The following is a 53,612-nucleotide window of genomic DNA, read 5'->3' on the forward strand; positions in this document are numbered from 1 at the left end:
AGCTCCTCGGCCAGCGTCAGGAAGATCTCGATGTCTCGCAGTTCCACCATGTGCCCCCCGGCCTCCATCGATAACTCCGGAGTTATCACACCATGTGAAGCCGGAGATTGTTCGCCCGTTCACCGCCCCGCATCCTGGGTCGGGCTGACAGCCGCGCCTGATCCGGTGGGGGCCGGTCAGGCAGGCGGTAGGGGGCTGGGGCGGTGCAGGGGAGCGCCCCAGCCGACGCGGGACACGAGGGAGACGGAAGAGATGCGGTTGCGGTGCATGGTGGCGGCCGGTGCGGCAGTGCTGGCGCTGGCGGCAGTCAGTGGCTGCGGCGGGAGCGACGAGGGGGGCGGCGTCCCTGCCGACGGTGACGGGCAGTCCGCGGGCAGCGGGGGCCGGCTCATGGACGGTGGAACGGACGGCCACCGCCCGCAGGCCGCCACCATGGCGGACATCGAGACGTTCGTCAGCCAGCGCACCACGTGCACCGATCTGCACATGGAGGACAGGGACTCCGAGAACGAGGACGACCCGGAGGCGGTGGGCGTCGGCAAGCTCTGGGGCATCAAGGAGCGGGGCGTCTGCTGGGGCGATGACCGCAACGGCGTCACGCTCATGTCCGTCGACGACATGAAGAGCTTCCAGACCCAGGCGAAGAAGCACGAGCCGGACGGGTGGTACCTCCTCGGGGAGGACTTCGTCGTCACGGGGGGCAGCACCACGCGGGCCGACCTCAAGGGTTCCGGGATCCTCGCATTCGTCTGCGACGCGGGGGACCCGATCCCCAGTGGCTACAAGAAGGAAAAGGCGCTCGTGGACGGGTGCACGCTGACCGATTTCATCTCCTAGGCCCCGTCGGCCCGGGCGAAGTGGTCGAACTCGCCGGCCACGACACCCTTGGCGAACGCCTCCCACTTCTCCACGGTGGTGGTCACCACCGTGCCGGGGTCCCCGGTCCCACGGAGGTACACGAGCTCCCCGGGGCCGAACGCGATCTCGATCCAGGGCCCGGGGCCCTGCGCGTCCTCGGGGGCGGCGCGGGTCCAGACGAGGCCGGTGGGTACGTCAGCCACGGCCGTGGGTCTCCTTGACGGTACGGAGGAGTTCTGCCCAGGCGGCGGGGGTGGCCCGGAGTATCGCGCCGCTGGGGTCACCGCTCTCGGTGAGGGCGACGGTGCCGTGGTCGGCGGCGATGTGTATGCAGGCTTCGCCCTGGGCGCAGTAGGACGATTTCTGCCAGTCGGACGCGGTCATCTTCTTTCCCTCACAGTTCCTGAGCGATGGCGTGGACGAGGTCTCGCGACTCCTCGGCCGGCAGAGCAGCGGCGTCGAGTCGTTCGAGGAGCATCCGGTACTGGGCCAGCTGAGCCTCGGAGTCGATGAACACCGGACCGTGGGACTGGTCGAGCTGGGCGGTGTCGAGGGCGGGGACGGGCCCCTCCACGTAATACACGGACTGGCCGGACCCCGGGTAGTACGTGGCCGAGAACGGGATCACCCTGATGGACACATGGGAGCGCTCGCTCAGCGCGAGCAGGTGCTGAAGCTGGGCACGGGCGATGCCCGGTCCGCCGAACCTCATGCGGAGGGCGGCTTCGTGAATGACGGCGCGGTACGGGGCCGGGTCATCCCGGTACAGGACGGCCTGTCTCTTCACGCGGTACGAGACCCGGTGCTCGATCTCGGGCGGTGAGATCTCGGGCACCGCCTGCCGGTAGATCTCACGCGCGTGATCGACGGTTTGCAGAAGCCCCGGGACATGCATGCTGTGCGCCGCACGCAGGCCTGTGCCGTGGTGCTCGATCTCGGCCAGATCGAGGAGCTTCGGAGGCAGGATCTCCCTGTACTCCTCCCACCAGCCGCGCTTTCGTTCGCCCGTCATCTCGACCAGGGCCTTGATCAGGGCCTGGTCCGTGCAGGAGTACGTGTGGGCCGCGACCCGTACGCGTTCGGCGCTCACTCCGAAGCGCGCGACCTCCATGTTGCTGAGCTGCCCCGCGCTCGTGCCGAGGAGATCGGCGGCCTGTGTGGTGGTCAGCCCGGCGCGCTCACGCAGCTTGCGCAGTTCCGCGCCGAGCCGCATACGGCGTGCGGTGGGTGCTGCCCTGCCAGCCATCGTGAACTCCCCTGGGGATGAGGTGCGTTGCGGAGCGTCACTCACACGAGTGGTTCCGTTCAAGGATTCCGGTCCAGCGGTGCAAGTAATCCTTGCGAGAACCTAGTCTCTGACCCAGGCCACCCGCCCGGAAGTACCCCGCTCGACGGAGCGGCCTCGTCACCGGGCCGTGCGACACGCACACACCCAACACCCCTCCGTGAACGGAGACTTCCATGGCTCTGGCCACCGTAACGCCGCCCTGGGCGTACACCCTCCAACTTCCGCAGGATCCCCGTGGTCCCGGGATCGCCCGGGCGACCCTGCGGACCGTGCTGACGGTGCACGGGTTGCGGAATCTCGTCGACACCGCCGAACTGCTGGCGAGCGAGCTGGTCACCAACGCCTACCGGCACTCCTCGGGTTCGTACTCGCTCCGGCTGCGCGGGGCCGGGCGGAACCGGGTGCGGGTCGGGGTGTGGGACTCCAGCCCGGAGATCCCGGATCCGTTCGGCGCAGGCGCGGGCCCCGCCAACGTACCCACGGGCCTCGCCGAGCGCGGGCGGGGGCTGTACCTCGTACGGGAGTACGCCGACAGCTGGGGCGCGTACCCGATCCGGGGCGGACTGCCCGGGCAGGGCGGCAAGGTGCTGTGGGTCGAATGCGTGGGGAAACCGGAGTGCCGATGGGGCGAGGTGCCGTAACGGGTGGGCGGGAAGGTGCCGCGCGGCGCAGGCACCTTCCCGCCCCTCGTCGGGCCGAGTCGGGTCAGCCGGTGTAGCGGGCCTCGAACGTCCGGAAGGAGCGCTCCTGGAGCAGCTCCAGCCGGGCCTTCGGGTTCTGGGACGTGAACCGGGCGCAGCGGGCCGAGTCCAGGGCGCGGCACTCCTCGACCGGGCGGAAGCCCTGGCGTACCGGGTCGGAGCGCCACAGGCTGCGGCCGGGCAGGAAGGAGTACTCCAGGGAGGCCCGGGCCAGGTCCTTGAGCTCCGGATAGCCGAGTCCGTACGTACGGGCCGCGCGGCGGTACTCCTGGCCGATGTCACCGCGTGAGACACCGGGGTCGTCGGTGGACAGGACGACCGGGACGCCGTACTTCCGGTAGACGGGGAACGGGTGCTCCTCGCCCTCGACCTGGAGGATCTGCGCGTTGCTGGTGAGCGGTACCTCGACGGCGATCTGGCGGCGTGCCATGTCGCGGGCGAGGCGCTGCCAGCCGTTCTCGTGCACGAGGTCGACGCCGTGGCCGATGCGCTCGGCCCGGCCGGTCCGTACGGCGTCGTCGATGTGGAAGGTGAGGTCCTCGGGCTTCACCAGGCCGGGGACGAGCTCGCCGGCGTGCAGGGTGATGTGGGCGGCCGGGTAGAGCCCGTGCAGGTAGTCCAGCATGCGCATGTGCAGGCGGTAGTCCCGCAGGGAGATCTCGCCGTCCTCCGGCTGGACCAGGTTCACGGCGACGAACCGCTGGTCACGTTCGGCGAGGCGCAGCCCCAGGGCGATCTGGGTGAAGACGCGCTCCGGGGCGCTGTTGCGGGACACCTGGGAGATCCAGCGCACCGTGATGCCGCAGGCCGGGCCGGGGTTGCCGGTGGCACAGCGCGCGGTGTCGCGGAACTCGGCGTCGGCGGTGTCGGCCTCCTGCTTCGCGGTCGCCACCAGCTGGTCCAGCCTGCCGCCGGCGAGCAGCTTGCGGTGCAGGGCGGCCAGGTCGGCGTCCCAGCCGACGTCGGCGGCCAGCTGCTTGGCGCCGTCCGAGGCGGGGCTGACCATGGTCTCCAGATACGACTGGTTCTGCGCGGCGGCGGTGCCCGCCACATCGGCCAGCATCTTGCCGCGGTGCGAGGTCGCGGCGCCGAACTTCCCGAACGTGGCGAAGAAGTGGTCGTGCCCGGACTCGTTCTGCGGGAAGTCCTGCATGGACCAGGCCCGGACGATCCGCTGCCGGAAGGCGGCATCCGTGAGGGCGTCGGCGGCGGGCCGGGTGCCGGTGACACACGGGGGTGCGACGGCGGTCGTCGTGGCGTCGATGCAGAGGCCGTCCTCGGCCGCGAGCTGGATGAGGTACTCGGTCCGTACCGCGCCGGACAGATGGTTGTGCAGGTCACCCCCCTTGGGCAGGTCCCGGTAGAAGCGGGCCGCCTCCTTCGGGTGGGCGTCCGGCCAGGCGGCGGTGCGGGCCTCGGCGGGGGTGGACGTCCGGGGCGGCGGTACGGAGGCGGGGGCGGCGGCGGCCCCGGCCTGGGTTCCGGCGGGCAGTGACGCGGCCAGGGCCGCCGCGGCGAGGCCGGCGGCGGTCAACAACCGGCGGGTACGCGATGAGTTGTGGTGTACGGAGATCACGCCTGCATGATCACGAAGAGCTGCGCGCATGACCCAGGGCCGCGAGGGCGGTGTCCCGTAAACCATCCGTCCGGGTGACGACCGGGCGCCCGGCGCGAGTGGTGTTCAAACGGCGCGGGCCGGTGTTCACACGCGGAGCTCCGGGGGGAATCCGGTCCAGCGCAGCTTTTCCGGGAGGTGGCCCATGTCGTTGACCATGAGCAGGGCGGCGGGCCGGCCGGGGGCGTACCGGATGACGGTCAGCGCCGCGTTGGCATGGTTGAGGCCCAGCCAGCGCCAGGCGGGGGCGTCGAGCGCGTCACGCACCAGCCAGGCGGCCAGGAACGCGTGGGTGACGACCAGTTCGTGGCGGGGCTCCTCCCCGTCCGCCGGGCCGGTGAACAGGGCCATCGCGGTCTCGGCCAGCTCCGGGCCCCGGGCGCGTTCCGCCTCCGGGAACTGCTCGACGAACGCGAGGAACCGGTCCGCCGACTCCTCGGGCAGCTCCTCCCGCCCGGGGGCGTACGGCACGTAGTCCCCGGCCGGCTCCGAGGCCCGCAGGGGGATGTCCGCGCCGAGCTGCTCATGGACCAGCCGGGCGGTCTGCGCGGCCCGGGGGAGCGGGCCGTGGTGGACGGCGGACAGCGGTATGCCCCGGAGCCGCTCACCGAGCAGGGCGGCCTGCCGCCTTCCCTGCTCGGTCAGTTCGGTCTCGTCCGGGGACGCCTGGGCGTGCCGGGCGATGTAGAGGAAGCGGGGTGCGGTGGCGGTCATGGGCGGCCCTTGTCCGGTGGGGTGGTGCGGGTGGGCCGGCCGGACCACCCGCGGATGCCCTGGTGGACGGTGTTCTCCGCGCGGCGGTTCCGGCGGTTCCGGCGGTTCCGGCGGCTCCTGCGGTTCCTGCGGTTCCTGCGGTTTCGGCGGGGGAGGTCAGGGGCGCGGGGCCTGCCGTGCGTCGGCGATGTTCTGGAGGAGGGCGGCGCTGTCGGCGTCCACCGGGTAGTAGGACTCCACCGAGATCTCGTCGAGCGTGATGTCCTGAGGCGTCCCGAAGGTGGTGATGGTGGAGAACAGCCTCAACTCCCCTTCGGGAAGACGGAAGACCATCGACACCGCGACCTCCTCCGACGGCACCCGGGAGCCCGGCCGGTCGGGCTCCTCGCCCGCGAAGAACTCGTCGTACAGGGCCCCCACCACCGTGTCACCGGTCCTGGCGACCTGGCGCGCCAGCCGCGTACGGAGAAAGGAACGGACCTCGGCCCGGTTGACGATGAGCGGGGCGAGGCCGCGCGGGTCGAGCCCCAGCCGCACCAGGTTCACCGGCGGGGCGAGCAGTTCGGGGTCGACGTGGGCGAGCAGGTGCTCGACCGGGGTGTTGGCCAGCACGAGGTTCCAGTGGCGGTCCACGACCAGCGCCGGATACGGCTCGTGGGCCCGCAGGACGCCGGCCACCGCCTCTCGCACGGCCGCCATGTCCGGTCCGTCGAGCGGACGTTCGCGGTAGCGGGGGGCGAATCCGGCGGCCACCAGGAGTCTGTTGCGATGGCGCAGCGGGACGTCGAGCTGGTCCGCGAGCCGGAGCACCATGTCGGCGCTGGGCCGGGACCGGCCCGTCTCGACGAGGCTGACGTAGCGGGGTGAGATCCCCGCGGCGAGTGCGAGGTCGAGCTGGCTCAGCCGTCGGCTGTGCCGCCACTCGCGCAAAAGGCCGCCCACGGTCTCCACGGTGCCGACCCTAGCCCCGCGTACGGACGGGGTCGATGAACTCCGAGTTCATCGACATCCCCTCGCCGTGCGACCACCCTTCTGGACATGAGCACTGACAACAAGAACAAGGTTCTGACCTGCTTGGAGCTGTCCGGCAAGGGCGACTTCGACGCCATGGCGCCGCTTCTGCGTGAGGACTACGTGGACCACGGTCTGCCGTTCCGTACGTCCACCCGGGCGGAGTGGATCGCGGTGGCGCGGGAGCTGCCCTTCCCCGAGATGCAGATCGACATCCGCCGGCTCGTGGCGGAGGGCGACTACGTGACGATGCTCTCGCGGCGCCGCCTGCCCACGGCCGGGCTGGACATCGCGGTGGCCGATGTCTTCCGCCTCCAGGACGGCCTGATCGCGGAGCGCTGGGAGGTCGTCGAACCCGTACCGGCCGCCGACGCGCCGGATCCGGTCGCGGGGCTGTGAGTGGGGCGTCGCGCGTTCGGGTGATGCCGGCGGGGGCCGGTCCCCTTGCGCGGCGGGGACAGGGGCGTTCGCCACCGGTTGGCCCGGCGTGTCGGGGACGCCCGGTTTGACACAGTGCCGCTCCATGATCGAGGAGCGGGGTGAGCGGTATGACCGTGGTGCGGGGGACGAGTGAACCGGCGGGTCCGCCGCCGGGCGGGGGCGACTGCGGCCGGCTGAGGCACAGCGACGGGCCCTGGGTGAAGGCCGCAGGGGGAGCGGACGCCCTGGTGACCCAGCTCGCCCCGGTCCGCTCCGAACTGGCCCTGGCGCACCAAGGGCTCATGGCGGGGGCGGGCCGGCTGACCGCCCTGGCGGAACTGGCTGCCGTACGGGAGTCGTGGGAGCGGCGGATCCAGGCGGCGCGGGGGGAGTGCGGCAGCCTGGCGGCCAAGCTGCGGGACGTTGCACGGACCCAGGGCGCCACGAACGAGGCCGTACGGTCGTCCTTCGCCGCGGTGACGGTCCCGTGCCAGGGGGACGAGCGGTGACGCCTACGCCGGCGCTGACCTGGGTGGAGTTACGTGACCTGAAGTGCGCCGAGCTGGAGGGCGCGGCCGACGGGTGGGGCAAGTCGAGCAACCGGGCCGACGCGGCCCGCGACCGCATCGAGCAGCAGCTGCTCACCGGGCTCCGCGACACGCAGGAGGGCGAGGCGGCGCAGGCGGCGGTCACGCGGCTGCGGCAGCTGGGGCGGAACTTCCAGTACGTCTACACGGAGTGCGGGCTCCTCCGTACGACGCTGAACTCCCTGGCCCATGAGATGAGGACCCAGCAGCGGGCGCTGAAGGAGGCGCTGGACGACGCGGCCGCGCTGAAGTTCACGGTGGGGGCGGACGGCTCGGTGACGTACCCGGCGGCGGGCGAGGCGCTCGTCGACGGCGCGCCGCTGCGGGGCGGCACGGCGACGTCGAACGGGCTGCCGGGGCTGGTGCCGCCCTCGGGCCTGGTCGCCCCGAACCCGAACGCGGCGAAGGCGCGGGACATCGCGGACCGGGTGGCGGGGGCGGTGCGGGCGGCTGCGGAGATCGACTGGCGGTACGCGGGGATTCTGCGCCGGCTGAAGGCGGAGGAGGGGCTGAAGGTCCCGGACGCCACGTGGCGGGACGCGGCGGGCGACGCGGCGGCGGTCCGGGACGCGGCGGGGGCGTACCTCAAGGACGCGATCCCGCACGACGCGTCTCCGGCGGAGCGGCGGGACTGGTGGGCGGGGCTGACCCAGGAACAGCGCGAGGAGTACCTCGCGGTGTACCCGGACCAGATCGGGAACCTGGACGGGATCCCGGCCCTGACCCGCGACGCGGCCAACCTGGACAACCTGCGGCTGCTGATCGGCGAGCTGGAGGGCCGGGACGACGAGAGATCGGCTACGCGGCTGGCGGGGCTGCGGGAGATCGACCGGCAGCTGGGGGCGGGTACGCAGCCGCCGATGTTCCTGCTCGGCATCGGGGACGAGGGGAACGGCCGGGCGATCGTTTCGTTCGGCAATCCGGATACGGCGAAGAATGTGGCGGCGTATGTGCCGGGGCTGAACACGTCGCTGGATGAGGACTTTGCGACAAACGATCTGAAGCGCGCCCGTGACACGGCGATCGGGGCTCGGTATCACGACCCATCCAGTGCGGCGATTGCGTGGCTCGGGTACGACGCTCCGCAGGCAATCGACGGCCTCGGAAGCGCCGCTGTAGCCCTTGACTGGCGGGCGATGGAAGGGGGCAAAAGCCTGAATGAGTTCACTGCGGGGCTGTCTGCGACGAATGAGAATAGCGACCCTCATCTGACCGCGATCGGTCACTCTTACGGGTCGCGAACCGTAGGAGCAGCAACACAACAGGGCGACGGCATTCCGGGAGTTGACGACATCGTTCTGGTAGGTAGCCCCGGGGTGGGGGTAGATCGCGCTGAGGACCTTGGAGTGGGCAGCGATCACGTATTCGTCGGGTCAGCGGAGAACGACGTGGTCACCACGGTGCCGTCGAAGCGGGAGGTGGTTGTTGGTGCCGCACTCAGGCCACTCGCTCCGTTTGGTGTAGACGCGGGTGATATTGCTGACCCCGGCAACGATGACCTCTGGTTCGGAAAGGACCCGGCGAGCGAGGCATTCGGGGCCAAGCGTTTCCGTGTCGATGACGGCCCGGGGCTCGTAGGACCCGTTGGCCCGTCAATTGCTGCGCATTCTCAATACTTCGACCCGAAGAGGGATGCGGCGTCAGCGTCGAATATTGGACTTATCGTGGCGGGGCGCTCGAGTAAAATCAGCAGTCAGGAGTACCGGTGATGCGCGGGGTCATTCAATCTAGTGCCGTTCTGGCAGGGGCTGTGGTTCTGGTCGGTTGTGCGGGGGGTGCGAGCTATCTGGGCGGGAGTGAAAAGCCTGAAATGAATATGCAGGAAGCGGCAGAGCGGTCCGATAGGATTTTGGACGACGTTTTTGACGCTGTTCGTCCGGAGGTCCGGTGGATTCATGGCCCCACTACCACCGGAAGCTGCGACGTAACCAGGAGGCGGGCGGTGATGACCATCGTGTCCGCCGAACGCAGAGGCAACTTTCTGGGCGTAGTTGACCGTTCTTGGCGAAACAGCGGATATCGGATGAAATCCATCAACAATGATCCGGATGTGCCCGCAATCTTTGCCCAGACCGAGGATGGGTTCGGCGTCAGCCTGATCGTGGGAGGTGAAGGGCAGGTGTTCTTCGAGGTCGACAGCCCCTGCGTCGAGAAGTCGGAGGTCGCCGAGTCCACCACCAAGGCCACCGCGCCCACCTACGAGGGCATGGAGAACATCCCCCGCCCCAACGTCCGCTCGCCCTTCTGGTCCGCCGGCGCCCCCTGACCCCCCGCAGCCGCCCCTGACGCCCCCTCATGCCCCCACCCACCCGTACACACCAGCGAATCGCCACGTGAACCGCGCCCGAATGGGGGATGGTTGAGGCGTGCGGAAATACTGGGTGTTCGTCTGCGGTGGGATCGGGCTGGGCCTGTGCTTCATCGCCCTGCTCGTCGTCGGTACGTACTCCGCCGCCGCCGGGATCGCCGGGGCGGCGAGTGGGGCCGTCGGGCTGGCCAAGGGGGCCGTGCCCGCGCGGTACCAGCCACTCGTGGAGAAATGGGGCAATCTCTGTCCCGCCATCAACCCCGCTCTCCTGGCGGCCCAGTTGTACCAGGAAAGTGGCTGGAATCCGCGCGCCCAGAGCCCCGCCGCCGCGCAGGGCATCGCGCAGTTCATCCCCGGCACCTGGGCCTCGCACGGCATCGACGGGGACAAGGACGGCGACCGGGACGTGTGGGATCCCGCCGACGCGATCCCCTCCGCCGCGTCCTACGACTGCGAGCTCGCCGGGTACGTCAAGAAGGTGCCGGGCGACGCGACCGACAACATGCTCGCCGCCTACAACGCGGGCGCCTACCGCGTGATCCAGTCGGGCGGGGTGCCCGCGATCAGCGAGACGCAGAACTACGTCAAGATCATCCGTTCGCTGGAGAAGAGCTTCGCCAAGCCGGTCGGCCGGGTGCAGCCCTCGCAGCAGGCCGCCGGGGCCATCTACTTCGCGCAGAAGAAGCTGGGTACCCCCTATCTCTGGGGCGGCAACGGCACGGCGGACCAAGGGGGCAGGTTCGACTGTTCCGGGCTGACCCAGGCCGCGTACCGGACGGTCGACATCGAGCTTCCCCGGGTGGCCAACGACCAGTACAACGCCGGCCCGCATCCCTCGCGGGACGAGCTCCTCCCCGGTGATCTGGTGTTCTTCTCGGACGATCTGAACAACTCGCGGGCCATCCACCATGTGGGTCTCTACGTCGGTGGCGGCTACATGATCAACGCTCCGTACACCGGTGCGGTCATCCGGTTCGACAAGATCGACACCCCCGACTACTTCGGTGCGACCAGGGTCACGAAGGACGGTGCCGCGGCGCTTCCGACCGCGCTCCCGGAAAGCTGACGACCAGTCGGCCGTGGCCGGAACTCTCCGTGAAGCCCGGGCCCTGAGCTGCGACGATGAGTCACTCTTCGATAACGTCATGGTGATCATTCGGTGGAGAGCGGAACGCGGAGAGCCGGCAGGCCGTTCCCTGGACTGGGACAGCATGCGCAGATGACCGAGCGTGACTGCCCAGACCAGTCGGACGTGACGGCATCATGGCGTGACGCGGCACTGAATCCGCACCGACCACGGGGGTCAGACCAAGGCGACGCACGCCGTTGTGCGTCGCAGCAGCAGACAAGACAAGGGGCCGCGGCAGATGGCTGGACTCGCACTCGATGGGTCGAACCCCGACGTCAGCCTGCTCTACGACATCAATGGGCTGGCGAAGGCCGCTCCGACCTGGTTCGACCGGGTCATGGAGTTCGTCGGTGAATTCGGGATCATGTTCGGCATGGTCCTGGCGGTCCTGTGGTGCTGGTGGAGCGTACGCCGACGCGGGACGACCGAGGACTCGGTGACGGCGGTTGCCGGGCTCGTGTGGGCACCGCTCGCCGCCGGGATCGCGTTGCTCATCAACATCCCGATCCGGGGCTTCGTGGAGCGGCCGCGTCCGTTCTTCGACCACAAGGGGCTCGAGGTCCTGGTGGCGGGCAAGACGGACTTCTCCTTCGTGAGCGACCACGCGACGATGGCGATGGCGATCGCCGTGGGGCTCTTCGTGGCCAACCGGAAGTTCGGGCTGGTGGCGATCGGACTGGCGCTGCTGGAGGGCTTCTGCCGCGTCTACATGGGCGTGCACTACCCGACCGACGTGATCGGCGGCTTCGCCCTCGGCACGGCCGTGGCGCTGCTGCTCGCCCCGCTCGCGATGATGCTGCTGACGCCTCTGGTGGGGGCCGTGGCCCGCGCCGGTGCGGTCGGCAGGCTCGTCCGCTCCCGCACCGTGGTCGCCTCGGCCGACGGACGGGGTGACGCCCGGGGGATCCCCGAGCCGAGCCCGGGTTCCGGCCGTGGCGGTTCGCCCGGTGAGAGGGATCTCGCCGCGTAGGCGGTGACCGGCGGTTCATGGGGGCGTCCCGGGAAGGGCGCCCCCTTTCGCATGCTCGGGCGTCCCAACCCCCGCGATCCCCGCGCCTGTTCAGCCGTTCCGTTCCCGTGTCTCCCGTGACGGGGCATCATGTCCGGAGACCCGGGGGCGGTGGTGCAGGTGGCCGGTCGGCGGCCGACGCGGCAGGAAGTCAACCGGCGGCACGAACGTACGGGGTTCGTGGGCCGCCGCGGTGAGCTGGCGGTGTTCCGCGAGACGTTCGCGCGCGATCCGGAGGAGCCCGACTTCCCGTTCCTCTTCCATGTGCGCGGCAACGGCGGCGTGGGCAAGTCGACCCTCGTGCGGCAGTGGGAGTCCACCGCCCGCGAGCAGGCCTCCGTCGTGACGGCGTACGTCGATGACGACGTGCACGACGTGTTCGAGGCGATGGAGGCGGTCAGCGCCCGGCTGAGCAAGCAGGGGCACCCGCTGAAGAGGTTCGACAAGCAGCTGGCGACCTACCGGCAGCGCCGGCACCAGGCGGAGAGCGCCGTCCCCGCACCGCAGCCCGACCCCCTGGCCGGCCAGGCCGTCGCGCCCGTACCGGCCGCGTCGCCGTCCAGCATGGTGGCGGCCCAGGTGGGACTGGTCGGCCTGGGCATGGTGCCCGGGGTCGGCGCGTTCGTCGGCGCGGTGGACCCGCAGCAGGTCGCGCTGGGTGCGGACCGGGTGCGGGCGGCCCTCAACATGCGGCTGCGCAGCCATGACGACGTCCAGTTGGTGATGAATCCGGTGGCCGCCCTCGCCCCGGTCTTCCTGGAGGATCTGGCCGAGGTCGCGGAGCGGTGCGAGCGGGTGGTGCTGTTCTTCGACGTGTACGAGCGGACCGGGCCGCTGCTCGACGCCTGGCTGCACGCCACGGTCTTCGGCGAGGAGTACGGGGGCCTCCCGGTCAATGTGCAGGTCGTGCTGTCCGGGCAGCTCCCCCTGGACACCAGGGTCTGGGGCGACCGGCTGGGGCAGGTCACCGAGGTGAGCTTGGAGGTGTTCACCGAGGAGGAGGCGCGCACGCTGCTCACCGCCCACGGGGTCACCGACGAGCCCAGCGTCGAGCTGGTCCTGCGGCTGTCGGGGCGGCTCCCGCTGCTGGTCGACATGCTGGCCCGGAGCGACCCGGGCAGGGGCAGGGGCATGGGCGACCCGTCCGAGACCGCGGTCGAGAGGTTCCTGAAGTGGGAGCCGGACACGGAGCGGCGGGCGGCCGCGCTGGCCTGTGCGCTCCCGCTGCAGATCGACGAGGACATCTACCGCGCGGTCGTCCCGGAGGCCGCCGCCCAGGGCTACGCGTGGCTGCGCGGCCTCGCCTTCGTCTCCCCCCAGGCGGGCCGCTGCCGCTACCACGACGTCGTACGCGCCGCGATGCTGCGCCTCCAGCGGACCCGGTCGCCCGCCCGGTGGCAGCAGGCGCACACCGGCCTGGCCGAGCTGTTCGGGCGGCTGCGGTCGGCGGCGGAGGCGGAGCTGGTCACGGACCCGGACGACCACTGGGCGGACGCGGCCTGGCGGGAGCACCGGCTGAACGAGACGTACCACCGGCTGTGCGCCCATCCCCGTACGGCCCTGCCCGACGCGCTCCGCGAGAGCGCCTGCGCCGTCGACCACGACGTGGCCACGCTGCGTCGCTGGGCGCAGATCATCGGCCGCGCCGGGCTCGACACCGACTCGGCGGCCCTGACCTCCTGGGGGCACCGTCTGGAGGCCGCCGCCGAACAGGAGAGGCCCGCATCGGCCGCGCTGACGCTGATCCTGGGCGCGCCCGAACCGGACGCCGACGGGCGGGCGCTGGTCCACACGATCCGTGCCGCGGAACGCCGGGGCGCGGGCGACGAGGAGGGGGCGCTGGCCGACTGCGAGGCCGCCGTGGCCCTCGCGCCCGGCACGGCCCGGCCCCATGCGGGGCTCGGCGAGACCTACCGGCTGCTGGGCCGGCACGAGGAGGCGGTCGCCGCCTGCACGCGTGCGGTGGAGATCGATCCGCTGTACGTCCTCGCCTACGGCAGCCGTGGTGACGCCTACCGGAACCTGGGGCGCCACGACGAGGCCCTCGCCGACTTCCTCCGTGCCGTGGAGATCGACCCCCGGTACGCCTGGGCGTACGGCAGCCGGGCGCAGGTGTACGAGGCGATGGGCAGGCAGGAGGACGCCCTCGCCGACTACGACCGCGCGACCGAGGTCGACCCTCACTACGAGTGGGCCATCGGCAGCCGGGCGCAGCTCTTCGAGCGGATGGGCCGGTACGAGGAGGCGCTCGCCGACTACGACCGCGCCGTGGAGCTCGATCCGCAGTACGCCTGGGCCTATGCCAGTCGCGCGAGGACGTACGGGACCATGGGCCGGCACGAGGAGGCGCTCGCCGACTACGCGCGGGCCATCGAGATCGTCCCCGGGTACGCCTGGGCGTACGGCAACCGGGCGCAGCTGCACGAGTCCATGGGCCGGTACGAGGAGGCGCTCGCCGACTACGGCCGGGCCGTCGAGGCCCACCCCGGGTACGTCTGGGCGGCCACCAGCCGTGGCGAGCTGTACGAGCGGCTGGGCCGGTACGGGGAGGCGCTCGCCGATCTCGACCGGGCCGTCGGGCTCGACCCGTCCTCCGAGTGGGCCCTGTGCGCCCGCGCCCGGGTGTATCTGCGCCTGGGCCGGCACCAGGAGGCCGTCGCCGACTGCGTACGGACCGTCGAGATCGACGCCGAGGACGGCTGGAACCAGATGCTGTACGCCGTCGCGCTCCGCGTGGCCGGCGACGGCCAGGGGGCGGAAGTGCGCTTCGGGCGGGCCCTGCGCAGCTTCACCGCGCTCGACGAGGGCGGCGGCGAGAAGGCCGTGGACGCGCGCCAGGGCCTGCTCGTCCTGGCCTGCGCCCGGCTCGACACCGATGCCGCGGCCACGCGGTGCGAGGCGCTCCGCGGGATCGGGGAGGAGCTGATCGAGGAGACGGTCGAGGACCTGCTGTTCCTCTCCGAGGCCTTCCCGGAGGCCGGGCCGGGCGTCGAGGCGGCCGTACGGCGGCTGCGGGACTTTCAGAACCCGCGCTAGCCGTCCTGCTCCGGCTCCCCGAGGTGCTCCCGTGCGTCCGCACGGGCCCGGTCGCGGGCGCGCCGGGCGGGTCCTGACCAGCCGCAGGCGCAGCGGGCGAGACAGAACGAACCCCGCTCGACGGTCGTGGTGCTGTGCGCCGGAGCGGGGCTGTCGACGGGGGAGTCCGAGGGGTCCTGATGCACGCGTCCACGGTACTGGGGACGCCGTACGGCGGGTGGCGTGTGGGCCGATCGGCTTCCGGAAGGGTGCCGGTGGCGTGACGAGGTGCTCCGGCCGTCGTTAGGCGAGGCGGGCGGGAACTCGGTCAGGTGTACGTCGTTGGGGGTTGGCAGGCGATGGTGGTGCAGCAGCACAGGTGCGGAGGCGGGGCACTGGCTGTGTTGGCCCTGACTGTCGCAGGCGTGATGACGGTGGGCAGCGGCTGCTCCGGCGCGGGCGGTGACGGCGGCGACGCGGCCGGCGAACGCGTCGCCGGGGGCGCCCCGGCCGGGTCCCCGGCGGCGGTGGTCCGGCGGGCGGCCGAGGAGCTGGCCGACGCGGGCAGCGCCGAGGCGCGTACGTCGATGGAGACCGCGGCCGGCGGGACCCGGGTGACGATCAGGGGCAAGGGGGCGTACGACTTCCGCAGACAGCTCGGCGAGATCGAGGTCGTCCTGCCGAAGGACGCCGCCGGGGCCGAGGAGCACCGGCCGATCACGGAGCTGCTGGCGCCCGGGGCGCTGTACATGAAGAACCGCGGCGCCGGGGTGCCCGACGACAAGTGGGTGCGGATCGACACGACGTCCCTGGAGGACGGCAATCTGGTCACCGGCGGTGTGACCGATCCGACGGCCGCCGCCGAGCTGCTGCGCGGCGCTGCCGAGGTGACGTACGTCGGGCGGACGGAGCTCGCCGGGGTCGAGGTCCGGCACTACCGGGGGACCGCGGACCTCGGGCGGGCGGCGCGGGAGGCGTCGCCGTCCTCGCGCGGGGCGCTGACCGCCGCGGCGAAAGGGTTCAGCACGGACACGGTGCCCTTCGACGCCTATCTGGACGACGACGGCCTGCTGCGGAAGGTGCGGCACCGCTTCACCTTCGCGACCGAGGGGCCGGCGGTGGAGGTGGTCTCGACGCTGCTGCTGTACGGCTTCGGCACCCCGGTGTCCGTGACGCTGCCGCCCGAGGCGGACATCTACACGGGCCGGGTCCAGCAGGGCGGGGGTGGCCCGGAAACGCCGTAGGGAGGGGGCCGAAATGGTCCTTCCGTGCCATGCGCGGTGTGTGCCGCGCTCCCTACGCTAGGGAGTCGGTGCGCCAGGAGTCGGCGACAGCAGAGAGAGGTGACGCAGGTGGTGACGCTCAGCGCTCCGAACGCTCAGGACTGTGTGGCCCTCGCCGAGATCGAACTGTGCGGCGAGCTCATGATCGCGGCGGCGGACGCGCTCGAGGACCGGCTCAGTCCCGACCGTATCGACGAGGTGCTCAACGTCGGGGTGGAGCCCACCGAGCCGGTGCCGACGATTCCCCGGCAGGGCCGCCACCGGGGATGACGAGGTGAGTTGTCCCTCGCCCGGCTTTTCCTCCTCCGGCTTTCCGCCGGCCGCCGTCAGGTCCGCAGGAGCCGGGCGATCGCCTTCGTGGCCTCCTCGACCTTCGCGTCGATCTCCTCGCCGCCCTTGAGCGCGGCATCCGCGACACAGTGGCGCAAATGCTCCTCCAGGAGCTGGAGCGCGAAGGACTGCAGGGCCTTCGTGGAGGCCGAGACCTGGGTGAGTATGTCGATGCAGTAGACGTCCTCGTCCACCATCCGCTGGAGGCCGCGGATCTGGCCCTCGATGCGGCGCAGCCGCTTGAGGTGCTCGTCCTTCTGGTGGTGGTAGCCGTGGATACCGCGGTCGTGGTCGGTGACGACCGCTTCCGTACCGGCTGCGTCGGCGGCCTCGGTGGTGGTCATGGGGTCCTCCCGTTGTCCTCGTGGCCTGCGGTGAGCGTGCCGTTCTGTGCCGTCTGTATACCCCTGCCGGGTATATCGTACCGAATCCAGCCGAAACGTGACCGGGGGGCCGTGCTGATCACTGTGCCCGATGCGCGACACTGAAGAACGCCGGTTAGCCGTGGCCGGATGATGCGCCTAGCATCAGCCTGACCGAATCCAAAGCACCCCGAGGACCCCACGTGCGCTTTCGTCTGACCCCCAGGGAGACGAGCTTCTACGACATGTTTTCCGCATCCGCGGACAACATCGTCACGGGCTCGAAACTCCTGATGGAACTGCTCGGGGCGGATTCTGCCTCCCGAGTCGAGATCGCGGAGCGTATGCGGGCAGCGGAGCACGCGGGGGACGATGCCACCCACGCGATCTTCCACCAGCTGAACTCCTCCTTCATCACGCCGTTCGACCGCGAGGACATCTACAACCTCGCGTCGTCGCTCGACGACATCATGGACTTCATGGAGGAGGCCGTCGACCTGGTCGTGCTGTACCAGATCGACGAGCTCCCGAAGGGTGTCGAGCAGCAGATCGAGGTCCTGGCCAGGGCGGCGGAACTGACCGCCGAGGCCATGCCGAGCCTGCGGACCATGGACAACCTCACGGAGTACTGGATCGAGGTCAACCGTCTGGAGAACCAGGCCGACCAGATCCACCGCAAGCTGCTGGCGCACCTATTCAACGGCAAGTACGACGCCATGGACGTGCTGAAGCTCAAGCAGATCGTGGATGTGCTGGAAGAGGCGGCTGACGCGTTCGAGCACGTCGCCAACACGGTGGAGACCATCGCGGTCAAGGAGTCCTGAACCTCGTGGACACCTTTGCGCTGATCGTGACCATCGGCGTCGCGCTCGGCTTCACGTATACGAACGGCTTCCACGACTCGGCGAACGCCATCGCCACCTCGGTCTCCACCCGGGCGCTGACCCCGCGTGCGGCTCTGGCGATGGCCGCTGTGATGAACCTCGCAGGCGCCTTCCTGGGCCAGGGAGTCGCCAAGACCGTCAGTGAAGGCCTGATCGCCACGCCCGAAGGCCAGAAGGGGATGGGCATCCTCTTCGCGGCGCTGGTCGGCGCGATCATCTGGAACCTCGTCACCTGGTACTACGGTCTGCCGTCCTCGTCCTCGCACGCCCTGTTCGGCGGCATGGTCGGCGCGGCGCTGGCCGGCGGGACGCTGGTGCACTGGGACGGGGTGCTCGAGAAGATCGTCATCCCGATGTTCCTGTCTCCGGTCATCGGCCTGGTCGTCGGCTATCTCGTGATGGTCGGCATCATGTGGATGTTCCGGAACTCCAACCCGCACAAGGCCAAGCGCGGCTTCCGTATCGCGCAGACGGTCTCGGCGGCCGGTATGGCCCTGGGCCACGGTCTTCAGGACGCCCAGAAGACGATGGGCATCGTGGTGATGGCCCTGGTCATCGCCGATGTCGAGGGCCCGAACGACGAGATCCCGGTCTGGGTGAAGCTCGTCTGCGCGCTGATGCTGTCCCTCGGGACGTACGCCGGTGGCTGGCGCATCATGCGGACGCTCGGCCGCAAGATCATCGAGCTGGACCCGCCGCAGGGCTTCGCCGCCGAGACGACGGGTGCGTCGATCATGTTCGGCTCGGCGTTCCTGTTCCACGCGCCGATCTCCACGACTCATGTGATCACCTCGGCGATCATGGGTGTCGGCGCCACGAAGCGGGTGAACGCCGTGCGGTGGGGCGTGGCCAAGAACATCATCCTGGGCTGGTTCATCACCATGCCGGCGGCGGCGCTGGTCGCCGCGGCGAGTTACGGGATCGTGGTCCTGCTCTTCGGGTGACCCGGTTCGCCCCGGTTTCTTCCCCGCGCCCGCCTGTGCGCGCCTGTGAACACCTGTGAATGGGTCCGCCCCTGCTCTCCTGTGGAGAGCGGGGGCGGACCCTTTCGCCTTGTGGTGGCACCGCCATGCAGCACCCCAAGGCCGTAGGGGGGTTATCCGAAGCGGCCGGAGATGTAGTCCTCGGTCGCCTGGACGGACGGGTTGGAGAAGATCCGCTCCGTCTCGTCGATCTCGATCAGCCGGCCGGGCTTGCCGACCGCCGAGAGGTTGAAGAACGCCGTACGGTCCGAGACGCGCGCCGCCTGCTGCATGTTGTGCGTCACGATCACGATCGTGAAGCGCTCCTTGAGCTCGCCGATCAGGTCCTCGATGGCGAGGGTCGAGATGGGGTCGAGCGCGGAGCAGGGCTCGTCCATCAGCAGCACCTCGGGCTCGACCGCGATCGCGCGGGCGATGCACAGGCGCTGCTGCTGGCCGCCGGAGAGGCCGGAGCCCGGCTTGTTCAGGCGGTCCTTGACCTCGTTCCAGAGGTTGGCGCCCCGGAGCGACTTCTCGACGATCTCCGACAGCTGGTTCTTGCGGTACGAGCCGTTCAGCCGCAGGCCCGCCGCGACGTTGTCGAAGATCGACATCGTCGGGAAGGGGTTCGGGCGCTGGAAGACCATGCCGACCGTGCGGCGCACGGTGACGGGGTCGACCCCGGAGCCGTACAGGTTCTCGTCGTCCAGCAGCACCTTGCCCTCGACGCGGCCGCCGGGGGTGACCTCGTGCATGCGGTTCAGGGTGCGCAGGAAGGTGGACTTGCCGCAGCCGGAGGGGCCGATGAAGGCGGTCACGGAGCGGGGCTCCACCGTCATCGAGATGTCCTCGATGGCCTTGTGGGAGCCGTAGTAGGCGGTGAGTCCGCCGATGTCGATGCGCTTGGCCATGTGGATCACTGCTTCTTTCGGGTCGCTGATGGCCGCGTCAGCGACCGGTCTTCGGGGCCTTCCAGCGGGCGATGCCGCGGGCCACCAGATTGAGGATCATGACGAAGGCGATCAGGACCAGGGCTGCCGCCCAGGCGCGGTCGTAGGACGCGGCCTCGCCGATCTTGTACTGCTCGTAGATGTAGAAGGGCAGCGAGGACTGGGCGCCTTCGAAGGGGTTCGTGTTGATCAGCTGGCTGCCGAAGACCAGCAGGATGATCGGGGCCGTCTCCCCGGCGATGCGGGCGATGGCGAGCATGACGCCGGTGGTGATGCCGCCGATCGCGGTGGGCAGGACCACCTTGAGGATGGTGCGCCACTTCGGGATGCCGAGGGCGAGGGAGGCCTCGCGGAGCTCGTTGGGGACGAGCTTGAGCATCTCCTCGGTGGAGCGGACCACGACGGGGATCATCAGGATCGTCAGGGCCAGCGCGCCCATCAGGCCGGACGGCTCGATGCTCGCGATCAGCATGATCGACAGGATGAAGAGACCGGCCACGATGGACGGGATGCCCGTCATGACGTCGACGAAGAAGGTGACGGCCTTGGCGAGCGTGCCCTTGCCGTACTCGACCAGGTAGACGGCGGTCAGCAGACCGACCGGAGCGGAGATGACGGTGGCGATCCCGACCTGCTCCAGGGTGCCGATCAGCGCGTGGTAGACGCCGCCGCTGTCCTCGGAGCCGAGGACCCCGGCCATCGAGTGGGTGAGGAAGTACCCGTCGAGTCGCTCGGCGCCCCGGCTGACCGTGGTCCAGAGCAGCGAGGCGAGCGGGACGACGGCGACGAGGAAGCAGACCCAGACGACGCTGGTGGCGAGGCGGTCCTTGGCCTGGCGCTTGTTCTCGACGGCGGTCGTCACGACGTACGAGATCGCCAGGAAGAGCAGGGCCGAGATCAGGCCCCACTGCACACGGCTCTGCCAGCCGGCGGCCAGGGAGATCCCGACGCCGAGCACGACCGCCACGGCGGCGAAGCCGAGCGGGGCCCAACGGGGGAGGCTGCGGCTGCTGAGGCTTCCCTTGCGGGGTTCCGGCGCGGTCTGCGGACGCGTGTCCTGCACGTCGGTGGTGGTGGCGTTGCTCATGCGTTGGCCCCCGAGTACTCCTTGCGGCGGGCGATGATGAGCCGGGCCGCGCCGTTGACCAGCAGGGTGAGGACGAAGAGGACGAGGCCCGAGGCGATCAGGGCGTCCCGCCCGAACTCGTCGGCCTCGCCGAACTTGGCCGCGATGTTCTGGGCGAAGGTCCCGCCGCCCGGATTGAGCACGTGCAGCGAGATGAGGAAGCTCGGCGACAGGACCGTGGCGACGGCCATCGTCTCGCCGAGCGCCCGGCCCAGGCCCAGCATCGAGGCGGAGATGATGCCGGAGCGGCCGAAGGGCAGCACCGAGAGGCGGATGACCTCCCAGCGGGTGGCGCCGAGGGCGAGCGCGGCTTCCTCGTTCATCTTCGGGACCTGGAGGAAGACCTCGCGGCTGACGCTGGTCACGATCGGCAGGATCATGATCGCGAGCAGGACGCCCACGGTGAAGAGCGAGCGGGCGACGCCTACCTCGGTCTTCTCGAAGAGGTAGGTCCAGCCGAAGAACTGGTCGAGCCAGAGGTTCAGGCCCTCCATGTACGGGACGAGGACGAGGGCACCCCAGATGCCGTAGACGATGCTGGGCACCGCGGCGAGCAGGTCGACCACGTAGGCGAGGGGGGCGGCCAGCTTGCGCGGCGCGTAGTGCGAGATGAACAGGGCGATGCCGACAGCGACCGGGACCGCGATGACCATCGCGATGATCGAGCTGACGACCGTGCCGAAGAGCAGGACCGCGATGCCGAAGACCGGCGGGTCACCGGCCGGGTTCCAGTCGAAGGTGGTGAGGAAGTTGCCCTCGTCCTGCGAGATCGCGATCACGGAGCGGTAGCTCAGGAACACGGCGATCGACGCCATGATCACGAGCAGCAGGATGCCCGAGCCGCGGGAGAGGCCCAGGAAGATCTTGTCGCCGGCGCGCCCGGTGGACTTGGGGCGGCCGCGCGTGGCCGGCGGAGCCGGCGGTATGTCGAGCGGTGTCGTGGAAGCCATGGTCTTTCCGGTCTGTGTGGGGGAGCGGACGGCTCCCCTGGCGGCGGTGCACCGGATGGGTCGGGCGGTGGGGGCCGGTCCGGAGGGGTGCGCCGGACCGGCCCGCCTGTGCGTGCCTGTCGTGCGGTTCGGGCTACTTGAGCCCGGCGATCGCCTCGCGGACCTTGGAGTTGATCGCCTCGGGGATCGGGGCGTAGCCGGCGTCGGTGAGGACCTTCTGGCCGTCCGCGGAGGCGGTGTAGCTCAGGAAGGACTTGACGGTGCCGAGGGTGTCGGCCTTGTTGCCGGTGTCGCAGACGACCTCGTACGTCACGAGGACCAGCGGGTAGGCGCCTTCGGCCTTCGTGGTGTAGTCGAGGTCGAGCGCCAGGTCCTTGCCGGTGCCCTTGACCTTGGCGGCGGCGATGGCCTTGGAGGCGTTCTCCGAGGTGGCCTCGACCGGGGCGGCGCCACCGGTGTTGATGTCGACGGTGGTGATGTCCTGCGACTTGGCGTACGACAGCTCGAAGTAGCCGATGGAGCCGTCGACGGCCTTCACCTGGCTGGCCACACCGGAGGAACCGGAAGCGGCCTGGCCACCGGGGGCCGGCCACTTCTTCTCGGCCTCGTACTTCCAGTCGGACGGGGCCGCGGCGGCGAGGTACTTGCCGAGGTTCTGCGTGGTGCCGGAGTCCTCGGAGCGGTGGAAGGCCTGGATGTCCTTGGCCGGCAGCTTGACGCCCTCGTTGAGCGCGGCGATCGCCGGGTCGTTCCACTTCTTGATCTTGCTGTCGAAGATCTTGGCGAGCGTGGGGGCGTCCAGCGTCAGCTTGTCGACGCCCTCGACGTGGAAGCCGACCGCGATCGGGCCGCCGACCATCGGGAGGTTGATGCCCTGGCCGGTCTTGCAGATCTTCTTCGACTCGGTGACCTCTTCGGGCTTCAGGGCCGAGTCCGAGCCGGCGAAGCCGACGGTGCCCTGGTTGAACGCGACGATGCCCTCACCGGAGGACGAGGAGCTGTAGTTGATCTCCACGCCGGAGCAGGCGGCCATGTAGTTCTTGACCCAGAGGTCCATCGCGTTCTTCTGGGCACTGGACCCGGAGGCGCGCAGCTGGCCCTCGGCGCCGTCGCACTTGATGTTCGACGCGGCGGCGCTCGTCTTGCCGCCCTCCGCCTCGGCACCGGTGTTGTCGTCCGAACCGCACGCCGTGAGGACCAGGGCGCCGGAGACGGCGAGGGCACCGAGCGCGGTGGCACGAAGCCGGTTCTTGCGCTGAAGCTTCACTTTCGGGGTGTTCCTTCCAGGAGCCGCCGCGGCTGGTGGGGACGAGGCGGCGTGCGATGAGGAGTGGTGCTGCGGCTTGGCGCCGTGCACCTGGTACGTCTGAAATTAGGCAGAACAGGTGAAGCGGCCTACGGGGGAGAGTGAACGGAGGGTGAACCGTGTCGGGCGGGCTGGTTCCGGCATCCTCAGAGGTGGTGCGGGCGGTTCTCGAGGAAGGCGTCCAGCTGGACGCGGTCGCCGGGGCGGCTCAGGCGGGCGCGGGCGGCCTCGGGGGAGAGCCAGGCCAGCTCGTCGACCTCGTCGTTGGGCGCGAACGTGCCGTCCGTCGCCTCGGCGGCCCAGTAGCTGACCTCTTTGGGCCGCCCGTTCGCCAGGTACAGGGCCGTGGGCAGCGTGGCGCCCGGCACGCAGTGGTGGCCCGTCTCCTCCAGGACCTCGCGCAGGGCGCCCTCCAGGGCGGTCTCACCGCGCTTCAGCTTGCCCTTGGGGTAGGACCAGTCGTCGTAGCGGGGCCGGTGGACCAGGCAGATCTCCAGGCCGGCGCCGTCCGGGGTGCGGCGCCACAGCACGCACCCCGCCGCCCGTACGGGCGTCCCGCTCATGGCGCGGTCACGGCCGCCGCGTACGGCCAGCTCTCCCGGAACACGGCGCGCGCCGCCTCCACCTCGTGCCGCTGGTCGGCGTGGAGCACCCCCAGGGCGTACGCCGTCGCCGGGGCGATGCGCGGGGTGCGGGCCGCCGCGGCCGCGGCCGCCGCTGCCTCCGCCGCGTCCCGCTGGAGGTCCAGGGCGTGCCCGGGCCCGGCCAGGGCCGGATCGGGGGCGCCGCGCAGCATCTCGTACGCGTACCGGTGGAGCCGCAGGAGCAGCCGGGCCTGGTGCCAGAGGGCGTCGTGGGCCTCGTTGTACGGCTCCGCCGCCTCGTCGGGCGGGAGCGCGGCCACCGCGTCGAGCATCAGCTGCTCGGCCAGCCCGGCCGGGGCGTGCAGCACCCCCTCCACGGGGTCCGCCGCCGAGGGCGACAGGGGGACCTCGGAGGCGAGCAGCGCGACGGCGTCGGCGACGGCGTGGAAGCGGGAGGAGCCCAGCGCCTGGAGCGCCGCCGAGTGGGCGCGGGTCCGGGCGAGGGTCAGCCGGCGCTCCAGGAGGGCTCCGGCGCGGGCGGCACCGACACCGAGCGCGGCCCGCTCCTTGTCGCCTCCGTCCCCGTTCTCCCCGGTGGCCGTGCGGGCCGCCGGGAGGGAGGAGCCGGAGAGCTGGTGCAGCGCCTCCAGGAGCCGGCCGAGCCGTGTGGCGTACGCGTGCTCGCGGGCCAGGGTGCCGGAGAGCCAGGCGAGCTCGGTGCGGAGCTGGTCGGCCCAGGCGGGGTCGAGTGCCCCGCGGAAGGTGTGCAGCGTGCCGCTGATCCGGCGTGCCGCGTGGCGCAGCGCGCGGGCGGCCTCGTCGGCGCTCCGGGTGCCGGCGTCGGCGGGGGCGCTGTGCTCGCGGTGCAGCCGCAGTCCCCGCAGGAAGCAGGCGGCCTGTTCGCGCAGGTAGGGGGCGAGGACCGCCTCCGCGGAGAGGGTCGCAGTCTGGTGGTCAGGGCGTCGCACGCCGGCGCCTCCGGGCGTCAATGAGCATCTCTTGTACGTGCCGCAGCGGCTGCCCGTCCGCGTCCGTGGAGTGCCGGGTCCAGTTTCCGTCGGGACCCAGGTGCCAGGACGAGGTGGTGTCGGACATGCCTGTTTCCAGGAGCCTGCTGAGGGCGGCGCGATGCGCGGGGTCGGTGACGCGGACCAGGGCTTCGATCCGGCGGTCGAGGTTACGGTGCATCATGTCGGCGCTGCCGAACCACACTTCGGGCTCGCCTCCGTTGCCGAAGGCGAAGACCCGGGAGTGTTCGAGGAAGCGCCCGAGTATCGAGCGGACCCGGATGTTCTCGGAGAGGCCGTCGACGCCCGGGCGGATCGCGCAGATGCCGCGCACCCAGATGTCGATGGGCACCCCGGCCTGGCCCGCGCGGTAGCAGGCGTCGATGACCGCTTCGTCGACCATCGAGTTGACCTTGATGCGTACGTAGGCGGGGCGGCCCGCGCGGTGGTGGGTGATCTCCTTGTTGATCCGGGCGATCAGGCCGTCGCGCAGGGACTTCGGGGCGACCAGCAGCCGGCGGTAGGTCTCGCGGCGGGAGTAGCCGGAGAGCCGGTTGAAGAGGTCGGAGAGGTCGGCGCCGACCTGCGGGTCGGCGGTGAGCAGGCCGAGGTCCTCGTAGAGCCGTGCGGTCTTGGGGTGGTAGTTGCCCGTGCCGACGTGGGAGTAGCGGCGCAGGGTGTCGCCCTCCTGACGCACGACGAGCGACAGCTTGCAGTGCGTCTTGAGACCGACGAGGCCGTAGACGACATGGCAGCCGGACTCCTCCAGCTTGCGGGCCCACTTGATGTTGGCCTGCTCGTCGAAGCGGGCCTTGATCTCGACGAGGACGAGGACCTGCTTGCCGGATTCGGCCGCGTCGATCAGGGCGTCCACTATCGGTGAGTCACCCGAGGTCCGGTACAGGGTCTGCTTGATCGCGAGGACGTCCGGGTCGCCCGCCGCCTGCTCCAGGAAGGCCTGGACGGAGGTGGAGAAGGAGTCGTACGGGTGGTGCAGCAGGACATCGCGCTCGCGCAGGGCGGCGAATATGTCGGGCGCGGAGGCGGACTCGACCTCGGCGAGGTCGCGGTGGGTGCCGGCGATGAACTTGGGGTACTTCAGCTCGGGGCGGTCCAGCGACGCGATGCCGAACAGTCCGGTGAGGTCGAGCGGGCCCGGCAGCGGGTAGAGCTCGGTCTCGGAGATCTTCAGCTCGCGCACGAGCAGGTCCAGGACGTACGGGTCGATGGACTCCTCGACCTCCAGCCGGACCGGCGGGCCGAAGCGGCGCCGCATGAGCTCCTTCTCCAGGGCCTGGAGCAGATTCTCGGCGTCGTCCTCCTCGACCTCCAGGTCCTCGTTCCTGGTGACCCGGAACATGTGGTGGGCGAGGACCTCCATGCCCGGGAAGAGCTCTTCGAGGTGGGCCGCGATGATGTCCTCTATGGGGACGTAACGCTGCGGGGACGCCTCCAGGAAGCGGGTCAGCAGCGGCGGCACCTTGACGCGGGCGAAGTGCCGGTGGCCGCTGACGGGGTTGCGGACGACGACGGCGAGGTTCAGCGAGAGCCCCGAGATGTACGGGAACGGGTGCGCCGGGTCGACGGCCAGCGGGGTCAGCACGGGGAAGACCCGCTGCCGGAAGAAGGTGAACAGGCGGGCCTGCTCCTTCTCGGTCAGCTCGGGCCAGCGGACCAGCTGGATCCCCTCGTCGGACAGGGCGGGCGCGACGTCCTGCTGGTAGCAGGCGGCATGGCGGGCCATGAGCTCGCGGGAGCGGGTCCAGATCAGGTCGAGGACCTCGCGCGGCTGGAGTCCGGACGCGGACCGGGTGGCGACACCGGTGGCGATACGACGCTTGAGCCCGGCGACCCGGACCATGAAGAACTCGTCCAGGTTCGAGGCGAAGATCGCGAGGAAGTTAGCCCGTTCGAGGAGCGGTGTGGCGGGGTCCTCGGCCAGCTCCAGAACACGTTCGTTGAACGCGAGCCAACTGCGCTCCCGGTCGAGGAACCGGCCCTGCGGCAGCTCGTCGCCGTCGCCGTCGGGCTCGTACGCGTCCGGGTCGTTGTCCAGATCGGGGTCGAGGTCGGCGGCTGTGGACAGGCCTGCGGGTACCGCGCCGGCGACCGCGTGCGGCCGGTGGGCGGCGAGGGAGCCGACCGACGGCTGGGCGGGCTGGACCGGGACCTCGGAGCTGGGCTGCTGGCTCATGGACCTATTCTTCCGCGCGTTCGGCTCCTGAGGCGCGTCGGAGCCCGTAAAGATCGCGGGAGAGGCGGAAGTGGCCCCTGGACCGGGGCCGCTCCCGTTGCGGGGGGTGGGCACAGCTGGCTGCATCCCGTGAGGGTCGCAAGCCCGTCTGAATGGCCGGTAACGGTGACATGACATACAGGGAGCGGTGTGGCTGCGGTGCGTATCCGGTGCTCACCGTCGGTGAACCCCCTGCCCGGACTCCCCCCGGGGCCCGGGCAGGGGTGGTCGGGTCAGCCGTGCAGGCGGCGCAGGACGCGGAAGGCGAGTGCGAGGGCCAGTGCGGCGAGGGCGAGCAGGATGCCGGTCTCGACGAGCTGGAGGGGCCAGAAGTGGGACTGGGGGTGGTAGTCGAGGTAGGCGCCGGTGACGTCGTGGTCGGCGAGGCACCGGGCGTAGTCGGCCGACGAGACGGACCGCGCGCACAGGTCCTCCGGCAGTCGTGCGCCGCCGCTGGTGAGGTGTCCGGTCTCCACCCACCAGATGTTCTCCTGGACGTCCAGGGTCCGGCCGGTCACCGTGTCCCGGGGCCAGAGCAGGCCGCGCCGGTAACTGAGGAGAGCGACCACCGCGCCGGTGACGAACCCGGACACGGTCAGGGCGAGGAGGGTGCGACGGACCAGGAGGCCGGTGAGCGCTCCGACGGCCAGGCCGAACAGGGGGTGGACGAGAGGCAGGATGCCCGTGCCCGCGAAGACCAGCGCGGCGTGCCACTCGTACGGGTAGGGATTGTCCGAGTAGGACTGCGCCCACCGCAGTGCGGACGCCAGCACGGCCGTACCGGCCAGCAACAGCACGGTCGGCACCGCCAGCTTGGCGGCGAGCCAGTGGGCCGGCGACACGGACTGGGTCCAGGCCGTCCTGAAGGTGCCGCTCTCCATCTCCCGTGCGATCAGCGGTCCGGCGACGAAGGCGCCGACCAGTACGGGCAGTACCGTCAGGGCGAAGGCACCTTGACCGAAGATGCTCCGGTACATGTACATGCTGTCCAGGTAGCTGCGGGCCGTCACGTCGCAGTCCCGGCCCGCGCCTCCGTCCACCGGGCAGCCGCTCGCCCCGAACACCTCGGCGACATGGGACGACCGCAGTGCGACGGCGACCAGGACGAGTACGGCCAGGGCGGCCAGCCCTCCGGCGATCCACAGCGTCCACCGGTGCTGGCGTACGACGACGCGGGCCGGGCCGCGCAGCGTGGTGAGGGTGCTCATCCCGCGGCCACCTCCTCGCGGGCGTGCGCGCTCGGCGTCAGCAGCGGCGGTGCCTCCGGCGAGCGGAGGTGGGCGAGCAGCAGCTCCTCCAGGGAGGGTTCCGTGACGTCCCAGTCGGCGGGGTCCACCGGGCCCTCCTTCCTGACCAGCGCGGTGAGCTGACGTCCCGTCGTGCGCGATTCGACGACGGTGTGCGGGGCGAGGTCGCGGGCCTGGCCGGTGACCAGGGCGTGCGCGGCGACGATGTCGTCGCTCTCGCCGCCGAGCCGGACCCGGCCGCCGTCCACGAACAGGAGGTAGTCGCAGGAGCCTTCGAGCTCGGTGAGGATGTGTGAGGACATCACGATGGTGGTGGCGTTCTCGGCGGCCTCGGCCATCAGGATGCCCATCAGCTGGTGCCGGGCGAGCGGGTCGAGGTCGGCCATCGGCTCGTCCAGCAGCATCAGTTCGGGCCGCTTGCCCAGCGCGAGCGCGAGGGCGAGCCGGGTCCGCTGCCCGCCGGAGAGGGTACGGACCTTCGCGTCCTGCGGGAGCGGTCCGGCGACCCGGTCGGCCGCCTCGCGGTCCCAGGTGGCCGGGTTGAGCTCGGCCCCCGCCCACAGGGTGTCGGCCACGGTGAGCTGCGGATACAGCGGCTTGTCCTGGGAGACGTACGCGATGCGGGACCGCGCCTCCCCGGGGCCGGTGCCGAGCACGCGCAACGAGCCCTCGGTGGGCCGGAGCAGGCCGGCGGCGAGGCCGAGCAGCGTGGACTTACCGGCTCCGTTGGGCCCCACGAGGGCGCAGACCCGCCCTGCGGGCAGCCGGAACGAGCAGTCGCGCAGCGCCCACCCGCGCTTCCGTCCGTACGTCATGCCGAGGCCGTTCGCCTCGATCGCGGCACCGGTCATCAGTGCTGGTCCCCCTTGAATGTGCTGTCCAGTACGTCGGTGAAGAGCGCGCTCACGTCGTCCTTGTCCAGTCCCGCCGCGCGGGCCCTGCGGGTCCACTCGGCGAGTTCGGCGCGCAGGGGCGCGTCGGTGGTGACCGCCGCGCTGCCGAGGGTGCGGCGGACGAAGGTGCCGAGGCCGCGGCGGGCCTCGACGAGGCCTTCGCGTTCCAGCTCGCGGTAGGCCTTGAGCACGGTGTTCGGGTTGATCGCCGTGGCCTCGACGACCTCGCGGGCCGTGGGCAGCCGGTCGCCCGGCTCCAGCACACCGAGGCGGAGCGCCTGCTTGGTCTGCTGCACGATCTGGAGGTAGGTGGCGACGCCGCTGCGTCGGTCGATGCGGAATTCGACCGCTGCGGACTCTGCCATGTGCACCACCCTTTCACTAATTGAGTAGTGAAAGGGTGTCGGAAAGAAGGGGCGGCGTCAAGTGACGCCGCCCCTGGGGGTGTTGGTGCTGCTCAGGACTCCGTGCGGTACATCAGGTCGACCTCGTGCGTGGCGAAGCCCATGCGCTCGTACACCGACAGGGCCGCGGGGTTGTCGGCGTCGACGTAGAGCATCGCCGTCGGCAGGCCCCGCGAGGCCAGGTGGCGCAGGCCGATCGCGGTGAGCGCCTTGCCGAGCCCGCCGCCCTGGGCGTCGGGGCGGATGCCGACGACGTAGACCTCACCGAGCTCGTCCTCGGCGTGCACCTTCGTCCAGTGGAAGCCGATGAGCTCGCCGTCGCGCTCGGCGAGGAAGAAGCCCTCCGGGTCGAACCAGGGCTCGGCCTTGCGGTCGTCCAGGTCCCGCTGGGTGAGGGAGCCCTGCTCGGGGTGGTGGGCGAAGGCGGCGCTGTTGACGGCGAGCCAGGCCGCGTCGTCCTGCCCCGGGACGAAGGTGCGCACGGTGACGCCCGGCGGGAGCACCGGCTCGGCGATGTCGAGGTCGGTCAACGACCGCCTGAGCTGGCGCAGTTCGCGGAAGAGGGAGAGGCCGAGCACCTGCGCGAGGTGCCGGGCGGCGGACTTGCCGCCGTGCGCCCAGACCCGCAGCCGCTTCCCGGTCGCGGCGAGGAGGGCGGCACCGAGCGCCCGGCCGTGGCCGCGGCCCCGGTGGGCGGGGGCCACGACCAGCTCGGCCGCGGGGGCCTCGACGGGGTCGGTGTCCTCCAGCTGTGCGTATCCGGCCAGCGCGCCGTCGACGGTGAGCAGGAAATGCCGGACGCCCTCGCGGTGCCCGCCCCTCAACTGCAGCCGCCCCTGCTCGGACACGGCCTGCCGGCCGTCGGTCCCGGCGGCCTCGCCGAGGAGGGCGAGGACGGCGTCGGCCTGCTCGGGGGTGAGCGCGTCGAGGGTCTCGATCTCGCGCCCGGGGGAGGGGAGGGGTGCGTCAGTCGTCATGGGTACGAGCGTACGGGGCGGGGGCGGGCCGCCGGGGGCGAAGGCCGCGCGACAAGCGGGCGGGGCGCCGGGGCCGCGACGCGCTGGAAGACCCCGCATCGCCCCGCCGGGCCGGCCTACTGGACTTCGTCGAAGCTGGGGACGGCGTAGCCGGCCTGGGCGGCCGAGAGCTTCACGGTCCGGTAGCCGCCGTCGCCCTTGTCGCCGGCGTACTTGCTCCAGAACTGGCACGTGTCACCGGTGTCGGTGCCCCAGTCGACGGCCTTGGCGGCGGGGAGCTCGTCGCAGGACAGCTTGCTCGCGTCGCTGCGCCCGGACCCGGCGCCGTACCTCTCGTAGAACGCCTGGTACGCGGCCTTCGCGACCAGCAGGCCCTTGTCGGCACGGGCCTTGTAGGAGGTGATGAAGCTGCCCTCGCGGTACGAGTCGCTGATCGTGATCGTGTAGGGGATCTCGGCCCCCTCGTACGTCACGGTGCACCGGCTGACCGCACCGGCCTTCTGCGTCACGCCGTCCGGGCAGGTGGCCGAGGTCTTCCCGGGCACCTTGGTGCCGGACAGGACCGTCTCGCGCAGCCTGTGTTCGATCTGCTCGGTGAACGAAGCTCCCGGGGCGGGCTTCGGGGTGACCTTGAGGCGCTCGTCGCCGCTCTTGACGACGTCCTTCTGCGGGCCGTCGACGAGGACCGCGAGGTCGCCCTCCGGTGCGGACGCGGAGCCGCCCCCGTCGGAGTCGTTGTCGGAGCTGGAGCCGGAGCCGTGGTTCGCGCGCGACTTTCTGTGCGAGCCGCCGTCGTCACCGTCGCCGGAGCTGCAGCCGGCGGTGAGCAGTCCGGCGGCGAGCAGCGCTACAAGAAGCTTTGAATTCCTCATGAGGCGGAGACTAGAGGGACCCTCCGACACGGCTTCGGGCCCGAAACGGCGTCAGGAGCGACCGTTCCGGGCTGGAATGGCGGCATAAAGCGGGGCGATCACGGCCCCTGGCACCGGCTTCGCGGGCGGTGGTGATGGCCTGCCCTCATCGGCCTGTGGCGCGTCTGTCGTCCAACCGTGACAGTGACCATCCGTCAGCCGCCCGTCAGCCGTCCGTCACCGGAGCTCCGGCGGGGATGCGTGGCGGGTGGGATCTGCCGCTTCCTGACCTGGACGCAACCTGCTCGTAACCGCACAACCCTGTCGCGCTACGCGCGTTGACTCTAGGCTGCGGCACGCAGGATCCAGAGACTTGAAGGGGACCGATGTCAGCGACTCCGCAGCATCCACAGAAGAACCGCACGTCCCGGCGGGTGCTCGCCGCCACCGCCGGACTCGTCACCGTAGGGGCGCTCGTCGCCGCGATGCCGGCCGGTGCCCACGACCGGGGCAAGGGCCACGGCCACGGCCACCAGTCCCGCACCGTCGATGTGCAGCTGCTCTCCTTCAACGATCTGCACGGCAACCTGGAGCCGCCGGCCGGTTCGGCCGGGACGGTCAGTGAGACGCAGGCCGACGGCACGGTGACGTCCGTCCCCGCCGGTGGTGTCGAGTACCTCGCGACCTCGCTGCGCACCGCGCGCAAGGGCAACCCGTACTCCGTGACCGCGGCCGGCGGCGACATGGTCGGTGCGAGCCCGCTGCTGTCGGGGCTCTTCCACGACGAGCCGACCATCGAGGCGCTCAACGGGCTCGACCTCGACGTCACGGCGGTGGGCAACCACGAGTTCGACGAGGGGGCCACCGAGCTGGCCCGCCTCCAGAACGGCGGCTGCCACCCGGTCGAGGGCTGCTACGAGAAGGGCAAGAAGTTCAAGGGCGCGGACTTCCCGTACCTCGCGGCCAACGTGACGAGCGAGAAGACCGGCAAGCCGATCCTCAAGCCGTACACGGTCTGGAAGAAGAACGGCGTCAAGATCGGCTTCATCGGGGTGACCCTCGAGGGCACGCCGAACATCGTCACGGCCAACGGCGTCAAGGGCCTGAAGTTCCACGACGAGATCGAGACGGTCAACAAGTACGCCAAGGAGCTGGACCGCCAGGGCGTCAAGTCCATCGTCGCGCTGATCCACGAGGGCGGGGCCCCGGCCTCGGCGTCGTACAACTACGACTGCGACAGCCCCGGGGCCGGTGACGGCATCTCCGGGCCGATCGTGGACATCGCCAAGGGCATCACGCCGAAGGTCGACGCCCTGGTCACGGGCCACACCCACCAGGCGTACGTCTGCACGGTCCCGGACCCCTCGGGCAAGCCGCGCATGGTCACCTCGGCGTCGTCGTTCGGCAAGCTCTACACCGACACGACCCTCACCTACGACCGCCGGACCAACGACATCGTCCGTACGTCGGTGGAGTCGGCGAACCACATCGTCAGCCGGGACCAGGCCAAGGCCACCGACATGACGAAGCTGATCGCCCGCTGGAACACGCTGGCCGCGCCCATCGCGAACCGGCCGCAGGGCTGGATCACCGCCGACATCAACGGCCGCGGCTCCACGGCTCCCGAGAAGCCCCTGGGCAACCTGATCGCCGACGCCCAGCTGGAGGGCCTGGCCCCCGCGGACAAGGGCGGCGCCGTCGTCGCGTTCATGAACCCGGGCGGCATCCGCGCGGACCTGGTGCACGCGGCGTCCGGCAGCGAGGGCGACGGGGTGGTGACGTACGGCGAGGCGTTCACCGTCCAGCCGTTCACCAACATGATGAACGTCGTCGACCTGACGGGTGCGCAGCTGGTGGCCGCGCTCCAGCAGCAGGTCAGCGGCTCCAACGAGGCCTCCCCGAAGATCCTCCAGGTCTCGAAGGGGCTCACCTACACGCTGGACCTGACGAAGTCGGGTGCCGACCGGGTGGTCGCGGACACGATCCGTCTGAACGGTGAGGCGATCGACCCGGCGAAGACGTACCGCGTCGCGATGAACGAGTTCCTCGCGGGCGGCGGCGACGGCTTCGCGGCCCTCGGCGAAGGTACGAACAAGCTGGTCGGCGCGTCCGACCTGGACCTGTTCAACGCGTACCTGGCGGCGCACTCCACCGCCGACGCGCCGCTGGCCCCGCCGGCCACGGACCGGATCACGGTCGTCCAGTAGGACCCGTACGTGAATGAGGGGGCGGCGGGCCGGACCGGCCCGCCGCCCCTTTGCCGTCGGTGTCCGCGTCCCAGGCCCTCTTCCTGACATGACGTGGGCGCGTCACAATTCGGGGGCTGCCAGACCCCCCACGGCCGACGGAGGCACCCGTATGTCTGCACGCCTGAGCACCCGCAGAGGCTTTCTGACCGGAGCCCTCGCGCTCTCCGCCACCGCCGTCGTCGGCGCCGTCCCCGCCGTCGCCGCACCGGCCAGGGCCCTCGGCACCCAGGACTGGATGGGCGCCGTCCCCGACGCCACCCCGCTGCGGCAGCTCACGATCCCGGGCACGCACAACTCCGGCGCGCGGTTCGGCGGGCCCTGGACGGCCTGCCAGAACACCACCATCGCCGAGCAGCTCACCAGCGGCATCCGCTTCCTCGATGTGCGCTGCCGGATCAGCGGCGACGCGTACGCGATCCATCACGGGGCCTCGTACCAGAACCTGAACTTCGACGATGTCCTGGGCGCCTGCCGGGACTTCCTGGCCCAGCGGCCGTCGGAGACCGTGCTGATGCGGGTCAAGCAGGAGTACTCGGAGGAGAGCGACGCCGCGTTCCGGCGGATCTTCGGCATCTACCTCGACGGCAAGGGCTGGCGCTCCCTCCTCCGCCTCGACCCCACGCTCCCGGACCTCGGCGGCGCCCGCGGCAAGGTCGTGCTGCTGGCGGACAACGGCGGCCTCCCGGGCGTCCGGTACGCGGACCCCGCGCTCTTCGACATCCAGGACGACTACATGGCGGAGCCGTTCGCCAAGTACCCCAAGATCGAGGCGCAGTTCCGCAAGGCCGCGCAGCAGCCCGGGAAGCTGTTCATGAACTACGTGAGCACCGCGGCCCTGCTGCCACCCCGCTCGAACGCCGACCGGCTCAACCCGCAGGTGCACGCGTTCCTCGACGGATCGGAGGCGTCGGGCTGGACCGGCCTGGGCATCGTCCCGCTGGACTACCCGGCGACCCGTTCCGGCCTGGTCGAGTCGCTGATCCGGCACAACCCGACGGGCTGATCCGACCGCCGGCGGGGGCGTGGGGCCGGGCGCCACGCGCCTCTGCCAGGGGCCCCTCCCCGCTTGCGCTTGCGTTTCTTTCGAATTGGGCGAAGCTGGGGTGACCCCGAAGGAGACGCAACCATGCACGGAACCTCTGAGGACCGCACGCTCCTGCCCGAGCACCGCGCGGAGATCGCCGAGCTCTGCGCCTTCCTCGACCGCACGCCGCAAGCAGTGGAGCCCGCCCTGCTGCGGGGCCCCGACGGGAGCACACGCACCCTTCCCCCAGAGGTCTACGAGGCCCTGATGGCGGTGGTGCGGGCTCTGTCGGAGGGGAAGGCGGTGACCGTCGCACCTGTGAACACCACACTCACCACACAGGAGGCCGCAGACCTGCTCGGCGTCAGCAGGCCTACGTTCGTCAAGATCCTCGACGAGGGAAGCGTCCCCTTCTCCCGCCCGGGCAGACACCGCCGTGTGCTGCTGGCCGATGTGCTCGCCTACAAGGAGAAAAGGCGCTCACGGCGGAAGCAAGGGCTGGACGAACTGGTCCGGCTGACCGAGGACGCGGATCTGTACGACAACTGAGCGCCGAGCCAGCTGAGCCGCCTTTTGGGCAGTTCGCCGCGGAGTTCCGTCGCCGCATCTGAAGCCGCGTCCCGAGCGGATCACACCTCCGGCGGCGGCTGGGGTGCTCCCGGGAGCCGGATCGAGGCGACCGTGCCGCCGCCGTCCGCCGGGCTCAGGGCGATCTCGCCGCCCGCCTGCTGGACCGTGCGGGCCACGATCGACAGGCCGAGGCCCGAGCCGGGGAGCTGGCGGGCCGAGCGGGAGCGCCAGAAGCGGTCGAAGACGTGCGGGAGTTCTTCGGCGGGGATGCCGGGGCCGTGGTCGCGTACGGTCAGCTCGCCGCGGTGCAGGGCGACGTCGATCGTCCCGCGCGGAGGGCTGAACTTCACCGCGTTGTCCAGGACGTTGACGACCGCCCGCTCCAGCGCCGCAGGCTCGGCGCGTACGTACCAGGGGGCCAGCTCGGCGTTGACGGTCAGCTCCGGGCCGCGCAGCCGGGCGCGCTGGAGCGCGGTGCGGGTGATGTCGTGCAGCGCGACCACCTGGAGGGGGCCGGGCTGCGCGGCGTCCGGGCGGGAGAGTTCCTGGAGGTCGCCGATGAGCGCGGCCAGCTCCGTCATCTGGGCCTTGACCGAGGCCATCAGGGCCTTGCGGTCGTCGGGCGGGATGGCCCGGCCCGTGTCGTCGCTGCGGGAGAGCAGCTCGATGTTCGTACGGAGCGAGGTGAGCGGGGTGCGCAGCTCGTGGCCGGCGTCCGCGATGAGCTGGGACTGGCGGTCGCGCGAGGTGGCCAGGGAGCTGGTCATGGAGTTGAAGGACCGGGAGAGCCGGGCGATCTCGTCCTCGCCCTCGACCGGGATCCGGATGGTCAGGTCCTCGGTCTCGGCCACGTGCGCGACGGCGTGCGCGAGGTCGTCGACGGGGCGCAGCCCGGTACGGGCGATCCAGAGGCCTGCCGCGCCCGCGCCGACGACGCCGATACCGGCGACGAGGACCAGGACCCACGCGAGCGTGGAGAGCGGGTCGGTGACCTCGCTCATGGGGCGGGCGATGGAGAGCGCGAGATTCCCCGACCCCGCCCCTGGGCCCCTTCCGACGTCCAGGCGGGAGGTGAAGACCCGCATGTCCGCGCCGTTCTCGGCCTTCTCCGTGTGCAGGGTGTACGGCCGCTGACGCTCGGCCACCTCCACGTCCGCGGCACTCACCGACAGCTTGGAGGTGCCGGGGGCCGCACACACGGTGCCCTGGGCGTCGATGAGCTGGACCGTCACACTCGGCAGGGGCGGGATCTCCTGCGAGGTGCCGCCCTTGCAGTACGCGTACAGGTTCGCCAGGTAGACGTCGTCCACCTTCGAGCTCCGGAGCGACTCGTCCAGCTGGTGCTCCAGCTGCTCCCGTGTCACGAACCAGCACGCCGCCGCCACCGCCGCCACCGCCACCGCCACCGCCGTGGCGACCAGCAGGGCGAGCCGGGAGCGGAGCGGCAGGGCGCGGAGCCGGCGGGGCAGGCCGGTCACCCGTCACCGCCGCCGGAGCGCAGGGCGTACCCGACGCCCCGGACCGTGTGGACGAGGCGGGGCTCGCCGCCCGCCTCCGTCTTGCGGCGCAGGTACATCACGTACACGTCCAGGGAGTTGGAGCTGGGTTCGAAGTCGAAGCCCCAGACCGCCTTGAGGATCTGCTCGCGGGTCAGCACCTGCCGGGGGTGGGCCAGGAACATCTCCAGCAGGGTGAACTCGGTGCGGGTCAGCTCGACCCGGCGGGTGCCACGGGTGACCTCGCGGGTGTTCAGGTCCATGCGGAGGTCGGCGAAGGAGAGGACGTCGTCGTCGGGGACGGGGCCGCCCGCCGCGACCGCGTACGAGCTGCGGCGCAGCAGGGCGCGGATACGGGCGAAGAGCTCGTCCAGCTCGAAGGGCTTGACCAGGTAGTCGTCGGCGCCGGCGTCGAGGCCGGTGACCCGGTCGCCCACCGTGTCGCGGGCGGTGAGCATCAGGATGGGGGTGGTCGACCCGGTCGAGCGGATGCGCCGGGCGGCGGTGAGGCCGTCCATGCGGGGCATCTGGATGTCCAGGACGATCAGGTCGGGGGCGTACGACTCCGCCTTGGCGAGGGCGTCGTACCCGTCCACCGCCACCTCCGTGCCGTACCCCTCGAACGCCAGGCTGCGCTGCAGGGCCTCGCGCACGGCGGGCTCGTCGTCGACGATCAGGACGCGCTGGGGATCGTCTTCGGCGGGGCTCATCGCTTCTTCGTCCTCTTCCTTCGGGCCGGGTGCTGGGTGCTCGGCTCTCAGCCTCGCACGGCCGCCGCACGGCGTCGCGCGGCACGGCGCTTGCGGCCGGTGCCGGTGGTGCGGACCTCCGGCGGGCGGGGGGCCGCCGCGGTGGAGGCGCGGCCGGCCAGTTCGGCGGCCAGGGCGAGGGGAAGGGCCAGGCCGGACGGGCCGGCGGTGTCGGGGCCGGGGTTCATGGAGACCTCCTGGTCAGGAGCCGTCGCCGGAGCGCAGGGCGTCCAGGTCGGCCTTGACGGTGTTGACGGGGATGGCGAAGCCCAGGCCGACGCTGCCCGCGGCCGAGCTGCCCGAGGTGCTGGACGAACTGGGGGAGTACATCGCGGAGTTGATGCCGATGATCTCGCCGTTCATGTTGATCAGGGCGCCGCCGGAGTTCCCGGGGTTGAGCGAGGCGTCGGTCTGGATGGCCTTGTACGTCGTCTTGGAGGAGCCGGTCTCCCCGTTGAACTGCTGGCCGCCGAACTCGAACGGCCAGTTCTGACCGCCCTGTTGCTGTTGTTGCTGCTGTTCCTGCTCGTCGTCCTTGGCGACCGTGACGTCACGGTCGAGCGCCGAGACGATGCCGCTGGTGACCGTGCCGGTGAGACCCTCGGGCGAGCCGATCGCCACGACCTGGTCGCCGACCTTCACCGAGGAGGAGTCGCCGAGCGAGGCGGTCTTCAGGCCGCTCGCGCCCTGGAGCTTGACGAGCGCCAGGTCCTTGTCGGCGTCCGTGCCGACGACGTCGGCGGTGTACGACTTGCCGGTGCTGAGGGACACCTTGATCGTGGAGGCGCCCGAGATGACGTGGTTGTTGGTGACGATCTCGCCGTCCGACGTGATGACGACACCGGACCCGGTGGCGTCGCCCGCCGAGGACGTCGCGCTGATCTCGACGATGGCCGGCGACACGGCCGTCGCCACGCCGGAGACGGTGCCCGCGCTGCTCTGCGAGACGGTGGTGCCGCTGACGACGCCGCCGGAGCCGGAGCTGCCGGAGCTGCCGCCCGCGAGTTCGCCGATGAGGGTGGCGGTGCCGCCGCCGATCGCCGCGGCGGCGATCGCCACGGCCGCCAGCAGGGCGAGGGGCCGCTTGACCCGGCGCTCGGGCTTCGGGGCGTCGGCCGCGGGCCCGGGGGCCGGGGCGGGCCAGGCGTAGGCGCCGGCGGGCATCTCGGTGGTGCCCTGCTCGGGTGCGTAGGCCGGGGGCGGCGGGTAGGCCGCCTCGCCACCGCCGTACGGGGCCGAGCCGTGGGGGGCCGCGCCGTACGGAGCCGAGGACGCGCCTGCGCCGGCCGGGCCGGCCCCGTACGCGCCTGCGTCCGCCGGGCCGGAACCGTAGGCACCGGCTCCGGTCGCGTCCGCGCCGTACGGGCCGTTGTCGTGCGAGGGGGGCATCGGGTACTCGCCGCTCGGGCGGTGGCTGTCGGTCATGTCTACGAGAGTGGACAGCGAACATGAGAGCAGCCTGAGTGCCCGCTGAGAAGCCCGGCAGAACCTCGTATGCCCGATATAAGGAAGCGCGCGGCTACCGGGCGGTGACCGTCGGTTCGCCGCAGCCGCACGACCGGCGCACCACCAGCGCGGACGGGAACTGCTTCAGCCGCTCGCGCCGCGACCCCGAGACCCGCAGCGAGTCGTCGAGGACCAGGTCGACGGCCGCGCGGGCCATCGCCGGGCGGTCGGAGAAGACCGTCGTGAGCGGCGGATCGGTCAGCCCCGCCTCCTTCACGTCGTCGAAGCCCGCCACGGCGAGCTCCCCCGGCACGTCGATCCGCAGCTCGCGCGCGGCCCGCAGCACCCCGATGGCCTGGTCGTCCGTGGAGCAGAAGATGGCCGGGGGCCTGTCGGGGCCGGCCAGCAGCTTCAGGGCCACCTGGTAGGCGTCGTAACGGTTGTACGGGGCGTGGAAGAGCCGGCCGTCCGTCGTCTGCCCGGCCTCCTGCATCGCCCGGCGCCAGCCCTCGATGTGGTCGGCGACCGGGTCACCGACGACCGGGGTCGACTCCATGCCGCCGAGGCACGCCACATAGGCGTTGCCGTGCTCCAGGAGGTGGCGGGTGGCGAGCTGGGCGCCGCCGACGTCGTCGGTGACGACCGCGACGTCGTCGATCGCCTCGGGGCGCTCGTGGAGCAGCACCACGCGGGCGTCCCACGCCTCGATCTCGGCCGCGGCGCGCTCGCTGGGGCCCTGGCTGACCAGGATCAGCCCGGAGACCCTCATGCCGAGGAAGGCCCGCAGATAGTGGACCTCGCGCTCGTCGCGGTAGTCGGAGTTGCCGACGAGCACCATTTTCCCGCGCTCCGCCGCCGCCTGTTCGACCGCGTGCGCCATCTCCGCGAAGAAGGGCTGCCGGGCGTCCGGCACGATCATCCCTATGAGGTCGGTGCGCCGCGAGGCCATCGCCTGGGCGACCCGGTCCGGCCGGTAGCCCAGCTCCTTGATCGCGGCGAGCACCCGCTCGCGCGTGGCCGGGGCGACCGGCCTGGGTCCGTTGTTGATGACGTAGCTGACGACCGCTGTCGAGGTCCCCGCCAGTCTCGCCACATCGTCCCGCGTCACCTTGGCCACGCGCGGCAGTCTACGCGGATCGACCAAGCGGGTGACAGCTACCGCTTGGCAGGCCGGACCGGGGCTTCTTCCGTGCCCCGATCCTCCACCGGCTGCTCCGAACGGGCGACGTCCTCGTCCGCGGGCATCGCCGCCGCCTTGGCCTTGGCCTCCTCGGCGCCCCGGTCCCCCTTCTCGGGGGTGACGAAGCGGTAGCCGACGTTACGTACGGTGCCGATCAGCGACTCGTGCTCGGGGCCGAGCTTCGCCCGCAGCCGTCGTACGTGGACGTCGACCGTGCGGGTGCCGCCGAAGTAGTCGTAGCCCCAGACCTCCTGGAGAAGCTGGGCGCGGGTGAAGACCCGGCCCGGGTGCTGCGCGAGGTACTTGAGCAGCTCGAACTCCTTGAAGGTCAGGTCGAGGACCCGGCCCTTGAGCTTGGCGCTGTACGTCGCCTCGTCGACCGAGAGGTCGCCGTTGCGGATCTCCATGGGGGAGTCGTCGGAGGTGATCTGCTGGCGGCCGGTGGCCAGCCGCAGCCGGGCCTCGACCTCGGCGGGACCCGCGGTGTCCAGCAGGACGTCGTCGATGCCCCAGTCGGCGGTGACGGCCGCGAGGCCGCCCTCGGTCACGACGAGGATCAGCGGACAGCCGGGCCCGGTGGACCGCAGCAGCTGACAGAGCGAGCGCACCTGCGGGAGGTCGCGGCGGCCGTCGATGAGAATCACGTCGGCACCAGGGGTGTCGACGAGCGCGGGTCCCTCGGCGGGGGCGACCCGCACGCTGTGGAGCAGAAGGCCGAGGGCGGGGAGCACCTCCGTCGACGGTTGAAGGGCATTCGTCAGAAGCAGCAGTGAACTCATCGCCGCCCACCTGCCTGGGTCGTCGGTCGATCGTGCACGTTCAGCTCGCCCATTACGTCGGTCCTCCTCGTTCCCTGCGAGAGGGGCACTCCCGGGTCGGACCCGGGGGAGTATGCGGCACTGCTTCGTACTCCCGTCTGACGTCATCACCTGCGACGATCGTCATACGTTTTTTACTGTGCGGTCCCGCGCCCGGGGACCGCTGAGCTTGTCGAAACGCTGCCGTAACAACGCTCGGAAAGCACAAAAGGACCCGGGGGCTGCATTGCCCGGATCCTCTTCGCAGCAGAATAGCCCACATGAGTTCTGTGTCCGAGGGTCGATTCCTGAGTTCTTCTGTTCCCTCGATCACGCGGACCCCCCGCCGCACCACATTGCTGACCGGTGACGGGGTCCGTATCGAGGCGGTGTACACCCCGTGTACGGCGGGTTCCGGGAGCGCCGGCGGCGGGGCGTCCGCGGAGACCGCGGTGGTCCTCGCGCACGGCTTCACCGGCTCCGTCGACCGGCCGGCGCTGCTGCGGGCCGCGGAGGTGTTCGCCCAGCGTGCGGCCGTGATCACGTTCTCCTTCCGGGGGCACGGAAGGTCCGGCGGACGGTCCACGGTGGGGGACCGCGAGGTGCTCGATCTGGCCGCCGCGGTCGCCTGGGCGCGGTCGCTCGGGCACCGGCGCATCGTTACGGTCGGCTTCTCGATGGGCGGTTCCGTGGTGCTCCGGCACGCCGCTCTGTATACGGCTCCGGAAGCCGGCGAATTCACCGAAGAGGAATCCGGAACGCCGGGGGCCGAACGGGTGGGAACCCGGTCGGGGCCACGCGCCGAGGCGCACACGTCGCACACGGCGCACGAGGGGCGCGTAAGGGCGCACATCGGCGCACATACGGATGCGGTCGTCTCGGTGAGCGCGCCGGCTCGCTGGTACTACCGGGGTACGGCCCCCATGCGCCGGCTGCACTGGGTCGTCACCCGCCCCACGGGCCGGCTCGTCGGCCGCTACGGCTTCCGTACCCGGATCCACCGCGAGGACTGGGACCCCGTGCCGCTCTCGCCGGTGGAGGCCGTCCCGCTGATCACCGCGCCCCTGCTGATCGTGCACGGCGACCGGGACCCGTACTTCCCCGTCGACCACCCCCGGATGCTGGCGGAAGCGGCGGGGGACGGGGCGGAGCTCTGGCTGGAGCACGGCATGGGCCACGCGGAGAACGCCGCCGACGAGGGACTGCTGAGCCGTATCGCCGACTGGACGGACTCGGCGTGATCCATGATGGGCAGCTGACGTACGACGAAAGGGGTGCCGCCATGGCAGCGGGGACGATCCGCTACTGGGCCGCGGCCAAGGCCGCCGCAGGGACCGCGGAGGAGCCGTACACGGCGGAGACACTCGCCGAGGCGCTCGACGGGGTGCGCGAGCGGCACCCCGGTGAGCTGACGCGCGTGCTGCTCCGATGCTCGTTCCTGATCGACGGGAATCCTGTGGGGACCCGCGGTCATGAGACCGTACGGCTTGCCGAGGGCGGCACGGTCGAGGTGCTCCCGCCGTTCGCAGGAGGGTGAACCGCAGACCATGAGCAACAGCGATCAGCAGTATCCGTATCCGTACGACCCGGGACACGGGCAGCGGTACCAGGGACAGCAGCCGTACGACCCGGAGTCCGGGCAGCCGGACCAGCAGCAGCCCGCTTACGGGCAGCCGGACCAGCAGGCCGCTTACGGGCAGCAGCAGCCCGCCTACGGGCAGCCGGACCAGCAGCAGGCGTACGGGCAGGGCCAGCAGCCGTCCTACGGGCAGGGCCAGCCTTCGTACGGGCAGCAGTCCGGGCAGCCGGCCCAGCCCGTGCAGCCCGGGTACGGGCAGCAGCCTCCCGCGTACCCCGTGTACCCGGAGCAGGCCGTGCCCCAGGGGCAGGACTCCGCCCAGACGTGGCAGGGCCAGACCTGGGACACCCAGTACCAGCCGACGATCCAGCCGCAGCACCGCGCGGCACCCGCACCCGCCCCCGCCGCGCAGGGCGCCCCGGGTGCCTACCCGCTGCCGCCCGAGGCCCCCGCGGCCCCGGCGCCCGCCCCGACGGCCCCGGAGGCTCCTGCCGCCGCCGTGGCCGACGGCTCCGGCTACAGCGCGCCCACCACGCTGGGCAACAGCCGGATCACCGATGCCCAGCGGGCCCGTGCCGAGGGGCGTTCGCCGATCATCGCGCCGGGGATGCAGCCGGCCGCGATCACGGCGGGCCTCGGTCTGCTCCTCGCTCTCGGCGCCGCGATCGGGTCGTACGCCCTGCTCGTACCCCTGGTGCTGCTCCAGGCCGTGACGGCCGCCGGATGGTTCCGGCTCAACGGCATGTGGCCGGCCAGGCAGGGCATCGCGCTCGCCTTCGCCGGCGGTGTGGTGGCCGACGCCGTGCTGCTCGCCGCGGGCCGGAGCAACGCCCCGGCGGCCATCCTGGGCACGCTCGGCGTCTGGGTCCTGCTCACCCTCGTCCTCCAGCTGCGCAGCCACGCCGGGGCCGACGAGCGGATGTACGGGCTGACGGCCACCGTGGCCTCGGCCGCGCTCGCCGTGCTGGCCGCCGGGCACCTGGCAGCCGTCCCGGACGCGGTGACGGTGGGCGGGATCGCGGTGGCCCTGGCCGTGCTCGTCAGGGCCCTGCCGCTGCCCGGCCCGGCCTCGGTCGTCGTGGCGCTGCTCGCCGGCGCGGGCGCGGGGCTGGCCGCCGGAGCGTTCACGGACTTCGGCGCGCAGGCCGCGTTGCTCGGGTTCGCGGCGGGCGGCTGCGCACTGATCGGCCTGCGGGTCGCGAGCTACGACTACCCGTCCCGCTTCGTGCACATGACGGCAGGAGTGGCGCTTCCGCTCACGGCCGCCGCCCCCGCCGTCTACCTGATCGGCCGTGCGATCGCCTGACGGTACGGGCGTATCCGACGTATCTGACGTTCCCTCACTCACACTCCCCGCGCCCGGGGAACCGGCCGGGCCTCCCGCTCGTCGATCACTCCGGGCGCGCCGCACCGCGGCAGTAGGCTCACGTGCACCAGGGGTCCGGCCGGTCCGAGTGGGGGAACAACAGGCATGCGAGCACTGCGAATACTGCTGATCATCGCCGTGGTGCTGGGCGGCGTCTTCGTCGCCGTGGACCGCGCCGCCGTGTATTTCGCGGAGTCCGAGGCGGAGGGCCGGGTCACCTTCGGCGAGGCCGAGGCGGGATCGACCGATGTCTCGATCAAGGGCTTCCCGTTCCTGACCCAGGTGACCGGCAGGGAGCTGGACCGCGTCGACGTCACGGTCAAGGACGTCCGCGCGGACGCCGCCGGGCGGACGGTGCGGATCAGCGAGATCCGGGCCCAGCTGCGTGAGGTGACGCTGGGCGCCGGCTACACCAGCGCGACGGCGTCCAGGGCCACCGGCACGGCCGTCATCTCGTACGCGGCGCTCACCGAGGCGGCCGACGAGGGCGTCACGGTCGCCTACGGCGGCGACGGCAAGGTCAAGGTCACCGGCTCGGTCCAGATCCCGCTGCTGGGCAAGACGCTCACGCGCAGCGTGCTCTCCACGGTCACCCTGGTCGACGGGGACACCGTCAAGGTGCACGCCGACGAGGTCCCGGGCGAGGGCATCCCCGGCCTGGAGGACCTGGTCAGGAAGAAGACCGACTTCGAGCGCGGGATCGGCGGGCTGCCCGAGGGCCTGGCGCTGGAGAAGATCGAGGTGGCGCCGGGCGGCCTGGAGATATCCATGTCCGGGGCCGACATCCACCTCGCGGGCTGACGGCCGGACCGAAGACGCCGGCACGCCGGGCGAGCGGGCCGACGGCGGCCGGACCCGAGACGACCGGGCCGGCGACCCGGCGCGGGGGCCCGTGGATAACCCGCGGCGGGGCGGGGTAGGGGCACGGCGGAGACGGTCCGGACGGCCGATCCAGATAATGAGACGGCCGAGTCCGTTCCGCAGCCTTCCGTCGCCCGAAGGCCGCCCGATCCGGGGCCTACGGCACACTGGAAGCCGAACCCGTCTCGTATCGCGGACGATCGTGTCTCATCATCCGACACGACGGTGACATCTCCGCCCGTACCTCCCTACGATCGGACGCATGAAGCGACAGGCGGACCTCACGAAGCGGCGGGCAGTAGACCTGTGCCGCGTCGCCGCCATGCTCTGTCGCACCTTCTGAGCGGGACCCTCTCCCGTTTCCCCCGGCCCTTCGACCATGTCAGGGCCGAACCCGTGCCTTCCGTACGCGTTCCGCTCCCAGCACCTGCGCGTACACCTCGCACCCCGCACACCGCATCACCCCGCCGCAGACTGCCCCGGAGGAGAAACACATGAGCCGCGCAGACGTTCTGGTCGACGCCGACTGGGTCGAGGCCCACATCGACGACCCGCAGGTCGCCATCGTCGAGGTCGACGAGGACACCTCGGCGTACGAGAAGAACCACATCAAGAACGCGATCCGGATCGACTGGACCAAGGACCTCCAGGACCCGGTCCGCCGTGACTTCGTGGACCAGGCCGGCTTCGAGAAGCTCCTGTCCGAGAAGGGCATCGGCAACGACACGCTGGTCGTCCTCTACGGCGGCAACAACAACTGGTTCGCCTCGTACGCGTACTGGTACTTCAAGCTGTACGGCCACGAGAACGTGAAGCTGCTCGACGGCGGCCGCAAGAAGTGGGAGCTCGACTCCCGCGACCTGACCGACGCCGTCCCGACGCGCCCGGCCACCCAGTACAAGGCCAAGGCCCAGGACGAGTCGATCCGCGCCTACCGCGACGACGTTGTGAAGGCCATCGGCAGCCAGAACCTGGTCGACGTGCGGTCGCCCGACGAGTTCAGCGGCAAGCTGCTCGCCCCGGCGCACCTCCCGCAGGAGCAGTCGCAGCGCCCCGGCCACGTGCCGAGCGCCCGCAACATCCCGTGGTCGAAGAACGCCAACGACGACGGCACCTTCAAGTCGGACGACGAGCTCAAGGCCCTCTACGAGGACGAGCAGGTCGACCTGGCCAAGGACACCATCGCGTACTGCCGCATCGGTGAGCGCTCCGCGCTCACCTGGTTCGTGCTGCACGAGCTGCTCGGCCAGGAGAACGTCAAGAACTACGACGGTTCGTGGACCGAGTACGGCTCCCTCGTGGGCGTGCCGATCGAGCTCGGCGCCAACAAGTAATTCCGCAGGACCTGATCCGCAGGACCCCGACCAGAAGGACAGAACACCATGTGTGGAGCACAGGCCGGCGGCCCCGACGCTTCGACGATCAAGCCGGGCGAGACGACGATCCAGGGCAGCGTGACCCGCGACGGCGAGCCCGTCACCGGCTACGTCCGTCTGCTGGACTCGACCGGTGAGTTCACCGCCGAGGTCCCGACCTCGGCGACCGGGCAGTTCCGCTTCTACGCGGCCGAGGGCACCTGGACGCTCCGCGCCCTGGTTCCGGGCGGCACCGCCGACCGCACGGTCGTGGCGCAGACCGGTGGTCTCGCCGAGGTCGCCATCGCCGTGTAGTTCACGCGCACATACGGCCGGAGGGCCGCACCCCAGGGGGTTGGACGCCACCTGAACAGGGGTGCGGCCCTTCGTGCCGTTCCGCGTTCGCGTCCTCGCGCGAGAGCCCTACGCTGGAGTTATGTACGAACGGCGCAGGCGCGTCTATTTCCTGATGATGGGCGGATGCCTCTTCCTCTTCGTCTCCGCCTGGGCCTTCGTGCGCCTGTGGTCCATCCCGGCGGCCGTCGCGATGTGCGTGGTCGCCATGGTCATCCCGCCCGTCGCCGCGATCGTCGCCAACCGCCGGGGACCTGAGGACCGTTGGTACGACGACCCGTCCCGCGTCTCCCGGCCCCCTGGCCGTCCGTCGTCCCGCGAGAAGCGCACGGGCGACCCGCAGTCGGACGAGTGGTGGGACGAGCTGGACGGCAGGGACAACCGCCGCTGACCGGCGATCCGCCGGCCAGGATCAGTAGACGAGGGCCTGTGCCCCGTCCGCCATGGCCTCCTGGACGAAGACCTGGGCGCCGGCGATCCGTACGCCCTCCAGCACGTCCGCCTCGGTGATGTCGCGCCGCGCCGCGCACTGGGTGCAGAGCGTGATCCCGCCGCCCGCCAGGATCGAGTCGATGAGGTCGGGCAGCGGTGCCGCGTGCGGCAGTTCGAACTCGGCGGCGCGTCCCGGCAGGGCGAACCAGGCGGACTCCCCGGTCAGCCACAGCGAGACCTCGACCCCGCTGGCGACGGCCACGGCCGCCACGGTGAAGGCCTGCGAGCAGCGCTCGGGGGCGTCGGCTCCGGCGGTCACCTTGATCACGAGCTTCTTCGGCATGTACCGAACTGTAATCCTCGGCCGGGCAACCTCCCCTGTGACCTGTGGGTCAGTTGTGTGCGCGGGTAATGGAACCCGCGCCTCAGGTCTCTGGGGGGGACCCTTTTGGAACCGAACGACACGATGCCCGGCGCGCCCGTCGAACCGCCTGCCGAGGCACCCGTCCCCGGCCGCGCGCGTCCACGAGGCCGTACGGCCCTGCTGCTTGCCGCCGCCGCCCTGCTCGGCATCTCCGGCGGTACGGCGGTCGGCTACGGCATCCAGGCCGAGCGGCCTCCGACGCCGCTGCCCGCCCTGTCGCAGGCGGAGCTGGCGTATCCGGCGAAGGCGCTTCCCGCGGACAAGGTCCCCGCTCCGCTGCCCGCCTCGCAGGACCACCGGGTCCGGACGGACGGCGATCTGCGCAAGCTGATCATCGACCCCCCGGCGGGGTGGAGCGAGGACAAGGACGCGGACTGGCTCGACGACGGCTGGATGACCGTGGGGGGCCTCGCGCGCGGCTACGAGGACCAGGCCGGGATGTTCGAGTACTTCCTGGAGTCGGACATCCGCCGTATCGCGGGGGCCGCCTGGAAGAAGGGCGAGCACCGCGAGGCGACGATCACGCTCACCCAGTTCTCCTCGGGGCCGGGCGCGATGGCCGCCGATTACGCCGACGGCCAGCGCTCGTACATGGCCGACGACGCGTACGCGGGCAACGGCGGTGACCTGGTCGAAGGCAGTGGCGAGGGGCGCTACTACCTCTACGACGTCGATCGGGAGCCCGGCTACCTGCCCTCCTACCAGGCCAGGGCCGTCGTGCACCGGGGCGACATCATGATCGAGATCAATCTGTTCGACAGCCGGCCGATCAGCAAGAAGGACATCCGGACGTTGGCCGAGCGACAGCTGGAGCGCGTGTGAACGACATGACCCCGCCCGAGCCCTCCGGCGTGGCACCGCTTCCCGGAGCCCCCGGCACCCCGGACGCCGACGGCTCCCCGGACGCGCCTCAGCGCGCCGGCACGGCGCGGCGGATGCTGCTCACGGCGCTTCCCTTCGTGCTGGTGCTCGGCGCCGTCGGCGGCGCCGCGACGTACACGAAGATCACGGTGGACGGCGCGGACCGTAGCGTGGAGACCACCGCCTGGAAGGTGTCCGAGCGTGAGCCCGGCAAGGACCCCGCGGGGGACGCGAGCCGGGGCCGGTCGGACACGGCGCTCAGCAAGCTGCTGCTGCCCGTGCCCGAGGGCTTCCGGCTGGGCCCGGACGACGGGGAGTACGGCAACGACGGCGAGGCGGACGGCGAGCGGGCCGGCGCCGCGATGAAGGAGTCCGGCCGGGGGCTCGCCGGCAAGGAGCGCCGGGAGTACGACAAGCGGATCGACAAGCTCCGGTTGCAGGGTCTGGCCGTCCGGTCGTACGTCTCCCAGGAGAACGACCTGGAGGTGCACGCCACGATCGTCCGGATGAAGGACAAGCAGGCCGTCCGGAACCTCTACACCTTCCGGACGGAGCTGTTCGACCTCGTCGGGATCTTCCGCGACGGCCCGAAGGTCAAGGGCCACACCCGCAAGGCGACCTGCTACCTGCAGCCGAAGGCCGGCGACAGCGACATCGAGGACATGATGTGCGCCGCCTACGACGGCGAGCTGAGCATCAGCTACCGGGCGACGGGCATCAAGCCCGTCGACAAGGCGGCCGTCGCCGAGCTGCTGAAGGACCAGCTGGACCACATCACGTCCCCGGGGGAGTACATATGACCGAGCAGACGGCCGAGCAGTCGGCCGAACCGACGGAGGCGACCGCCCCCGCGCAGGCCGCTCTCCCCCTGGCCCCGCAGGACCCGCCCGCGCAGGACCCCGTGCCCGTCGCGCCCCGTCCGCCCCGCCCTGTCCTGCGGGCCGTGCTGCGGTGGACGGCCGCCGTGCTGGTCCTCGGCGGGCTCGGCGCGGGCACGGTCGCCGGGATCACGTCGATGAAACGCACCGACGTGCCGGGGCTCGCCACACGGGACGACGGGCGCTGGGACTACCCGGCGCTCAGCCTGCCCGCCCTGCCCGCCGACGCGCCCCGCCCGTACAGCGACTCCAACACCGCCGAGGTCCACCACGCGGACCTGCGGCGCCTGCTGCTGCCCGCGCCCGCCGGGGCCACCGTGGACAAGAAGCTCGACGGCGGCTGGGTGGACATCGCCCGGTACGCCGCCGAGTACGGCAAGGACGACCGGGCCGCGCTCACCCAGCGGCTGAAGGACTCCGCGCTGCGGCACCTCACCGCCCGTGGCTGGACCATGCCGGACGGCACCTCGTCCCGGGTCTACCTGCTCCAGTTCAACTCGGTGGCGTACTCGACGGAGTTCCACGACCGGCTCTTCGAGGACGGCTCCCTGCCGCTGCCGCCCGCCGGGACGGACGAGCCGGCCTTCGACGAGGACTGGGCCTCCGACGCCAGGGCGGAATTCACCACGGTGCGCGCGTACTCCGAGGCCGAGCCGTACGGCGCCGAGCAGGTGCGCCACGGGTACGTGCTGGCGGGCGACACCCTCGCCCTGGTCGTCCAGAGCCGCAAGGGGAAGGCGGGCACGGAAGCGGTTCCGTTCCACCAGACGCTGATCCTCCAGGACCAGCTCCTGGGCTGAGCCGACCGCGCCCGGGGGAAACCCCGGGCCGCCGTGCCGGGCCCCCACCCATTAGGCTGGGGGCCCGGCCGCCTGCTGCCGTCATGTCGTTCGTTCCGAGGAGCTCCCGTGCTTGAGGCTTTCTTCTCCGCCCTGCTGGTCCTGGTCTGCGTCGGCGTGCTCGCCTTCGCCGCCGTGACCGTGAAGAAGCTGTACCAGGGCCAGCGCTGACCCTCGTCGAACACCTTCCGTACACCCTCACAGATCGTCTGAGCCGCTCATGATCGAGATTCCGTCCGACCTTCACCCGGACCTCGTACCGCTGGCCTTCCTCCTCGGCAACTGGGCGGGTGCGGGCGTCTCCGACTTCCCCGGCGCCGAGAAGTGCAACTTCGGCCAGGAAGTGACCTTCAGGCACGACGGCCGCGACTTCATCGAGTACGTCTCGCACTCCTGGGTGCTGGACTCCGAGGGCAAGCAGGTCAAGCCGCTGGAGTCCGAGTCCGGCTACTGGCGCATCGACAAGGACCGCAAGGTCGAGGTCGTCATGGTCCGCGACCAGGGCATCGTCGAGGTCTGGTACGGCGAGCTGGCCAAGCAGAAGCCGCAGATCGACATCGCCACCGACGCGGTCGCCCGTACGGCCGCCTCCGGCCCGTACAGCGGCGGCAAGCGCCTCTACGGCTATGTGAACAGCGACCTGATGTGGGTCGGCGAGAAGGCCACCCCCGACGTGGAGCTGCGGCCGTACATGTCGGCGCACCTGAAGAAGGTCGTCACCCCGGAGGAGGTCGCCGAGATGGCGAAGAGCCTCGGGGACATGCCGGACGACGGCATCGCCTTCTTCAAGTAGTCCTCCACGGCCCTCCCGGGCTTCTCCGGGCCGGTTCACCCGGCCCCGGCGGACCGGTGCTCGCCCCGCCCTACACTGGGCGTGTGGTGAGCACCGACTGGAAGACCGATCTTCGGCAGCGTGGCTACCGGCTGACGCCTCAGCGTCAGCTCGTCCTGGAGGCCGTCGACACCCTGGAGCACGCGACGCCCGACGACATCCTCGTCGAGGTGCGCAGGACCGCGTCGGGTGTCAACATCTCCACCGTCTACCGGACCCTGGAGCTCCTGGAGGAGCTCGGGCTGGTCAGCCACGCCCACCTCGGGCACGGCGCCCCGACCTACCACCTCGCGGACCGCCACCACCACATCCACCTCGTCTGCCGTGACTGCACGAACGTCATCGAGGCCGACGTCGGTGTGGTCTCCGACTTCACGGCGAAGCTGCGGGACACCTTCGGCTTCGAGACCGACATGAAGCACTTCGCGATCTTCGGGCGGTGCGCCGACTGCGCGGCGAAAGCGGTGAAGGCGGCGGACGCCGCGGACGCGGCGGAGGCCGGACCTCCGGAGTAACCGGCAGCGCCCGGTGGACCGGCACCCGCGAGTCGTACGCTGGTCTGCATGAAGAGCCCCCTGCTGTCCCTGCCCGGCGCCGTCCCCGCCGAGGGGCGCGACGAAGGTGTCGCCGCGCACTACGGCGACCTGTTCCGTGAGCAACGCGTACTGGCCGACGGCGGCGGTCTCGTCGACCTCTCGCACCGCGCGGTCGTCACGGTCACCGGCGACGACCGGCTGGCCTGGCTGCATCTGCTGCTCACCCAGCACGTCAGCGACCTCGCGCCGAACCAGGCGACCGAGGCACTCATCCTCTCCGCCAACGGGCACATCGAGCACGCCCTCTACCTGGTCGACGACGGTACGACGGTGTGGATGCACGCCGAGCCGGAGACCCAGGGCGAGCTGATCGCGTACCTGGAGTCGATGAAGTTCTTCTACCGGGTCGAGATCGCCGACCGCACCGAGGACATCGCCGTCGTGCACCTCCCGGCCGGCTCCATCGCGGAGGTCCCGGACGGTGTCGCCGTACGGGAGACCGCCCACGGCCGTGACCTCTTCCTGCCCCGGGCCGACCTGGAGGCTTTCGCCGCCGCGCACGGACCGGCGGCCGGGATCCTGGCGTACGAGGCGCTCCGCGTCGAGGCGCACCGGCCGCGTCTGGGCTTCGAGACCGACCACCGGACCATCCCGCACGAGCTGGGGTGGATCGGCAGCGCGGTGCACCTCCAGAAGGGCTGCTACCGGGGGCAGGAGACGGTCGCCCGTGTCCACAACCTGGGGAAGCCGCCGCGCCGCCTCGTCTTCCTGCACCTCGACGGCAGCGAGGTGCATCTGCCCGGTCACGGGACGCCGGTGCGGCTCGCCGCCGACGGTGAGGAGGGCCGCCAGCTCGGCTTCATCACCACCTCGGCCCGCCACCACGAGCTGGGCCCGATCGCCCTGGCGCTGGTGAAGCGGAACGTCGCGGTGGACGCGGAGCTGATCGCGGGTGACACCGCGGCGGCCCAGGAGACGGTCGTCGAGCCGTAGGGCCTTCGTGTGGACGGAAGGCCCCAGGGCCGCCGGAGAGGCCGTCTACACCTCGACCAGCACGGTGAACGGGCCGTGGTTCGTGAGCGTGACGCGCATGTCCGCCCCGAAGCGGCCCGTCTGCACCTGTGCGCCGAGCGCGCGCAGCTGGGCCACCACCTCGTCGACCAGCGGCTCGGCGACCTCGCCCGGAGCGGCGGCGTTCCACGTGGGTCTGCGGCCCTTCCTGGCGTCCCCGTAGAGAGTGAACTGCGAAATGACCAAAAGCGGTGCATTCACGTCCGAGCAGGACTTCTCGCCCTCCAGGATCCGGAGGGTCCAGAGCTTGCGGGCGAGCTGTGCCGCCTTCTCCGCGGTGTCGCCGTGAGTGACCCCCACCAGCACACACAGGCCCTCGCCGACGATCTCGCCGACCGTTCCGGTCCCCGAGGGATCGTCCGAAGGGCCCGCCACGGCGACGCTCGCGCCGTCCACTCTCTGTATCACTGCACGCATACAGACCAACCTATCTTGGGCTGAACGGGTACAGAGCACCTGCGTGAACACCCTGCGTAGTGGCACCATGCACGGTGTCGGTGTGCCGACGCACCGGTCGAGGGGACGATCATCATGACGACACAGGGAACCGGGCCGTCGCCCGGTGCCGTACCAGGGACACGTACAGCCGCCGGTCCGCGGCCTCCGGTGCAGCGGACCGGTGCCGCACCGGGCCAGCTGCCCGTCCCGCCCGTCCAGCTGCCGGGCGCGGTGTCCGTGCCGGGGCAGACCGGGGGCGGTGCGGTCGAAGGACTGGCCTCCGTACGCCCGCTGCCCGAGTTCGGCGGACTGCGGCTGCCGGAGCTGCGCACCCTGCGCCGTGACGCCCAGCGCGACGAGGCGGACCTCAGTTACGTACGCCGTCTGGTCCAGGGCCGTATCGACATCCTGCGGGCCGAGCTCGCGCGCCGGGTGGACCCGGAGTCGCCCGTGGTGGACCGGCTCTCGGAGATCCTCGCCGACACCCCGTCCGTCCACCGCTCGTCGGCCCGGCACGTCACCCTCACCACGCCGCGCAGCGACGAGTACCGGCAGCTGGCGGCGGACACGCTCGCGGAGGTCGAGCTCTCCGACCTCGACGCCCGGACGGACGAAGAGCTCCTCACCGCCATGGGGCGGCTCGTCCGCTACGAGCAGCAGGTGTCCCGGCGCCGTCACCGGCTCCAGCGCACCGTCGACGATTGCAGTGCGGAGATCGCCCGCAGGTACCGTGACGGGGAAGCACAAGTAGAGGACCTGCTCGCCTGAGGCGACCCTTCCGGGGGCGGGTCACGCCCGTCCCCGGAAGGCCACCCCGCCCCATGACCTCCTCCATAGCCCCGCTCCCCACCTCGTCGCCCGTGCCCCCGGTGCTGGCCGAGGTCGTACGGTCCGGTTTCACCGAGGGCCACCACCGGGGGTCGCTGGTCCTCCTGGCCGCGGACGGGAGCGTCGAGTTCGCGCTCGGCGACCCGGCGGCCCCGGTCTTCCCGCGCTCCTCGAACAAGCCGATGCAGGCCGCCGCGATCCTCCGGGCCGGGCTCGACCTATCGGGTGAGCGGCTGGCCCTGGCCGCCGCGAGCCACTCCGGTGAGGGCTTCCACCTCGAACTGGTCCGCACGATGCTCGCCGAGCACGGGCTGAAGCCGGACGACCTCCGGACGCCGCCGGACCTGCCGCTGGACCCGGTCGAGGCGGAGGCGTACCTCGCCGCCGGTGGTGTGCGGGAGCCGCTCACCATGAACTGCTCCGGCAAGCACGCGGCGATGCTC

The 53,612-nt window shown here is 71.2% G+C and carries 60 protein-coding genes (1 of these 60 running past the window's edge); 32 read left to right on the plus strand and 28 right to left on the minus strand.

Annotated features, from left to right (window positions below; all coding sequences use genetic code 11):
- Positions 1 to 252 precede the first annotated feature (252 nt).
- Positions 253 to 837: a hypothetical protein gene (locus tag JKV81_RS27925; protein WP_129264783.1), complete on the plus strand. Its 585-nt coding sequence runs from the start codon at positions 253 to 255 to the stop codon at positions 835 to 837.
- Here JKV81_RS27925 and JKV81_RS27930 read toward each other — a convergent pair.
- The 3 genes from JKV81_RS27930 to JKV81_RS27940 are packed head-to-tail and all read right to left on the minus strand — an operon-like array spanning position 834 to position 2,104.
- Positions 834 to 1,061 carry a DUF397 domain-containing protein gene (locus tag JKV81_RS27930; RefSeq protein WP_129264784.1) on the minus strand — a complete coding sequence of 76 codons (228 nt, stop codon included), beginning with the start codon at positions 1,059 to 1,061 and terminating at the stop codon, positions 834 to 836. The genes JKV81_RS27925 and JKV81_RS27930 overlap by 4 nt on opposite strands.
- Positions 1,054 to 1,242 carry a DUF397 domain-containing protein gene (locus tag JKV81_RS27935; RefSeq protein WP_129264785.1) on the minus strand — a complete coding sequence of 63 codons (189 nt, stop codon included), beginning with the start codon at positions 1,240 to 1,242 and terminating at the stop codon, positions 1,054 to 1,056. Before JKV81_RS27935 ends, JKV81_RS27930 begins: the two co-directional genes overlap by 8 nt.
- Before the next feature lie 10 nt (positions 1,243 to 1,252).
- Positions 1,253 to 2,104, minus strand: a complete 852-nt coding sequence (locus JKV81_RS27940) for a Scr1 family TA system antitoxin-like transcriptional regulator (RefSeq protein WP_129264786.1) — start codon at positions 2,102 to 2,104, stop codon at positions 1,253 to 1,255.
- A gap of 215 nt (positions 2,105 to 2,319) precedes the next feature.
- On the opposite strand from JKV81_RS27940, the gene JKV81_RS27945 reads away from it, so the two are divergent.
- Positions 2,320 to 2,787, plus strand: a complete 468-nt coding sequence (locus JKV81_RS27945; RefSeq protein ID WP_202078366.1) for an ATP-binding protein — start codon at positions 2,320 to 2,322, stop codon at positions 2,785 to 2,787.
- Positions 2,788 to 2,851: 64 nt separating this feature from the next.
- On the opposite strand, the gene JKV81_RS27950 is transcribed toward JKV81_RS27945, so the two are convergent.
- The 3 genes from JKV81_RS27950 to JKV81_RS27960 form a co-directional block, all read right to left on the minus strand.
- Positions 2,852 to 4,453, minus strand: coding sequence for an adenosine deaminase family protein (locus tag JKV81_RS27950; RefSeq protein ID WP_202078368.1), 1,602 nt, complete (start codon positions 4,451 to 4,453; stop codon positions 2,852 to 2,854).
- A gap of 96 nt (positions 4,454 to 4,549) precedes the next feature.
- On the minus strand, positions 4,550 to 5,176 hold the full coding sequence (locus tag JKV81_RS27955) for a histidine phosphatase family protein (RefSeq protein ID WP_202078370.1): 627 nt from the start codon (positions 5,174 to 5,176) through the stop codon (positions 4,550 to 4,552).
- Between the two features lie 156 nt (positions 5,177 to 5,332).
- Positions 5,333 to 6,127 (minus strand): helix-turn-helix domain-containing protein, encoded by a 795-nt coding sequence (locus tag JKV81_RS27960; RefSeq protein ID WP_129264789.1) that lies wholly within the window; start codon positions 6,125 to 6,127, stop codon positions 5,333 to 5,335.
- Between the two features lie 87 nt (positions 6,128 to 6,214).
- Here JKV81_RS27960 and JKV81_RS27965 point away from each other — a divergent pair, with 87 nt between their 5' ends.
- From JKV81_RS27965 to JKV81_RS27995, 7 genes are all read left to right on the plus strand, one after another.
- A complete protein-coding gene (locus JKV81_RS27965) occupies positions 6,215 to 6,586 on the plus strand; it encodes a nuclear transport factor 2 family protein (RefSeq protein ID WP_129264790.1) in 372 nt (123 codons plus the stop codon).
- A gap of 149 nt (positions 6,587 to 6,735) precedes the next feature.
- Positions 6,736 to 7,116: a hypothetical protein gene (locus JKV81_RS27970; protein ID WP_202078441.1), complete on the plus strand. Its 381-nt coding sequence runs from the start codon at positions 6,736 to 6,738 to the stop codon at positions 7,114 to 7,116.
- 23 nt (positions 7,117 to 7,139) lie between these two features.
- Positions 7,140 to 8,903: an alpha/beta hydrolase gene (locus JKV81_RS27975; RefSeq protein WP_372444258.1), complete on the plus strand. Its 1,764-nt coding sequence runs from the start codon at positions 7,140 to 7,142 to the stop codon at positions 8,901 to 8,903.
- Positions 8,903 to 9,460, plus strand: a complete 558-nt coding sequence (locus tag JKV81_RS36890) for a hypothetical protein (RefSeq protein WP_372444259.1) — start codon at positions 8,903 to 8,905, stop codon at positions 9,458 to 9,460. Before JKV81_RS27975 ends, JKV81_RS36890 begins: the two co-directional genes overlap by 1 nt.
- Positions 9,461 to 9,560: 100 nt before the next feature.
- Positions 9,561 to 10,568, plus strand: a complete 1,008-nt coding sequence (locus JKV81_RS27985; protein WP_202078374.1) for a C40 family peptidase — start codon at positions 9,561 to 9,563, stop codon at positions 10,566 to 10,568.
- A 301-nt stretch (positions 10,569 to 10,869) separates the two neighbouring features.
- The gene (locus JKV81_RS27990) at positions 10,870 to 11,601 is read left to right on the plus strand and encodes a phosphatase PAP2 family protein (protein WP_129264792.1); all 732 of its coding nucleotides are present in this window, start codon (positions 10,870 to 10,872) and stop codon (positions 11,599 to 11,601) included.
- A gap of 129 nt (positions 11,602 to 11,730) precedes the next feature.
- Entirely contained in the window at positions 11,731 to 14,676 is a 2,946-nt protein-coding gene (locus JKV81_RS27995) for a tetratricopeptide repeat protein (RefSeq protein WP_236057948.1), read from the plus strand.
- Here JKV81_RS27995 and JKV81_RS28000 read toward each other — a convergent pair.
- The gene (locus tag JKV81_RS28000) at positions 14,673 to 14,861 is read right to left on the minus strand and encodes a hypothetical protein (RefSeq protein WP_129264793.1); all 189 of its coding nucleotides are present in this window, start codon (positions 14,859 to 14,861) and stop codon (positions 14,673 to 14,675) included. The two genes, JKV81_RS27995 and JKV81_RS28000, sit on opposite strands and share 4 nt — an antisense overlap.
- Positions 14,862 to 15,014: 153 nt before the next feature.
- Here JKV81_RS28000 and JKV81_RS28005 point away from each other — a divergent pair, with 153 nt between their 5' ends.
- Positions 15,015 to 15,899, plus strand: coding sequence for an SCO4651 family lipoprotein (locus tag JKV81_RS28005; RefSeq protein WP_202078375.1), 885 nt, complete (start codon positions 15,015 to 15,017; stop codon positions 15,897 to 15,899).
- 99 nt (positions 15,900 to 15,998) lie between these two features.
- Complete coding sequence (locus tag JKV81_RS28010) at positions 15,999 to 16,208, plus strand: hypothetical protein (protein ID WP_202078376.1); 210 nt, start codon at positions 15,999 to 16,001, stop codon at positions 16,206 to 16,208.
- A 56-nt stretch (positions 16,209 to 16,264) separates the two neighbouring features.
- Here the strand turns inward: JKV81_RS28010 and JKV81_RS28015 are convergent, their stop codons facing one another.
- Entirely contained in the window at positions 16,265 to 16,612 is a 348-nt protein-coding gene (locus JKV81_RS28015) for a metal-sensitive transcriptional regulator (protein WP_124273934.1), read from the minus strand.
- A gap of 221 nt (positions 16,613 to 16,833) precedes the next feature.
- On the opposite strand from JKV81_RS28015, the gene JKV81_RS28020 reads away from it, so the two are divergent.
- Together JKV81_RS28020 and JKV81_RS28025 are read left to right on the plus strand one after the other, a co-directional pair.
- Positions 16,834 to 17,454: a DUF47 domain-containing protein gene (locus JKV81_RS28020; protein WP_073743490.1), complete on the plus strand. Its 621-nt coding sequence runs from the start codon at positions 16,834 to 16,836 to the stop codon at positions 17,452 to 17,454.
- Between the two features lie 5 nt (positions 17,455 to 17,459).
- Complete coding sequence (locus JKV81_RS28025) at positions 17,460 to 18,458, plus strand: inorganic phosphate transporter (RefSeq protein ID WP_129264795.1); 999 nt, start codon at positions 17,460 to 17,462, stop codon at positions 18,456 to 18,458.
- Between the two features lie 152 nt (positions 18,459 to 18,610).
- Here the strand turns inward: JKV81_RS28025 and pstB are convergent, their stop codons facing one another.
- From pstB to JKV81_RS28085, 12 genes are all read right to left on the minus strand, one after another.
- Entirely contained in the window at positions 18,611 to 19,387 is a 777-nt protein-coding gene (gene pstB, locus JKV81_RS28030; RefSeq protein WP_124273935.1) for a phosphate ABC transporter ATP-binding protein PstB, read from the minus strand.
- 37 nt (positions 19,388 to 19,424) lie between these two features.
- Entirely contained in the window at positions 19,425 to 20,513 is a 1,089-nt protein-coding gene (gene pstA / locus JKV81_RS28035; RefSeq protein ID WP_129264797.1) for a phosphate ABC transporter permease PstA, read from the minus strand.
- Positions 20,510 to 21,502 (minus strand): phosphate ABC transporter permease subunit PstC, encoded by a 993-nt coding sequence (pstC, locus tag JKV81_RS28040; protein ID WP_124273937.1) that lies wholly within the window; start codon positions 21,500 to 21,502, stop codon positions 20,510 to 20,512. The genes pstA and pstC overlap by 4 nt, the downstream gene beginning before the upstream one ends.
- Before the next feature lie 133 nt (positions 21,503 to 21,635).
- Positions 21,636 to 22,769: a phosphate ABC transporter substrate-binding protein PstS gene (gene pstS / locus JKV81_RS28045; protein ID WP_129264798.1), complete on the minus strand. Its 1,134-nt coding sequence runs from the start codon at positions 22,767 to 22,769 to the stop codon at positions 21,636 to 21,638.
- Positions 22,770 to 22,954: 185 nt separating this feature from the next.
- Positions 22,955 to 23,371: an NUDIX hydrolase gene (locus JKV81_RS28050; protein ID WP_202078377.1), complete on the minus strand. Its 417-nt coding sequence runs from the start codon at positions 23,369 to 23,371 to the stop codon at positions 22,955 to 22,957.
- On the minus strand, positions 23,368 to 24,360 hold the full coding sequence (locus JKV81_RS28055) for a CHAD domain-containing protein (RefSeq protein WP_129264800.1): 993 nt from the start codon (positions 24,358 to 24,360) through the stop codon (positions 23,368 to 23,370). Before JKV81_RS28055 ends, JKV81_RS28050 begins: the two co-directional genes overlap by 4 nt.
- Positions 24,347 to 26,593, minus strand: coding sequence for an RNA degradosome polyphosphate kinase (locus JKV81_RS28060; RefSeq protein ID WP_202078379.1), 2,247 nt, complete (start codon positions 26,591 to 26,593; stop codon positions 24,347 to 24,349). The genes JKV81_RS28055 and JKV81_RS28060 overlap by 14 nt, the downstream gene beginning before the upstream one ends.
- 272 nt (positions 26,594 to 26,865) lie before the next feature.
- On the minus strand, positions 26,866 to 27,840 hold the full coding sequence (locus JKV81_RS28065) for an ABC-2 membrane transporter-related protein (protein WP_202078381.1): 975 nt from the start codon (positions 27,838 to 27,840) through the stop codon (positions 26,866 to 26,868).
- Positions 27,837 to 28,730 carry an ABC transporter ATP-binding protein gene (locus tag JKV81_RS28070; RefSeq protein ID WP_129264803.1) on the minus strand — a complete coding sequence of 298 codons (894 nt, stop codon included), beginning with the start codon at positions 28,728 to 28,730 and terminating at the stop codon, positions 27,837 to 27,839. The genes JKV81_RS28065 and JKV81_RS28070 overlap by 4 nt, the downstream gene beginning before the upstream one ends.
- The gene (locus JKV81_RS28075; RefSeq protein ID WP_129264804.1) at positions 28,730 to 29,137 is read right to left on the minus strand and encodes a GntR family transcriptional regulator; all 408 of its coding nucleotides are present in this window, start codon (positions 29,135 to 29,137) and stop codon (positions 28,730 to 28,732) included. Before JKV81_RS28075 ends, JKV81_RS28070 begins: the two co-directional genes overlap by 1 nt.
- A 92-nt stretch (positions 29,138 to 29,229) precedes the next feature.
- Positions 29,230 to 30,153: a mycothiol synthase gene (gene mshD / locus JKV81_RS28080; RefSeq protein ID WP_129264805.1), complete on the minus strand. Its 924-nt coding sequence runs from the start codon at positions 30,151 to 30,153 to the stop codon at positions 29,230 to 29,232.
- A 116-nt stretch (positions 30,154 to 30,269) separates the two neighbouring features.
- A complete protein-coding gene (locus JKV81_RS28085; protein ID WP_202078384.1) occupies positions 30,270 to 31,025 on the minus strand; it encodes a DUF4333 domain-containing protein in 756 nt (251 codons plus the stop codon).
- A gap of 365 nt (positions 31,026 to 31,390) precedes the next feature.
- Between JKV81_RS28085 and JKV81_RS28090 the strand changes: the two genes are divergently transcribed.
- The 3 genes from JKV81_RS28090 (at position 31,391) to JKV81_RS28100 (ending at position 34,826) form a co-directional block, all read left to right on the plus strand.
- Positions 31,391 to 33,211, plus strand: a complete 1,821-nt coding sequence (locus JKV81_RS28090) for a bifunctional metallophosphatase/5'-nucleotidase (protein ID WP_202078386.1) — start codon at positions 31,391 to 31,393, stop codon at positions 33,209 to 33,211.
- A 151-nt stretch (positions 33,212 to 33,362) separates the two neighbouring features.
- Entirely contained in the window at positions 33,363 to 34,256 is an 894-nt protein-coding gene (locus JKV81_RS28095; protein ID WP_202078388.1) for a phosphatidylinositol-specific phospholipase C, read from the plus strand.
- Between the two features lie 123 nt (positions 34,257 to 34,379).
- The gene (locus JKV81_RS28100; RefSeq protein ID WP_129264809.1) at positions 34,380 to 34,826 is read left to right on the plus strand and encodes a helix-turn-helix domain-containing protein; all 447 of its coding nucleotides are present in this window, start codon (positions 34,380 to 34,382) and stop codon (positions 34,824 to 34,826) included.
- Between the two features lie 80 nt (positions 34,827 to 34,906).
- Here JKV81_RS28100 and JKV81_RS28105 read toward each other — a convergent pair whose 3' ends face one another.
- The 6 genes from JKV81_RS28105 to JKV81_RS28130 all read right to left on the minus strand — a co-directional run bounded on the left by JKV81_RS28105 (position 34,907) and on the right by JKV81_RS28130 (position 40,497).
- Positions 34,907 to 36,325 carry a sensor histidine kinase gene (locus tag JKV81_RS28105; RefSeq protein WP_202078390.1) on the minus strand — a complete coding sequence of 473 codons (1,419 nt, stop codon included), beginning with the start codon at positions 36,323 to 36,325 and terminating at the stop codon, positions 34,907 to 34,909.
- Entirely contained in the window at positions 36,322 to 37,053 is a 732-nt protein-coding gene (locus tag JKV81_RS28110; protein WP_124273950.1) for a response regulator transcription factor, read from the minus strand. The genes JKV81_RS28105 and JKV81_RS28110 overlap by 4 nt, the downstream gene beginning before the upstream one ends.
- Before the next feature lie 47 nt (positions 37,054 to 37,100).
- Positions 37,101 to 37,280 carry a hypothetical protein gene (locus tag JKV81_RS28115; protein ID WP_202078392.1) on the minus strand — a complete coding sequence of 60 codons (180 nt, stop codon included), beginning with the start codon at positions 37,278 to 37,280 and terminating at the stop codon, positions 37,101 to 37,103.
- Between the two features lie 13 nt (positions 37,281 to 37,293).
- Entirely contained in the window at positions 37,294 to 38,517 is a 1,224-nt protein-coding gene (locus JKV81_RS28120) for a S1C family serine protease (protein ID WP_236057952.1), read from the minus strand.
- 94 nt (positions 38,518 to 38,611) lie between these two features.
- On the minus strand, positions 38,612 to 39,655 hold the full coding sequence (locus JKV81_RS28125) for a LacI family DNA-binding transcriptional regulator (RefSeq protein WP_202078395.1): 1,044 nt from the start codon (positions 39,653 to 39,655) through the stop codon (positions 38,612 to 38,614).
- 38 nt (positions 39,656 to 39,693) lie between these two features.
- The gene (locus JKV81_RS28130; protein WP_129264814.1) at positions 39,694 to 40,497 is read right to left on the minus strand and encodes a response regulator transcription factor; all 804 of its coding nucleotides are present in this window, start codon (positions 40,495 to 40,497) and stop codon (positions 39,694 to 39,696) included.
- 299 nt (positions 40,498 to 40,796) lie between these two features.
- Here JKV81_RS28130 and JKV81_RS28135 point away from each other — a divergent pair, with 299 nt between their 5' ends.
- From JKV81_RS28135 to JKV81_RS28165, 8 genes are all read left to right on the plus strand, one after another.
- Positions 40,797 to 41,756, plus strand: coding sequence for an alpha/beta hydrolase (locus JKV81_RS28135; RefSeq protein WP_202078397.1), 960 nt, complete (start codon positions 40,797 to 40,799; stop codon positions 41,754 to 41,756).
- Between the two features lie 41 nt (positions 41,757 to 41,797).
- Positions 41,798 to 42,052, plus strand: coding sequence for a MoaD/ThiS family protein (locus tag JKV81_RS28140; RefSeq protein WP_099174183.1), 255 nt, complete (start codon positions 41,798 to 41,800; stop codon positions 42,050 to 42,052).
- A gap of 10 nt (positions 42,053 to 42,062) precedes the next feature.
- A complete protein-coding gene (locus JKV81_RS28145) occupies positions 42,063 to 43,400 on the plus strand; it encodes a hypothetical protein (protein ID WP_202078399.1) in 1,338 nt (445 codons plus the stop codon).
- A gap of 165 nt (positions 43,401 to 43,565) precedes the next feature.
- The gene (locus JKV81_RS28150) at positions 43,566 to 44,261 is read left to right on the plus strand and encodes an LmeA family phospholipid-binding protein (protein WP_202078401.1); all 696 of its coding nucleotides are present in this window, start codon (positions 43,566 to 43,568) and stop codon (positions 44,259 to 44,261) included.
- A gap of 322 nt (positions 44,262 to 44,583) precedes the next feature.
- A complete protein-coding gene (locus JKV81_RS36895) occupies positions 44,584 to 44,664 on the plus strand; it encodes a putative leader peptide (protein WP_350310325.1) in 81 nt (26 codons plus the stop codon).
- A gap of 151 nt (positions 44,665 to 44,815) precedes the next feature.
- On the plus strand, positions 44,816 to 45,655 hold the full coding sequence (locus JKV81_RS28155) for a sulfurtransferase (protein WP_099174180.1): 840 nt from the start codon (positions 44,816 to 44,818) through the stop codon (positions 45,653 to 45,655).
- Positions 45,656 to 45,703: 48 nt separating this feature from the next.
- Positions 45,704 to 45,991 (plus strand): DUF1416 domain-containing protein, encoded by a 288-nt coding sequence (locus JKV81_RS28160; protein WP_014154938.1) that lies wholly within the window; start codon positions 45,704 to 45,706, stop codon positions 45,989 to 45,991.
- 121 nt (positions 45,992 to 46,112) lie between these two features.
- The gene (locus tag JKV81_RS28165) at positions 46,113 to 46,421 is read left to right on the plus strand and encodes a DUF3099 domain-containing protein (RefSeq protein ID WP_129264818.1); all 309 of its coding nucleotides are present in this window, start codon (positions 46,113 to 46,115) and stop codon (positions 46,419 to 46,421) included.
- Between the two features lie 21 nt (positions 46,422 to 46,442).
- Here the strand turns inward: JKV81_RS28165 and JKV81_RS28170 are convergent, their stop codons facing one another.
- Positions 46,443 to 46,805, minus strand: coding sequence for a DsrE family protein (locus JKV81_RS28170; RefSeq protein ID WP_124273958.1), 363 nt, complete (start codon positions 46,803 to 46,805; stop codon positions 46,443 to 46,445).
- 105 nt (positions 46,806 to 46,910) lie between these two features.
- On the opposite strand from JKV81_RS28170, the gene JKV81_RS28175 reads away from it, so the two are divergent.
- The 6 genes from JKV81_RS28175 to ygfZ all read left to right on the plus strand — a co-directional run bounded on the left by JKV81_RS28175 (position 46,911) and on the right by ygfZ (position 51,825).
- Complete coding sequence (locus JKV81_RS28175) at positions 46,911 to 47,708, plus strand: hypothetical protein (RefSeq protein WP_236057954.1); 798 nt, start codon at positions 46,911 to 46,913, stop codon at positions 47,706 to 47,708.
- Complete coding sequence (locus JKV81_RS28180; RefSeq protein ID WP_202078403.1) at positions 47,705 to 48,547, plus strand: hypothetical protein; 843 nt, start codon at positions 47,705 to 47,707, stop codon at positions 48,545 to 48,547. The genes JKV81_RS28175 and JKV81_RS28180 overlap by 4 nt, the downstream gene beginning before the upstream one ends.
- Positions 48,544 to 49,425 carry a hypothetical protein gene (locus JKV81_RS28185; RefSeq protein WP_202078404.1) on the plus strand — a complete coding sequence of 294 codons (882 nt, stop codon included), beginning with the start codon at positions 48,544 to 48,546 and terminating at the stop codon, positions 49,423 to 49,425. The genes JKV81_RS28180 and JKV81_RS28185 overlap by 4 nt, the downstream gene beginning before the upstream one ends.
- Before the next feature lie 259 nt (positions 49,426 to 49,684).
- Positions 49,685 to 50,257 carry a heme-binding beta-barrel domain-containing protein gene (locus JKV81_RS28190; protein WP_202078406.1) on the plus strand — a complete coding sequence of 191 codons (573 nt, stop codon included), beginning with the start codon at positions 49,685 to 49,687 and terminating at the stop codon, positions 50,255 to 50,257.
- Between the two features lie 83 nt (positions 50,258 to 50,340).
- Entirely contained in the window at positions 50,341 to 50,811 is a 471-nt protein-coding gene (locus JKV81_RS28195) for a Fur family transcriptional regulator (protein ID WP_129264820.1), read from the plus strand.
- 48 nt (positions 50,812 to 50,859) lie between these two features.
- Entirely contained in the window at positions 50,860 to 51,825 is a 966-nt protein-coding gene (ygfZ, locus tag JKV81_RS28200; RefSeq protein WP_202078408.1) for a CAF17-like 4Fe-4S cluster assembly/insertion protein YgfZ, read from the plus strand.
- Positions 51,826 to 51,870: 45 nt separating this feature from the next.
- Here ygfZ and dtd read toward each other — a convergent pair whose 3' ends face one another.
- Complete coding sequence (gene dtd, locus JKV81_RS28205) at positions 51,871 to 52,320, minus strand: D-aminoacyl-tRNA deacylase (protein ID WP_124273963.1); 450 nt, start codon at positions 52,318 to 52,320, stop codon at positions 51,871 to 51,873.
- Positions 52,321 to 52,434: 114 nt separating this feature from the next.
- On the opposite strand from dtd, the gene JKV81_RS28210 reads away from it, so the two are divergent.
- Positions 52,435 to 53,109 (plus strand): RsiG family protein, encoded by a 675-nt coding sequence (locus JKV81_RS28210; protein ID WP_202078410.1) that lies wholly within the window; start codon positions 52,435 to 52,437, stop codon positions 53,107 to 53,109.
- Positions 53,110 to 53,162: 53 nt separating this feature from the next.
- A protein-coding gene (locus JKV81_RS28215; protein ID WP_202078412.1) for an asparaginase crosses the window boundary here: on the plus strand, positions 53,163 to 53,612 show its beginning. It continues 528 nt past the right edge of the window; only the first 450 of its 978 coding nucleotides appear in the window; its start codon is at positions 53,163 to 53,165; the stop codon falls past the right edge of the window.

This window comes from Streptomyces silvae (assembly GCF_016745505.1).
Lineage (GTDB): Bacteria > Actinomycetota > Actinomycetes > Streptomycetales > Streptomycetaceae > Streptomyces > Streptomyces silvae.

What these genes read in the sequence shown, in the direction of transcription:
- pstC (WP_124273937.1), bottom strand. Translation starts at nt 21,502, where the DNA reads ATGGCTTCCACGACACCGCTCGACATACCGCCGGCTCCGCCGGCCACG.
- dtd (WP_124273963.1), bottom strand. Translation starts at nt 52,320, where the DNA reads ATGCGTGCAGTGATACAGAGAGTGGACGGCGCGAGCGTCGCCGTGGCG.
- pstA (WP_129264797.1), bottom strand. Translation starts at nt 20,513, where the DNA reads ATGAGCAACGCCACCACCACCGACGTGCAGGACACGCGTCCGCAGACC.
- JKV81_RS28140 (WP_099174183.1), top strand. Translation starts at nt 41,798, where the DNA reads ATGGCAGCGGGGACGATCCGCTACTGGGCCGCGGCCAAGGCCGCCGCA.
- JKV81_RS36890 (WP_372444259.1), top strand. Translation starts at nt 8,903, where the DNA reads ATGCGCGGGGTCATTCAATCTAGTGCCGTTCTGGCAGGGGCTGTGGTT.
- ygfZ (WP_202078408.1), top strand. Translation starts at nt 50,860, where the DNA reads ATGAAGAGCCCCCTGCTGTCCCTGCCCGGCGCCGTCCCCGCCGAGGGG.
- JKV81_RS28065 (WP_202078381.1), bottom strand. Translation starts at nt 27,840, where the DNA reads ATGAGCACCCTCACCACGCTGCGCGGCCCGGCCCGCGTCGTCGTACGC.
- pstB (WP_124273935.1), bottom strand. Translation starts at nt 19,387, where the DNA reads ATGGCCAAGCGCATCGACATCGGCGGACTCACCGCCTACTACGGCTCC.
- JKV81_RS28130 (WP_129264814.1), bottom strand. Translation starts at nt 40,497, where the DNA reads ATGAGTTCACTGCTGCTTCTGACGAATGCCCTTCAACCGTCGACGGAG.
- JKV81_RS28050 (WP_202078377.1), bottom strand. Translation starts at nt 23,371, where the DNA reads ATGAGCGGGACGCCCGTACGGGCGGCGGGGTGCGTGCTGTGGCGCCGC.
- JKV81_RS28075 (WP_129264804.1), bottom strand. Translation starts at nt 29,137, where the DNA reads ATGGCAGAGTCCGCAGCGGTCGAATTCCGCATCGACCGACGCAGCGGC.
- JKV81_RS27955 (WP_202078370.1), bottom strand. Translation starts at nt 5,176, where the DNA reads ATGACCGCCACCGCACCCCGCTTCCTCTACATCGCCCGGCACGCCCAG.
- JKV81_RS27940 (WP_129264786.1), bottom strand. Translation starts at nt 2,104, where the DNA reads ATGGCTGGCAGGGCAGCACCCACCGCACGCCGTATGCGGCTCGGCGCG.
- JKV81_RS28210 (WP_202078410.1), top strand. Translation starts at nt 52,435, where the DNA reads ATGACGACACAGGGAACCGGGCCGTCGCCCGGTGCCGTACCAGGGACA.
- JKV81_RS27925 (WP_129264783.1), top strand. Translation starts at nt 253, where the DNA reads ATGCGGTTGCGGTGCATGGTGGCGGCCGGTGCGGCAGTGCTGGCGCTG.
- JKV81_RS28090 (WP_202078386.1), top strand. Translation starts at nt 31,391, where the DNA reads ATGTCAGCGACTCCGCAGCATCCACAGAAGAACCGCACGTCCCGGCGG.
- JKV81_RS27945 (WP_202078366.1), top strand. Translation starts at nt 2,320, where the DNA reads ATGGCTCTGGCCACCGTAACGCCGCCCTGGGCGTACACCCTCCAACTT.
- JKV81_RS28070 (WP_129264803.1), bottom strand. Translation starts at nt 28,730, where the DNA reads ATGACCGGTGCCGCGATCGAGGCGAACGGCCTCGGCATGACGTACGGA.
- JKV81_RS28085 (WP_202078384.1), bottom strand. Translation starts at nt 31,025, where the DNA reads ATGAGGAATTCAAAGCTTCTTGTAGCGCTGCTCGCCGCCGGACTGCTC.
- JKV81_RS36895 (WP_350310325.1), top strand. Translation starts at nt 44,584, where the DNA reads ATGAAGCGACAGGCGGACCTCACGAAGCGGCGGGCAGTAGACCTGTGC.
- JKV81_RS28145 (WP_202078399.1), top strand. Translation starts at nt 42,063, where the DNA reads ATGAGCAACAGCGATCAGCAGTATCCGTATCCGTACGACCCGGGACAC.
- JKV81_RS28160 (WP_014154938.1), top strand. Translation starts at nt 45,704, where the DNA reads ATGTGTGGAGCACAGGCCGGCGGCCCCGACGCTTCGACGATCAAGCCG.
- JKV81_RS28135 (WP_202078397.1), top strand. Translation starts at nt 40,797, where the DNA reads ATGAGTTCTGTGTCCGAGGGTCGATTCCTGAGTTCTTCTGTTCCCTCG.
- JKV81_RS28115 (WP_202078392.1), bottom strand. Translation starts at nt 37,280, where the DNA reads ATGAACCCCGGCCCCGACACCGCCGGCCCGTCCGGCCTGGCCCTTCCC.
- JKV81_RS27950 (WP_202078368.1), bottom strand. Translation starts at nt 4,453, where the DNA reads ATGCGCGCAGCTCTTCGTGATCATGCAGGCGTGATCTCCGTACACCAC.
- JKV81_RS27970 (WP_202078441.1), top strand. Translation starts at nt 6,736, where the DNA reads ATGACCGTGGTGCGGGGGACGAGTGAACCGGCGGGTCCGCCGCCGGGC.
- JKV81_RS28005 (WP_202078375.1), top strand. Translation starts at nt 15,015, where the DNA reads ATGGTGGTGCAGCAGCACAGGTGCGGAGGCGGGGCACTGGCTGTGTTG.
- JKV81_RS28110 (WP_124273950.1), bottom strand. Translation starts at nt 37,053, where the DNA reads ATGAGCCCCGCCGAAGACGATCCCCAGCGCGTCCTGATCGTCGACGAC.
- JKV81_RS27990 (WP_129264792.1), top strand. Translation starts at nt 10,870, where the DNA reads ATGGCTGGACTCGCACTCGATGGGTCGAACCCCGACGTCAGCCTGCTC.
- JKV81_RS27935 (WP_129264785.1), bottom strand. Translation starts at nt 1,242, where the DNA reads ATGACCGCGTCCGACTGGCAGAAATCGTCCTACTGCGCCCAGGGCGAA.
- JKV81_RS28120 (WP_236057952.1), bottom strand. Translation starts at nt 38,517, where the DNA reads ATGACCGACAGCCACCGCCCGAGCGGCGAGTACCCGATGCCCCCCTCG.
- JKV81_RS28060 (WP_202078379.1), bottom strand. Translation starts at nt 26,593, where the DNA reads ATGAGCCAGCAGCCCAGCTCCGAGGTCCCGGTCCAGCCCGCCCAGCCG.
- JKV81_RS27995 (WP_236057948.1), top strand. Translation starts at nt 11,731, where the DNA reads ATGTCCGGAGACCCGGGGGCGGTGGTGCAGGTGGCCGGTCGGCGGCCG.
- JKV81_RS28095 (WP_202078388.1), top strand. Translation starts at nt 33,363, where the DNA reads ATGTCTGCACGCCTGAGCACCCGCAGAGGCTTTCTGACCGGAGCCCTC.
- JKV81_RS28155 (WP_099174180.1), top strand. Translation starts at nt 44,816, where the DNA reads ATGAGCCGCGCAGACGTTCTGGTCGACGCCGACTGGGTCGAGGCCCAC.
- JKV81_RS28015 (WP_124273934.1), bottom strand. Translation starts at nt 16,612, where the DNA reads ATGACCACCACCGAGGCCGCCGACGCAGCCGGTACGGAAGCGGTCGTC.
- JKV81_RS28100 (WP_129264809.1), top strand. Translation starts at nt 34,380, where the DNA reads ATGCACGGAACCTCTGAGGACCGCACGCTCCTGCCCGAGCACCGCGCG.
- JKV81_RS28185 (WP_202078404.1), top strand. Translation starts at nt 48,544, where the DNA reads ATGACCGAGCAGACGGCCGAGCAGTCGGCCGAACCGACGGAGGCGACC.
- JKV81_RS27965 (WP_129264790.1), top strand. Translation starts at nt 6,215, where the DNA reads ATGAGCACTGACAACAAGAACAAGGTTCTGACCTGCTTGGAGCTGTCC.
- mshD (WP_129264805.1), bottom strand. Translation starts at nt 30,153, where the DNA reads ATGACGACTGACGCACCCCTCCCCTCCCCCGGGCGCGAGATCGAGACC.
- JKV81_RS28170 (WP_124273958.1), bottom strand. Translation starts at nt 46,805, where the DNA reads ATGCCGAAGAAGCTCGTGATCAAGGTGACCGCCGGAGCCGACGCCCCC.
- JKV81_RS28165 (WP_129264818.1), top strand. Translation starts at nt 46,113, where the DNA reads ATGTACGAACGGCGCAGGCGCGTCTATTTCCTGATGATGGGCGGATGC.
- JKV81_RS28150 (WP_202078401.1), top strand. Translation starts at nt 43,566, where the DNA reads ATGCGAGCACTGCGAATACTGCTGATCATCGCCGTGGTGCTGGGCGGC.
- JKV81_RS28190 (WP_202078406.1), top strand. Translation starts at nt 49,685, where the DNA reads ATGATCGAGATTCCGTCCGACCTTCACCCGGACCTCGTACCGCTGGCC.